Below are 57,671 nucleotides of genomic sequence, written 5' to 3'. Positions count from 1 at the left end.
ATCGAGAACCGCATGTACCACTCCCCACGCAGCCTGAAAAAACTGAACGTTATCGATGAAGGCTGGAAACTGTTGGACTTCAAGAATGAAAAAGTCGGGACGTTTATCGAAAAGGGCTACCGGACAGCCCGGCGCCACAATGGCTCCTACATCACCATTACCCAAAACATCGTCGATTTCGACTCTCCGGATGCCTCCAGCGCCGCCCGTGCCGCCTGGGGCAACTCCTCTTACAAAATCATTCTGAAGCAGAGTACGAAATCCTTTACCAAATACAACCAGCTTTATCCCGATCAGTTCAACCGGTTTGAGAAAGACATGATCGGTAAATTCGGCTCCGCCAAAGAGCAATGGTTCAGTTCGTTCATGTTATCGGTGGAAGCCTACTCCTCCTGGCACCGATTGTTTGTCGATCCACTCAGTCGCGCCATGTACTCCTCAAGAGGGGCGGACTTCGAGTTTATCCAGCAAAAACGCCGGGAGGGGGTGGGTATCCATGATGCGGTCTATGCGCTGGCCTACCGCAACTTTCCCCAGGAGATGGCCAGCCTTGAAGCCTGGATAGCTGAACATCAGCAGGAGGAAGTATGACAACGTCACCAATAACGTCGCAACGGAAACGCCGCCTGGGGTGGGGCGTATTGTTTGCCAGCCTGCTGTTGGCCAATGCGGCCATTTCCTGGGGCATTGGTCATTACAGCGCCCCGCGTGCCGTGGCCTTTGATATGAAGCAAACCGTCGATGCGTTTTTTGATAGCGCCAGTCAGAAGACACTCTCGGAAGCGCAAACCCGGGCGCTATCAGCACGCTTTAACGCGGCCCTGGAGCAAAGCCTGCAAACCTATCAACAGCAACACCATGTTCTGATTTTGGTGGCGCCGGCAGTAGTCCAGGGCGCGCCAGATATTACCCGTGTTATCCAGCAAGATATCGCACGTCGTATGCGGGAGGCAGGGTAATATGCGTCGGCGTTGGGGATGGTTAGGGATCTGTTGGAGCGCCCAGGTGGCCTGTGCGGCCGATTTGGGTACCTGGGGCGATCTGTATCCGGTTGCCGAGCCGGATATGCTGACGCTGATCACCCAGCGTCTGGCACAGCTACAGAGGTCGGGAGCCTGGGATAAGGAGATGCAGGCTTTCAAGAAGCGGGTGATTACACATAGCCAGCGTCCGGTACCTGTCGAGGGGATCACCACGGCGACACACTATGCTTCACGCTACTTCGACCCAAGCGTGCAGCTCTCTGAGGATCTGCGTGATGACCAGGGACGGCTATTTGCCCGGCGGGGGGAGGTGATTAACCCGCTGAAGACGGTGCCGTTCATGGAAACACTCTACTTTATCGATGCCGACTCACCGGCGCAGGTGGACTGGATGAAGCGGCAGAAGCCCGCCACGCTGTTATTCAAGATTATTCTGATCAAGGGGGATATTCCCGCCGCCTCGGCGGCTTTGGATAGCCGGGTCTATTTCGACCAGAACGGGGCATTATGCCAACGTCTGGGGATCACCTCGGTACCGGCGCGTGTGACACCTGCACCCAGTGGGTTACGGCTGCATATTGAAACCTTTGCACCCGAGGAGACTGGCCAATGAACCCCATTTATACGCGTGTCGGTGCAGCTTTGGTCATTCTGGCGGCGGCCTGGCTACCGGTCGCACCGGCACAGGCCGATGCCAGCTGCGAAGGGCATTTTGTCAACCCGATCACCGATGTGTGCTGGAAGTGTATTTTCCCCCTATCGATTGGCAGCATCAAAGTCGGAGGTAGCGGGGAGGCACCCGATACGGCGAACCCCGGCTCTCCCCTGCAATTCTGTCCCGCACCACCGCCGATTTTTATCCGCCCTGGATTGGCGATTGGTTATTGGGAGCCGATGGCCCTGACCGATGTCACCCGCTCTCCGGGCTGCATGGTGAACCTGGGCGGATTCAGTATCAACCTCGGTAAGACCGGGACCGGTACAGCGGGGCAGAGCGATAAGGATGTGGCGGGGGCGTTCTATCATGTGCACTGGTACAAATACCCGTTGACCTATTGGCTGAACATCATCACCTCTGTGGGATGCCTGGAGGGCGGTGATCTCGATATTGCCTACCTGAGCGAGATTGATCCGACCTGGGTGGACAGCAGTCTCACGACCATCCTGAACCCGGAAGCCGTGATTTTTGCCAACCCGCTGGCACAAGGCGCCTGTGCGGCCGATGCGTTGGCCAGTGCATTCCATCTTCCCCTCGATCCGCTGTTTTGGTGCGCTGGTGCCCAGGGCTCGATGTATCCCTTTAATGGTTGGGTCAGTAATGAGTTCAGTCCGTTGCAGTCCTCGGTGCTGGTCAGTGAGCGGATGGCCTTCAAGCTGCATCGGCAAGGGCAGATTATGGAGAGCATCGGTAAGGATAAGGCGGTCTGCTATGAATACCCCACCCCCATTATCCCGAAGGAGCGCTGGCGCTATCAGATGGTCAACATGTATCCGGATAGCGCGCGTTGTCACCCGATGGGCCGCAGCGTCATGCGGTGGGAGGCCGGGCATAACGCCCCGAACAGCAAGAAGAATTTCGGCTACCTGATGTGGCGTAAACGTAACTGTGTTTTCCTCTAAGGAGTCTCGCATGAATTTACGACAAACGGCGTTGGCCGCGCTGATTGCCCCCCTTGCAGCCATCGCGTCACCCAATACCAGCGTACAGCTAGATACCTCGACCATGGCATCAAGAGCACCGTCAGAGGCCGATCGCCAGTGGTTAAAACAGCAGGAGGATTTCGCTCAGCGTCTACGGGAAACGCCGCATCCTGAGCTGGAGCAGTGGTTAAAAAAACAGGTTCAGGACAATCCATTGGATGCCGGCAATCGCCGCTATCTGGAGAGCCTGGTGCAACAACAACAGCGTACCGGGGAGAAAACGGCAGCCGGTGCCCTCTATTTTGTGTCGTTCTCGATCCCCGAGACCGGGCTCAAGCGCATGCTGCAAGAGGCAGGGCGCTATGCCATTCCGGTGACGTTACGCGGCTTGGTGAATAACGACATGAAGCAAACCGTAGACGCCGTGTCACAGCTGGTGCAAAACGGCGCAACGGAGGGCGTTCAAATAGACCCCACGCTCTACAGCCAGTACGGCATCAACAGCGTACCGGCGCTGGTCGTGCGTTGCGAGCAGGGCTTTGATGTGATCCGGGGCAATCTGCGGCTGGATTTAGCGTTACAGAAAGTGGTGGAGCAAGGGACCTGTGCTGGCGAGGCACAACAGATTTTGCAGCAGGAGGGGCATCATGGCTAAGGGGACAGCATGGCGATGTCGATTAGGCGCGTTAACCTTAATCGGCGTTGTGATGGCAGCGTGGGCCGATGGCCAAACCGATTACCGGGCAGGGGCCGATTTTGCCAAACAGGTACAAGGGCAAGGGAATAGCACACTGAAGAACTTCAACCCGGCTGCAGCGATCCCCAATTACACGGCAACACCCCCTCAGCAAGCGTATTACGGTGGTGTGACGGCCTCGGATGACAGTGCGCTAAAAAACCAGGGATCACAGCACTGGAGTAAAAGTGAGGTCGGTAAAGCGGTGAATGACTCGGTGCTCAATAATCCCAAAGAGCCTATCTCGCCGGATGCCCCCTTTATTAAGGCAGCCCAGGATGTGGAAAAGCGGGCTGACAGTATTGTGGGCAAAGACAAGATGGCTTGTGAGGCCAAGACGGTTACACGCAGTGAGTTTACCAACTATACCTGTGAGCGGGATGTCCAGGTCGATCAATATTGTACCCGGACGGCCTCGATTGTGGGTGATTGGGTCGATTCAACGGTTGAGCAGGATATTATTATCGACTCCAGAAAATTGACCTTTACCGAGGGGCACTATCGGGCTGAGGTGCGTTTTACCGTCCCTGCTGGGATGAGCGGCGAAATCATGTGGGCAAAGCTGGCCCATAATCAGTTGGATTTTACGACGGATATGACACTTAACGTCTTGGGGACGTGGGTTTCGCTGAACTCGGGAACGCATGCGTTTTATCCTAAAGGCAGAATTTCACCGGGTCAAAAAATTACGATGTTTACTTCCCATGTTGGCATGCCCTGGATGACGGTTAATTTTTACAATCGACATAGTGGGTATTTTGTTATCACGCTGCATGTTAAAACCGGCTCAAAGGAATTTAAGCCACGTATTGTCTGGACGGAAAATTGCCCCTTTGATAAGCGAGAGGGAAAACCGCTAAAACAGGAATGTATTTCTCCCGGCGGGACGCGCAGCATTCAACAAGAGGGGAAAAACTATTCGCTTTATAGTGACTGTTGGCAATATAAAGACACCTATATGACGCAGCCAGCCAACAATGGTACCTGTGATGCGTATATGAAAAATCCGGCCTGTACGCTAGCGACCCGCAAATGCGCCTTTAGTTCTGAAGAGGGGATCTGTTTGCATGAGAATGCCACCTTTTCCTGTGAAACCCGGACCAGTGGAAAGATGATGATCTGCGGAGGGGATGTATTCTGCCTCGATGGGACTTGTGACAAAACCCAAAATGGTACGAAAGGGAATGACTTTGTTCAGGCTGTTTCCGAGCTGGCGGCGGTGGCGGCAGCCGGTAAGGATATCGCCGCGATGAATGGCATTGATGTGCGTGCCTTTACCGGCCAGCCCAAGTTTTGCAAGAAGTTTGCTGTGGGGTTCAGTAATTGCTGTACCGACTCGGGGTGGGGACAGGATTTAGGCTTGGCGCATTGCAGCAGTGAAGAAAAAGCCTTGGCCAAAGCGAAGACGAAAAAACTGACGGTGAGCGTCGGGGAGTTTTGTTCAAAGAAAGTCTTGGGCGTTTGTGTAGAAAAGAAACGGAGCTACTGTCAGTTTGACAGTATTCTGGCGAAAATAGTACAGCAACAAGGCCGGGAATGGCAGCTGGGTGTTGGGTTCGGTGATGCTAGCGGTCCCGATTGTCGGGGGATCACCGTAGAGGAGTTACAGCGAATTAATTTTGACCGCCTGGATTTTGCTGATTTCTCTGAGGACTTAATGAAAAATCAGTCAATGCCAAATCATGATGCGTTATTAAATCGGGTGCGTGATCAGATCGCCGATAAGATGAAGCGCGTTACCAAATAAATCTCTGTTAATTTTCCATTGGAGTACGCCATGCGTGTTCTGACGCTTGTTGCTTGTTTATCATTAATCATGCCGGTGGTTTCTCTGGCGCAGGATGCGGGATGGCAGTGGTATAATGAACCGGTAAAACAGCAGGATGAAGATAAGCCTAAACCATCCCCTGAGCCAAAAATTACCCAAGACGCTACTATTATGGATAAGTTGGCGCGATTACAGGCTGGGACAAAAGAAGCCTTATATAACGCTATCCTTTATCCCAGCGTGCCTCACTTTGTTCGTTATTTCCAGCTACAGAATTATTGGACGCAGCAGGCAGGGTTATTTTCCATGAGTGCTAAAAAAGCCATGCTTGAGCACCCGGAGCTGGATTACAACCTGAAATACAGCCACTACAACGGCACCGTTAAAAATCAGCTGGCGGCCGATTATGCCCAGCAACGCGAGGCGATCGAAAAACTCAGCCAGCATTATGGCGTGATGGTGTTTTATCGCGGGAAAGAGCCGATTGATGGCCAGTTGGCACAGGTGATTAAAAATTTCCGCGAAACCTATCACCTCAGTGTTATTCCGGTGACCGTCGATGGCGTTGTCAGCCCCTTGTTGCCCGATACCCGTCAGGATCAGGGGCAGGCCGCCCGGCTGGGTGTGCGTTATTTCCCCGCCATGATGCTGGTCGATCCGCGTGCTGGCACCGTGAAACCGCTCTCTTATGGCTTTATCAGTCAGGACGATTTGGCCAAGCAGTTCCTGAATGTCTCGACCGATTTTAAACCCAATTTCTAAGGTGACCTGTATGCGTAAATTTCGTTTCCCTGACATTGATATTACCGGGATGTGGGTAGTGGCCGTGGGTACCTGGTTTCATATTGTTGCCCGCCTGGTACGCAAACAGCCGGTGATGGCTATCCAGCTGGCCGAACTGATTGCCGTGGTGATGGTGATCGTGGGGGGCTACAAGATTTTGAATAAATGGCTGGCCGATATTGAGCGTAAGGAGCGTCAGCATGATGAAAATGGCGATGCGTAGTCTTGTCGTGGCACTGCTGATGGTCGGTGCCGTCCAGGCGTCGGTGCGCGATGATGTGGCGGCACTTTATAACCCGAAGGGATTGGCGACAGCCGATAAAGCCGTACCCGCAGATCCCGCGCCTTCTCGACCGGCCGCACGCTGGTACACCCTGAGTAATGGTCAGCGTGTCGATTTAAGCCAGTGGAAGGTGGTGTTATTCATGCAGGGGCACTGCCCGTACTGCCAGCGTTTTGATCCGCTGTTGAAGTCCCTCAGTGAACAGATTGGGTTATCGGTTTTTCCCTACACCATCGATGGGCAGGGGGATGAGGCCTATCCCACGGCGTTACCGGCCCCTGTGGCGGTGATGCAGGCCTTTTTTCCGGCGCCGATGCCGATCGCCACCCCGACAACATTCCTGGTGAACGTGAATACGCTGGCGACCTGGCCGCTGTTACAGGGGGCTACCGATAGTCAGGCGTTTTTAACCCGGCTTGATACGGTGTTTCAGGAAACCATGATGGAGCGAAAACCATGACCCTGCGTAAGGTGGCTTTTTTGTGCGGTACATTATTCGGTCTGTCCTGTGCGGCGACAGCGGATGTGAATAATGATATGAACAACTTCTTCAACCGCCTCGGTTTTGCGTCCAATACCAGCCAGCCCCAGGTCTGGCAGGGGCAGGCGGCGGGCTACGCATCTGGCGGCTCACTGTATGCACGCACACAGGTAAAACAGATACAGCTGATTTCGATGACTGTACCAGGGCTTAACACGGGTTGTGGGGGGATTGATGCCTATTTGGGAGCATTCAGTTTCATTAACGGCGAACAGTTACAACGTTTTGCTAAACAAATTATGTCCAATGCAGCCGGCTACTTTTTTGACCTGGCATTGCAGACTACGGTGCCGGAGATTAAACAAGCCAAAGATTTTTTACAGAAGATGGCTAATGACATTAACAGCATGAACCTCAGCTCATGCCAGGCGGCACAAGGCATCGTCGGTGGGTTACTTCCTCGAACCCAGGTCTCCCAACAGAAGGTCTGCCAGGATATTGCCGGTGAGAGCAATATCTTTGCGGATTGGGCTGCATCACGCCAGGGATGTACCGTCGGTGGAAAGTTAGATAGTGTTCGCGACAAGGCTTCGGATAAGGATAAGGAGCGTGTTACTAAAAATTTGAATCTGATCTGGCATGCCCTGGCTAAAAACCGCATGTTCGATGGCAACAAGGAGTTGAAGGAGTTCATCATGACCCTGACCGGCTCCCTGGTGTTTGGCCCCGATGGAGAAATAACGCCACTACCTGCCAGAACAACCGATCGGGATTTGGTTAAAGCGATGATGGAGGGTGGGACTGCACAAATCTATCACTGTAATGATGCTGATAAATGCTTGAAGGTCGTGCCCAATAGTAGTGTCACGATCAGCCGGAATAGGGCGTTTAAGGAACAAATTCGCCATTTATTAACAAGTATCCAAAATAAAGCAATAACGGATGATAAATTAACGGATCAGGAGAAGGGATTTATCTCCAGTACCACCATCCCCGTTTTTAAATATTTGGTCGATCCGCAGATGCTGGGTGTCTCCAACAGTTTGCTGTATCAACTGACCGACTATATTGGCTATGACATCTTGCTGCAGTACATTCAGGAGTTGATCCAGCAGGCCCGTGCGTCGTTGGCGGTGAGTAATTATGACGAGGCGGCCATGGATAAGGTCATTGATAACCTTAACCAAGCAACGCAACAAATTGCCGCGTTCCAGTCACGGGTACAGGTTCAACAAGATGCCCTCTTGGTTATTGATCGCCAAATGAGTTATATGCGCCAACAGGTTTCTGCCCGAATGATGACGCGTTATCAGAATAACTACCACTTTAGCGGGGTACAGTGATGCTCGAGATTTATACCATTGCCGGTGGTGAATGGTTGCGCGGCACCTTTAACGCCATTGCGGCCTTTATGGGTACAGATACCTGGAATACGCTGCAGCGAATGGGGATTTTGTTTTCGGTCCTGGCGGTGGCAATCAGCTGGGTTCGTCGGCACAACGTGATGGATATGTTGGGTTGGGCCGTATCTCTTACGGTGATCTGGATGATGGTGGGGATACGTTCGCCCATTCAGATCATCGATACCAGTGATATGATGCGTGTTTATCAGGTCGATAATGTCCCGGTGGGATTAGCGTTACCGGCTTCCCTGACAACACGTATCGGCCATGCCTTGGTACGAGGGTATGAGATGGTCTTTGCCCAGCCCGACAGTGTGACCTACAGTAAGACGGGGATGTTGTTCGGGGCGAATCTGGTGGCGCGTAGCACGGATTTCTTATCCCGTAATCCTGAAATGACCAATCTGTTTACGGACTATGTGCAAAACTGTGTGATGGGCGATATTTTCCTTAATCACAAATACACTTTCGAAGATTTAATGAGTTCCCCAGATCCGTATACGCTTATTTTTTCTAAACCAAGTCCATTGCGAGGTATTTTTGACAAAGATAATAATTTCCGTACTTGTGCCGAAGCTGCGGTTTATCTAAAGGGGATGTTAGCGCTCGACAGCAAAACCGGTGGGACAACTTGGCGCTATTATGTTCAACAGCTTTTTGGGGGGCGCCCTAATCCTGATTTACTATTTAGTCAATTGATCGGCGATAGCTACAATTATTTTTACGGATCATCAAAAAATGCGGCACAGATATTGCGCCAGAATGTCACCCTGAATGCATTACGGGGTGGGATTGTCAGCTATGCTGCACGTAATGGCGATACCGCCAGCCTGATGAATATAGCTACGACTTCCTCACTAGAAAAACAACGTTTGGCGCATGCGTCTGTCGGCCAGGTGGCATTACGATCACTGCCCATGATGCAGGTTATTATCATGGGAATACTGATTGGATTATTCCCGGTAATGATGATTGCAGGGATGTTTAATATGATAACCATGACGGTGCTCAAAGGTTATCTATTTACTTTTATGTGGCTACAGACATGGCCGTTATTATATGCCATACTCAATAGTGCAATGACCTATTATGCAAAACAGAATGGTGTGCCGGTTGTATTATCTGAGCTGTCACAGGTGCAGGTGAAATATTCTGATATCGCCACGACTGCAGGCTATATCTCGATGATGATCCCGTTCCTCTCCTGGAAAATGGTCATGGGTTTGGGACAGGTGTTTTCAAGTATCAGCTCATCCTTGGGGTCAGCCTCGCTCAGTTCAACAACCTCCGCCTCATCCAGTGCGGTTGATGGTAATTATGCGTTTGGCAATATGCAGACGGAAAACGTCAACGGTTATAGCTGGAATACCAATAGCTCTACGTCGTTTGGACAAATGACCCATCAAACCGGCGCAGGGGGAACGGCGACACAAACGCGGGATGGCAATATGGTTTATGACAGCAGTAGCGCCATGTCGAAACTGCCCGTCGATATTAATGTGACGCGGCAGATTGCCAGTGTGCAACAGCAAATGGCGCGCGAGTCAGCGGTGCAGGCTGAAAGTGCATTACAAGGTTATACCAATAGTGTAAGCAGCGCCTGGAATAGCTTGAAGCAGTTTGGCTCCAATATGGGAAGTAGCAGCAGTTATGTCAGTGGCGCAGATAATTCCCAAAATACCCAGGAGTCGATGGCACGTGGCCAGATGTGGAATGCGGTGCAGAGCTATGCCAAAGCTCATAATATGAGTAATGAGCAGGCATTTAACACGTTGATGGATAAGTCTTCCCGGTGGACAGCCAATGCAGAGGCTTATCTGGGAGGGAAGTGGGACTCTGGAGATATGCTAGCAACAAAATTAGGCAAGTGGGGAACTGGCCTTAGTGCGTATGGCGGAGCAAAAGGAGGTTTGGGATGGTCCGGTAGTAATGGTTCGAATGACAGCATCACAGATGGGCATCGCCAAACAGATGAAAACCGGCAAAGTAGCAGTGCTCAAGCAGCTCAGGACTTTAAGGAGAGCCTGGATTATCTGAGTAGTCACCGGACTAGCCAGTCAGGGAGCCATACCGAGAATAATGCAGCCTCACGCGTGGATCAGTTGTCTGCTTCACTGAGTTCAGCCAAGAACAGTTACGACCAGTATACGGCCAGCAATACTCGCAGCCATGAGTATGCGGAAATGGCTTCTCGGACTGAAAGCATGAGTGGGCAGATGAGTGAAAACCTGACACAACAGTTTGTGAGCTTTGTGCAGCAACGTGCACCAGAAAATGCGGAGGCTATCCTGACCAACACTGCGTCGCCTGAAGTTGCCGCCCAGCGGGAAGAACTGGCGCGTGAGTTTGTGCGTGAACAAGTCACACCGCGTGTTGATGGCGAGTATGCGCATAGTCGTCAGCTGGCCGGGCAAGGGATGGGCGTGGTATCAGCGGGCGGTAATCAGGCCGATGTGATGGCGGACTATCAAGCCAATAGTGCGACTATTGAACGTCAGACTCAGCAGGCAGATCTTCCTCATAATGTACAAGGTAAAGTCGATCACATGATCGATGAAAACCAGAACCGGCAGCATTCTGCTAAAAATGAGATCAATAATCAGTCATCTGAAGTCAAAGGGGAATATAGTCACTTAGGGCAGGAGTATAAGCAGCAACAAGATAAACACCATGTTGGTTATCAATCAGCAAAAGATAGAATGAATTTAATTCCCGGAGCGAATACAAAAGAGGAATTATTAGAAAAGGCAAATAAGCTCCAAGATGAGTATGTTCGAGGGCATAAAAAATGATTACACATGAAAAAATAAAAAATGAAACAGAGGAGTTAAAGGTTATTCTTTCCAATGGAAAAATGGAAATACCAACAATGTGGGAATGTATGTGGCCTGGGTTGCTGTTTGTAGCTTGGTTGATATTGTGTGGGATTGTTTCATATGCAATATCAGATTATGCATCACAAATGGTATTGCTTATGTATGTCGGTGGTGGAGGAATTATTGGCTTCATGATATTGATGAGCTCATCGAATGCGCGAGGGTTGTTTTTGTCGGTTCCATATGAGTTCAGGAAAAAGTCACTGATATATAATTTTGTTGGTTCCAAGGTTAAATATTATGCTGTTTCAGCATTGATTTTGCTGTTTTTTATGGCTATTGTTTGTGGTGTTTTTAATTTTTCTTGGTTTGTGTTTTTGATAGTGTTTACAATTTTGTTTATATCAGTAATGATGATTGATTTTAGTCGTTATCAATTAGCCGCTTTCTCCAACGTTATTAGTGCTTTTAAAGATTCGAAAAACGCCTGATTTGCATCTGTGCCGTCAGTAATTCTCTGGCGGCATACTTCCTCTACGCTTGACCTTTTCGCTCTTGCTGATTAAGAGATAATATTATGAGTTTTAATGCCAAAGATATGACCCAGGGCGGTCAGATCGCCTCTATGCGTTTTCGCATGTTTGGCCAAATTGCCAATATTATTTTTTATTGCCTTTTTCTGCTTTTTTGGGTTATCGCTGCGTTAACGTTGATGGCCCGCTTATCCTGGCAGACCTTTGTTAATGGTTGCGTGTATTGGTGGTGCCAGACTCTGGCCCCGATGCGCTCTTTGCTTCGGTCGCAGCCGGTTTACCATATTGAATATTATGGCCGGAAGCTCGCCTATAACGCTGAGCAAATCTTACAGGATAAATACACCATCTGGTGTGGCGAGCAGTTATGGAGCAGCTTTGTTCTGGCGGCCATTATTGGCGGTATTACCTGTCTTATTACCTTCTTTGTTGCCTCCTGGATTTTAGGCCACCAGGGGAAGAAGCAGAGTGAGGATGAAGTCACCGGCGGGCGCCAGTTAACCGATAATCCGAAAGAGGTTGCGGCGATGCTAAAGCGAGATGGTCGCCAATCCGATATCCGAATCGAAAAATTGCCGTTGATTAAGGACAGTGAGATCCAGAATTTTTGCTTACATGGTACGGTCGGCTCCGGTAAATCGGAGTTCATTCGCCGCCTGATGAACCATGCCCGCCAGCGGGGCGATATGGTTATCGTCTACGACCGCTCCTGTGAATTTGTCAAAAGCTACTACGACCCCGCCAAAGATAAAATTCTCAATCCCCTTGATGTGCGTTGCGCTAATTGGGACTTGTGGCGCGAATGTTTAACCCAGCCTGATTTCGATAACGTGGCCAACACGTTGATCCCAATGGGCAGCAGTGAAGATCCCTTCTGGCAAGGGTCGGGGCGAACCATCTTTGCTGAGGCCGCTTACCGGATGCGTAAGGACGATGATCGTAGTTACGCCAAGCTGGTTGATACCTTACTGTCCATTAAGATCGACAAGCTCCGTGCCTACTTGCAGTCCTCGCCGGCGGCGAACCTGGTAGAAGAAAAAATTGAAAAGACCGCTATCTCCATTCGTGCCGTACTGACCAACTATGTGAAAGCTATTCGTTACCTGCAGGGTATCGAGTGCAATGGCGAGTCCTTCACGATCCGCGACTGGATGCGCAGTGTCAGGGAGGATGGCCAGAATGGCTGGTTGTTCATTTCCTCTAACGCAGACACCCACGCCTCCCTGAAACCGGTGATCTCCATGTGGTTATCCATCGCAATCCGGGGGTTGTTGGCGATGGGCGAGAACCGCCAGCGCCGGGTGTGGATTTTTGCCGATGAGCTGCCGACGCTGTATAAGTTGCCTGATTTGGTCGAAATTCTGCCGGAAGCGCGCAAATTTGGGGGCTGCTATGTCCTGGGATTCCAATCCTATGCCCAGCTGGAAGATATCTATGGCGTCAAAGGGGCGGCCACGCTGTTTGATGTGCTTAACACCCGGGCCTTTTTCCGCTCACCCAGCAAACAGATTGCCGAGTTTGCGGCGGGGGAAATCGGTGAGAAAGAGATCCAAAAAGCCAGTGAGCAATACTCCTACGGTGCTGATCCGGTACGTGATGGGGTATCCGTTGGTAAGGATATGGAGCGCGTCACACTGGTCAGTTATAGCGATATTCAGACGCTGCCGGACTTGACCTGCTTTGTCACCCTGCCTGGGCCGTATCCTGCTATTAAATTGGCGTTGAAGTACCAGCCGCGCCCCCGTATTGCTCAGGAGTTCATTCCCCGGGTGATCGATACCGATGCCGAGGCGCGCCTGAGTGCGGTATTGGCGGCACGAGAAGAAGAGGGTCGCAGTATCGATGGCTTATTTGAAAGCGATAGCCAGGCGGCCGCTGGGGTACAGCCCTCTCAGCCTGCGGTCACGCCTGTTGATAGCCAACCCGTCAATACGGTATCCCGTAAGATGGCAGCGACTACAGCGGCAGCCGCTGTGGTTGCCGCTGTGCAAGGGGGAACGGATGCCGTAGCCGCGATGGGCGGTGGGGTTGAGCGTGATTTACAGGAATTGCAGGTATCCGCTCAGCCAGAACAACAAGATCAAGAGGACGTGTTACCCCCCGGTATTGATGTGCAGGGTGAGGTTGTTGATCCCGACGCCTATGCTGCGTGGCAAGCCGGCTCTCATACATTACGCGATAAACAGCGCCAAGAGGAAGTCAACGTTAACCACAGCCATGTCGTGAGTGATGAAGAGTTGGGGGATGGTTTTTGATGATGAATATCCACCAACGCAATGTAACCGGTATGACTGGGAATACTGCCCGAGTACTGACTATGCCGAGTGACAGGCTATACCCAATCTTCAACTCTCAGCCCAGAGACGCGCATAAATTCGCGGGTATTATTGGTGACAAGAATCAATCCCTGGCTGCGAGCGTGTCCGGCGATCATCTGATCGTAAGGGCCAATCGGTTGACCCAATCTAGCTTGCTCTGCGCGCAGCTGGCCGGAGTGTGCTGCTGCCGGTGCGTCGTAGTTCAATACAGTCAAACGAGCAATAAATCCGTCAATAACCGCCAGATTACGCTCAGGGGATTGGCTTTTCTCCGCACCATAGATCAGTTCCATCAGGGTAATCGAGCTGATGCACATTTGATTATGGTGCAAGTTAAACTTCTCTCGAACCTGAGCAGGTCTGTTTTTCAGTGTGAAGATGCAAATGTTGGTATCCAGCATGTATTTCAGCATCAGAACTCTTCACGCTCCTGTCCCTGGGGCTGCTCTCTGCTAGCCATAAAATCCGCACTGACGCCTTCACCCTCAAACCAGCTATCCCAGGACTCTCCTGCAGGCGTAATGATGCGGGCTCGTCCTACGGCAACCACATCAACCCGCTTGACATCACCGGGCAAGGCAACGGCCTTTGGCAATCTGACTGCCTGGCTGCGGTTACTGAGAAAAACGGTTGTCTCCATCGTGCACCTCCATATGGATATACCTCATGTATATCCACTATGGTGCATCTCTTTGGATATGTCAAAGGGATATACGTGGTGGAGGATTGCTCGCCTTGAGAGGGGGCTGCCATCATGATGAGCTTCAGCCAGGTAAAATCAGCCAGCAATGCCAGCGGATATTACACCGACAAAGATAACTATTACGTGCTGGGCAGCATGGATGACCACTGGTATGGCGAGGGGGCCAAACAGCTGGGGCTATCAGGCGCTGTCGATAAGGCGGTTTTTACCCAGTTATTGCACGGACGGCTGCCCGATGGTGCTGATCTCTCGCGCCTGGAGAACGGTGTGAATAAACATCGCCCCGGTTATGACCTGACCTTCTCGGCGCCGAAAAGCGTCTCGATGATGGCCATGCTGGGCGGCGATCGGCGCCTGATTGATGCCCATAACCGGGCGGTGGATGTGGCCCTGAGGCAGGCGGAGGCCCTAGCTTCCACGCGCTCAATGCGGGATGGCGTCTCAGAGACGGTTCTCACCGGTAATCTTATCATTGCCCGCTTTAATCATGACACCTCGCGCGATCAGGACCCACAGCTGCATACGCATAGTGTGGTGCTCAATGCGACTCGAAATGGTGATAAGTGGCAGGCGTTAAGCAGTGATACGGTGGGGAAAACTGGTTTTTCTGAAAATATCCTGGCGAATCGGATTGCGATTGGCAAGATCTATAACCAGGCCTTGCGCAGCGAGGTCGAGGCGATGGGCTATCAGGTTGAGGTGGTCGGCAAACATGGCCTGTGGGAGATGAAAAATGTGCCGGTGGAAGCCTTCTCCCATCGTAGTCAGGCCATCCAGGAGGCGGTCGGGGCGGACGCCTCGTTGAAATCCCGCGATGTGGCCGCACTCGATACCCGTAAAGCGAAGACGGCTATCGATCCGACCGAGAAGATGGCGGAATGGATGGCGACCCTCAAATCGACCGGATTTGATATCCAGGGGTATCGGGAGGCCGCAGCACAACGGGTGACGCAAGGGCAAGTCCCTGCGCCCGCTGATCCTGCGGCTGTTGATATGGCTAAAACGGTGCGCCAGGCGATATCCCAACTCAGTGAGCGTAAGGTGCAGTTTACCTATTCGGACATGCTGGCCGCCACGGTCAGTCTCCTGCCCGCCAACGACGGGGTGATTGCCCGGGCGCGTGCCGGTATTGATCACGCCATCGAGCAACAGCAACTCATTCCGTTAGATCGTGAAAAAGGGGTATTCACCTCCGATATTCATGTGCTGGATGAGCTCTCCGTGCGAACGCTGGGCCAGAGCCTGGGGGAGCAAGGGCACGTTACGGTGGGCGCAATGGCGTCATCGGCCTCCCGGCATGATTACAGTCCGCTGGCGCAACAGGTGATGACCGAGCGTCCTCCGCTCGCCATGTTAGCCAGTCCCGGTGGTGCCGGCGTGCAGCGCCAGCGAGTGTCTGAGTTGGTGCAGGCGACCCAGGCGTTGGGACGCGAGGTGCAAATCCTGGTATCCGACGCCAAATCACAGCGTTTTTTACAACAGGATGCGGAGCTGGGCCAGGCGGCGATATTCCCGCAACGTGTGCTCAACGACGGCATGGCATTTACCCCAAACAGTACCCTGATTGTGACGGAAGGGGAAAAGCTGACCTTAAAAGAGACCGTCACGTTGCTGGATGGGGCGCTGCGCAACAATGTTCAACTGTTGATCCTCGATACCGCCCAGCGGCAAGCGACCGGCAATGCCTTGAGTGTACTGCGCGAGAGCGGTATTGATACCCTGCACTATGCGCAAACGGCGCCCGTGGAAACGCAGATCCTGAGTGAGCCTGACAAACCGTCCCGCTTTGCTCGTTTAGCCGACGATTACGTGGCGGCACGGCAAGCGGGTGATCCGGTGGTGGCACAGGTCAGTGGGCCGACCGATCAACAACACCTTACCCGGGCGATCCGCAGTGCCATGAAAACGCAGGGTGCATTGGGCCAGAATGACACGACATTGATGGCGCTTGAGCCGGTCTGGCTGGACAGCAAAAACCGGCTTTCCCGTGACACCTATCGCGCGGGAATGGTGATGGAGCGTTGGGATGCCGAGAGCAAAACGGCGACCCGTTATGTCATCGATCGTGTCACCGCGCGCAGCCATACCCTGACCTTACGGGATGAACAGGGGGAGATGCAGACGCTGCGTCTTTCATCCCTGGACAGCCGTTGGTCACTGTATCAGCCGCAGACGCTGGCGGTCAGTTCGGGGGAGCAACTGCGCGTGCTGGGGAAAATGGAGGGACTGACCTGGCGGGCGGGGGACAGTCTGCAGGTACAGCAGGCTGATGAGGCGGGAATACAGGTCGAACGTCAGGGGCAGATGCAGCGCCTGGCGGTGGGGAAGACCCCCTTTACCGCTATCAAGGTGGCATACGGCTATGTGGAGGGCCTGGGCCGCTCGGTGAATGATAAGGCGCAGGTATTGGCGGCAGTGGCACACAATGATTTGAATCAGGGCACCCTGAACCGCCTGGCGCGCAGTGGTAGCCGCATTCGCCTGTACAGCGCGCAGGCTGAAGATAAGGTGGCTGCCCGCCTGGGGCGGCACCCGGCTTTTTCTACGGTGACAACCCATCTCAAGCAGGTCGCGGGCCAGGCAGGTTTAGAGGAAGCCCTAACCCGTCAGCGGGTAGCCCTGCATACGCCGGTACAGCAGGCTCTCCATCTGGCGGTTCCGGTGTTGGAGCGGGAAGGAGGATCACTCGCCTTTTCTCGCGTATCGCTATTGGCCCAGGCTCAGGAGGTGGCGGGCGGGCAGGTGCCTCTCTCCGTTTTAGCGGACACTATCCAGACGCAAATTCGGGAGGGGGCCTTGATATCGGTGGATTCAGCGCCGGGTCATGGGAACGATTTGCTGGTATCACGCGCCACGTTTGAGGCGGAAAAAAGTATTCTCCGCCATATTGCAGAGGGAAAAGCGGCGGTGACGCCGCTGATGGCTAACGTCCCTGAGTCACATCTGGCGGGGCTGACGGCGGGGCAACAGGCGGCGACCCGCATGATCCTGGAGACACCCGATCGTTTTACCGTGGTACAAGGGTATGCCGGCGTCGGGAAAACGACCCAGTTCCGCGCCGTGATGTCGGCCATCGCCACTCTGCCGGAGACGGCGCGCCCCCGGGTGGTGGGGTTGGGGCCGACGCATCGGGCGGTGGGCGAGATGCTGGCGGCGGGCGTTGAGTCACAAACCCTGGCTTCCTTCCTGTTTGATACCCGTCAGGCCCAACAGCAAGGTGAAGTGGCGGATTTTTCCAATACGCTGTTTTTGATCGATGAAAGCTCGATGCTGGGTAACAGCGATATGGCCAGCGCTTATGCCTTGATTGCCGCTGGGGGCGGACGCGCAGTGGCCAGTGGTGATACGGATCAGCTGCAGGCTATTGCACCTGGACAGCCGTTTCATTTGCAACAGACGCGCAGTGCGGCGGATGTGGCCATCATGAAAGAGATTGTGCGGCAAACGCCCGAGTTGCGGCCGGCGGTCTATAGCCTGATTGCTCGTGATGTGGCGGGCGCATTGGAGACGGTAGAGCGGGTTAGCCCACAGCAGGTCCCCCGCCAGGCGCAGGCCTGGTTTCCGCCCAGCTCTGTCATGGAGATAAAGAAAGAGCCTGACGCATCACCGGATGGCGTTGACGTGGTATCGGCAACGTTGTCCCCAACCGTTCCGGCGACGCTCCATGATGCCATTGTGGCGGACTATCTCGGCCGGACACCCCAGGCACGAGACAATACGTTGATCATCACGCATTTGAACCAGGATCGGCGCGCAGTGAATGCCTTGATCCATGATGCGCGGGTGGCCAGCGGGGAGCTATCGGGCGGAGAGCGAACGCTGCCTATCCTGGTGAGCGCCAACATCCCGGAGGGAGCGTTGCGGCGTCTTAGCACCTGGAAAACGCATCAGGATACGCGCCCGCTCCTGGACAATACCTATCACCGTATTGTTGAGGTGGATGAAAAAAATCAGTTGGTGACCTTGCAGGATGAGACAGGGCGTCAGCGCGTCCTCTCCCCCCAGGAAGCGGTACGGGAGGGGGTCACGCTCTACCGGTCTGATACGATCACGGTCAGCGTCGGTGATCGTATGCGGTTTTCAAAAAGTGATAGTGAGCGAGGCTTTGTGGCCAACAGTACCTGGACGATCAGTGCGATAGAGGGTGACAGTGTCACCTTGACCAATGGCAATGCGACGCGGGTTGTTCATCCTGCTATCGATCAGGCAGAGCGCCATATTGATCTGGCCTATGCCATCACGGCACATGGTGCCCAAGGGGCGAGTGAATCCTTTGCCATTGCCCTTGAGGGGACAGCGGGCGGGCGTCGGCAGATGGTCAACCACGCTTCGGCTTACGTGGCCCTGTCGCGCGCCAAGCAGCATGTACAGGTTTATACCGATAACCGTGAGGCGTGGGTAACGGCTATCCAGAAAGCCGATCGCGGGGCAACAGCACATGAGATTTTACAACCCCGTGGCGAGCGTACTGCCGATAACGCGGCACGCCTGCTCGCGCAGGCCGTACCGTTGTCTGCGGGGGCGGCAGGGCGCGCAGTCTTGAAACAGGACGGATTGGATGCGGGCACCTCATTGGCCAGGTTTGTCGCACCCGGGCGAAAATACCCGCAGCCCCATGTGGCGTTTCCGGCATTTGATGAAAACGGCAAGGCGGCGGGCGCCTGGCTGAGTTCTTTATCGCAAGGGGATAAACCGGCTGCGGTGGTATTGCCGAGAGAGGGGCGTCTTTTTGGCAGTACAGCGGCACGGTTTGTCGCGTTACAGGCCAGTCGAAATGGCGAGAGCCGACTGGCCGCAGGCATTGAGGAGGGGGTAAAGCTGGCCGCCCGCTTTCCTGATGACGGCATTGTGGTTCGCCTGCAGGGGGAAGGGGTTCCCTGGAATCCGGGGGCGATGACCGGCGGGCGCGTTTGGGCTGATGCGGGGGAAACCGGACAAGGCATATCGGGGGAAGCAGCCAGGTTAGCGCCCGAGATCCTGGCCTTGCGCCAGTCGGAGGAGGCCGCGCGGGTCGCCCTGGAGAAGCAGGCCGAGAAAACGGCGCGGGAAATGCTGGGGCAAAAAGAGAAGCCCACGCCCGATGATGTGGCGCCAGAGAAAATGCGGCAGATTGTCGATGAGGTGGTCAAAGGCGGCGTCGAACAGGAACGGCACCCGGCGGATACGCTGCCGACCTTACCGGATCACCAACAGTCCGCCGTTGAGCGGGTTGCCGAGAATTTACAGCGGGAGCGCTTACAGCAGATGGAGCGTGAGCTGGTACGCGACAAGACCCTGGCCGGGGACTGACGCACCGCGATGCGGTTTGTCAGCCTGGGGAAACACCCCGATTAAAATCAGGGTGCCACCCCAGGCCAAGAGGAGACGTTCAATGAGAGTGGATGTGATGCCGTCAGTTTTTCAGGGATTGGCCTGTCGCTGGCAGTGGAGTGCTGGGCAATGTGATGTGCTCAAAGGGGTCGCATTATTGTTGATGGTGCTTGACCATGCTAACCAGATCTTTGGCTTGCACAGTGAGGTCATGCTGTGGCTGGGGCGCGGGGCCTTTCCGCTGTTTGGGCTGGTGTGGGGGTACAATCTGGCCAGGCATGCCGGCATACGCCAGTCGAATCTCAACGCCCTGTGGTGTTGGGCGATGATCGCCCAACCTGCGTATCTGTTGGCCGGGTTCCCGTGGTGGCAAGGGAATATCCTGTTTGTGTTCGCGGTCACCGGGCAAGCCTTACGCTGGTTTGAGCAACGACAGGGGATCAAGGGGGTACTGGCAGCGACAGGGCTTACCCTGATTTGGCTTCCCTTCTCTCTGACAAGCTATGATCTGGCGGGCGTCGTGATGTTAGTGGCCTGCCGCTACCTTTTTGTGCCAATGGCGGCAGCGGAGCGCCGGCTGGTTGCCCTGCTGTGGGGACTGAGTGTTCTGATGTTGAATGTTAATATCAGTTGGGCAGCGGCGGTGAGTGGCCTGGTGCTGAGTGTAGCTGCCGCGCAGGGGGGCCTGCGATGGTCTGGTCAAGAGCGGTTTTGGCCCTCACATTTTTTTGTGGTGACATATACGGTACATCTGGCTGTATTGAGTTGTGTGGCCAGTGTGATGTGAACAGGGAGATAAGATGAATACAGAGAAGCGGCCAACATTGAGTCTGAAGCGTAAACGACCCGTTGAAGAAACACCTGCAGTGACATCGGATACCGCCCCGGTGGTTGTCCATCGTAAGAAAGTGGTGGTGGTGAACACGCCACCTCCCTGGAAGGTGAAGAAGCAGAAACTGGCGGCACAAAAGCAGGCGAAAGAGGCAAAACGGGCGCCAGCAAAAGCGCCGACTCTCACCCCGCCACCCGCAGCCCCGGCCAAGCAGGATAAAAAATGCCCACCGAAGCCGCCGAAAGGGGTGGTATTGATGCCATTGGCGGAGGCCGTTGCCCTGATGAAACCCCACTGGCCTGGGCTGTTTGAGGGGGACAAGCCGCGTTTGCTGCAAGTCGGGTTACGGGATGCGTTGCTGGCCGACATTGCTACGCGCGCGCTGCCCTTGTCACGCAAACAGCTGCGCCGTTGCCTGAAACGTATTACGCGCTCGACGACCTATTTGCGCAGTATGGTTGTCGGAGCTTCCCGCTATGGCATTGATGGCCAGCCGGTTGCCACGATCACGGAGGAGGAACAACAGTACGCGTGTGCCCGGATTGAATCCTATCAACGGCGAAAATCAACACCTGCTAACAGCATTTAGTTCTATTTATATTTTATAAAATTGTGTTCGCGCCCTGATTTTATATCGGGGAGTGAACGCAATTGAACAACCGCAGGGCGTTAGTCTTTTTGCATTTTACAAAATGTAAGTTTTCATAATGAAATTATTACTGCCGTTATTTTATGGTTGCCATTATCGCTTTATTATTTGGCGACAAGATAGCGACTGCATGCAAATAGTGGCCAATCGGAGAATAATCGTGTTTTTTATCTTCTTAGGGCTTGCCCTATTCATTTTATTATTTATCATCTGGCTATCGGTGCAAGGCAGAAAGCAGGCTCATCCCTTATTACGCGCTCTGCTGGCGGCGGGTATCAAGCCGAAAGAATCGGATAGATTACTGTTCCTTTACGGCCAAGCCACAATTGATGACCGCGCGTGAATATGCCTTCTTTTCCGCGTTATCGCCGGCGACTGGCGCACATCACTGGTATTTTTGTCTCCAGGTTCGTGTCGCCGATATTGTTGAGGTTTCGTCAACCTGGAAAAAAGGTAGCCGTCAATGGTGGTGTTTATTCCGGCTTATTTCACAGTGGCATTGTGATGTCGTGGTTATTGAGCGAAAAACAGGTCACATTATTGCGGCGATTGAGCTGGATGATGCAACGCATCAACAAGCAAAGCGTATACGGCGCGATATCGTGCTCAACGAAATTTTTCGTCAGGCACAGATACCGTTATGGCGAGGAGATGATCCCGAGGTACTCGTCCAGCATGTACACCATTATCTTCAGGCTCGAACGACTGCCAGGTGATGCCGCCTTTTATGCATCATTCTGATCCTGTTGCCGTCTGTACGCCAAAACAGACCGAAAACAGGTTAATTTTTTGGGTTGTCTGTAGTATTCTTGCGAGAAGCGCTGTTTCTGCCCCCTCATCATCACTGATGATGAGGGGCGAGGGCAGGATACAGACAGACGAATTCATGGCGGGCCACGCCGCAAGGTGGCAGGGAGCTGGTGAGGGGGACGTTACTCCGCGCCAGAAAAGCGAAAACCCCGATAATCTTCCCAGGTTTGGCGACTAGAAGAAGACTAACGGGGCTCACTACAATGCTGCATAGAAGCTGTTGCTCTATGCAGGGAGTATAAAGCCATGCTCGGAAAACTGCAATCCTTTCTGTGCTCCGTACTCTGTCCGCGCAACATAAGCGCAGGGCGGGGTGTATAGCAACCTTTCTCCGTCGATTGCCGATAACCTGTCCCACTCGCCAAATCGGCGGGGTGCGGCCAATGCGGCCCGTAAGGGACAGCCTAAAATCCATCGCCGCTATCAGCCGAAACTGTGTTGTGCCGTTTCGCGTGGTATGGCGTCAAAAGTCGTGGCACGGATTAGCCGTCACGATTGGAATCGCAATGGCGATCTGATTGCCCTGCGCCAGCGGGGATATATTCCCTATGCCTATCGTCATGATCCGAATTTTGTGCCCAAACCGATGCGGATCAGCACACGCTCAGAGAGCCGTGAAGCGTTAACGGTTCTCTCCCAGGCATTGGCTGCACACACGGATTACAACCCGGATAGCGACTATCCCTTCGAAGTGATGGTACCGTTTGAGCAAATCGCCTCGGCGATGGGGGTACTGCACGTTTACGAGAGCGGTCGCAAAGCTTACGACGTTGCCTTGCATGCCCTCTCGGTGATGGAGCAGCTGGGCTATGTCATTGTGCTGCATACCCAGGACAGCGACAGTGGCCAGAACAAGCCGCTGCGTATCTGGCTATCCGAGACGTTCTTTACTTCGCGCGGTATCCAGGTCGATGAAATACGTGACTGGCTGGGCAAATTCAAGCGTTGGGCGATGAAGAACGGTCTGACGGAGACACTGCGCCAACGCTATGAAAAACACCTGGTGCACATTGAGCGTATCGGTATTGACCTGAAATCCCGTCACTCATTGCGTAACCGGCTGCGCCAAATCAAGCGCTGGGTGGTCAGCCCGGACTTGGCACGGGATAAGGCTCAGGCTGTGGCCACGATAGAGCAAACCTTGGCGCAACGCTCGGCGCTGGAGCAACAATTGGATGAGACCAACCAGAACATCCGGCAGCTGGCCAAGCGGAAAACGCACAGCTACTATCAGCAGTTTACGCAGTGGTCGATCACCGGCGCGATGACGCCAATCCAGTTGCTGCAGCTACAGGAAATCCTTAAACGTGAGTACCCTGGACTGCTGCAGCAGGACGCGGAGGCGTTCTACAAGTTGCTGCTTGAGCGTACCGGTGCCTTTAAAATCTAAACCTTCCCCCCCCCTTTAATCCGTCGAGTTTTCGTCTATCAACGCGAGGCCCTCGCTTGCCCTGTAGTTGATAAATAGCACGGATTTTGAGCGTTATTCACCCCCTCTCTCTTCGATATTCACAGATTTTCGGTGATGGCCAACTTGGCCTACCCCTATAGCACAGGAAATAAACAGTTAAATTCGAAGTAACAGATTAACTTCGAAGAGGTACCCAATATCATCGTTAATTTCGAACGTTGTTTCTGAACAAAAGCCCTTTTTAAAAAAGGGAGTAAGCATCGAGCTAGCCTTACGGCTGCTCTCGATGGTAGCTCCCTCGTTTCACTCGGGCACAAACCCTTCCCTGGCAACACCAAAGCCAACCGGCAACAACATCTAAAAAGTACCTCCCATCGCGTTGCGATGGGCCCCAAACTCAGCCTAGCTAAACACCACCGCCAAACTCACCATCAGTACCGCGCCCAGCAGAAACACCAACGCCCATCCCACCACTGAAAAGCGACGGCGCCCCGGCCCTCTGGGCCGGGATGATGTCGCTTTTAATAATGGATGTTGTAACTAAAATTAATCGCTGCTGTTAGGAATACTGCGCCTGAAAAGTTCGGTATAACACGCCCGTAAGCGGCCCTAACGGCCCGCTAACGCGGAGATACGCCCCGACTACGGCTACGCCTTGTCGTGACCACTCCGACGGCGCACATTCACATCTACGCTCTCTGTTAGCGGATTATGGCTTTACAGGGCAAGGGATGGGTAAGGTGAAACCTATCAAGACAGTAACCGGCTGCGCCGGGCGACGGCGCCAGTCACTGACAGTGTTCTATTCAACATCTGTTGGCGCCTCCATGCCGCTTTGCGGCATTCAAAGATGCTACTTGCGCACGGCTCACCCATTGGATCAAGGGGTTGACTGAACGCTCCCTCCCATTCACATCGGTTGAAATTTTGATTGCAATCAAATTAATTGCATTGACAGCTAACTATCGTAGAGCTAGCATCAATACTGTACATAAACACATGTGTTTATGTACAGTATTGATTTTTGGTTTTTATATGTCAAAGAGGAATCGTTATGAGTGGAAATGGGGGCAATAATGCTCACGGTAATGCTTTTGGTGGAGGCCGAAACCCTGGTGGTGGAGATAGAGGGTCCACTGGTGGGTACGATGGGAAGAATTTAGGCGGGCATACTCGTGATAATGGTGATGGTACCTCAACGACAACAGATCATCGAGGCTCTATTACTCATTATGGTGGACGGGAACGTCCCGATGCCGGATGGAGTCGGGGTGGAAATGGTGGTGATAAAGATCACGCTAGCTCTGGCGTTAATCTGTCATTATTCCCTGAGGCTCAAGCCAATGTCGCTTATGGCGTGCCGATGAATATTTCTCTTATTGATGGTATGTGGGGATTTTCTCTGTTTCGTACTGCACCAATTCAGAAAGCTTTATTGGACGCAATGGCAAAGCTGGAGCAGGGTTTAGTTGCAGGTCTGCCTTATGCTGGGCGATTAATGGGGGTAACTTTTGGTGTGTTAATCCCCTCTGAAATCGCAAAAGATGATCCTAATATGATGTCTCAAATTATGACATCTCTTCCGGCAGATAAAGTGTTAGATGCACCACTGGCACCCTCATTACCTCTACAGCCGGCTACTGTTCGGGTAAAAAATCGGGTGGCGGATATCATTCAGGATGAAAAGCAAAAGCTGGCAGTGGTAGCTGGTGTACCAATGAGTGTCCCTGTGGTTGAAGCTAAGCCAACCTCCCGTCCTGGTGTTTTTATAGCCAGTATTGTACCTGGTAAGCCGGATATCCATCTGAGTATTAAGAATAATACGCCTGTATCCGTTAGCCAGCCTAAAGGCATTCCTACTGAACGGGGTGATGAAAAAGCTGTGGGGTTTAGTGCGGGAGGGAACACCCATGATGCAGTGATCCGCTTTCCCGATAATAGTAATGTTAAACCGATTTATGTTTCCGTATCAGATGTGCTAACACCTGAACAAGTAAAACTGCGTGAGGCGGAAGATCGACGTCGTCAACAGATGTGGAATGCATCTTATCCTCTTGAGGCCGCAAAGCATGACCTGGCTATTGCAAATGATGAGCTTCGTCGGGCAAGGGAGAATGTTACTAGCCAACAGCGTGAACTGGAGCGGGTCAGAAATGAACCTGATGTAAAGTCATGGAATGATCCATCAAAATACCCCATTGTTTCAGAAGGAACAATTCCTTTTAAAACATCGTATTATAGTGGCACAATTCGTACTGTTGGACAGATTAATACGATACAAGATCGTGATAAACTGATCTCACAAGGGGCGCAAGCATTTGGGTGGGATTTTAATGAAGGTAACCCTGATAAAGATTCACGAGAGGCATCTCGACAAGCTCTTGAAGGGCAATTAATCGAGTACGGAAAAATCCGAAATAGGTTAATTGTTGCCAAGGATAAATTGACATTAGCGGAGCAAGCGTTATCTCATGCATTAGAGAATCGCAGAGAAAAGGAAGGGAAGAAAAAAGCTGCGGAAAATAAAGTTAATGAGGAGAAGAAAAAACCTCGAAAAGGGCTTAAGGATTATGGTCATGATTATTACCCTGATCCAGAAACAAAAGATATTCATGGATTAGGCGAATTGCAAGAGGGCAAACCTAAAACACCAAAACAAAACGGAGGAGGGAAGCGAGCTAGGTGGTATGGCGATAAAGGGCGTAAAATCTATGAATGGGACTCTCGGCATGGTGAGTTAGAAGGATATCGTGCCAGTGATGGTGAACACTTAGGCTCCTTTGATCATAAGACAGGGAAACAGTTAAAATCTCCTGATCCTAAACGCAATATTAAAAAATATCTTTGAGAGGAAATTATGGGACTAAAATTACATATTCATTGGTTTGATAAAAAAACAGAAGAGTTTAAAGGGGGAGAGTATTCAAAGGATTTTGGTGATGATGGTTCTATCATTGAGAGTTTAGGTCTCCCTTTGGAAGATAATATAAATAATGGATGGTTTAATGTTGAGCAGTCATGGGTTTCAATATTGCAGCCACATTTTAAAAATGTAATTGATATTAACCAATTTGACTATTTTATCTCTTTTGTATATCGAGATGGAGTTTGGTGATCTTATTAGTAATTAATAATTGATAAACAAACTACCAGTAATCAAGGATGAATGCTGGTAGCTATACTAATAAGGAGATTTATGAGGAAAAAGAAAGTTGTTTTTTTATATCTTTTATAATGTTGGGATTTCTTCTTGCAGCTTGTCAGGCAAACTATATTCATGATATTCAAGGAGGAACAGTAGCCCCATCATCCTCTTCTGTTGTTACCGGTATTAAGTCCCAGTAGAAATAGAATTCACAGCATGGTGAGATGGAAGGGTATCGTTCGAGCGATGGTGAGCATTTAGGCTCTTTTGACCATAAGACTGGTAAGCAGTTAAAGTCTCCCGATCCTAAACGTAATATTAAAAAATATCTTTGAGAGGTAAATATGGGTCTTAAATTACGTTTGACATGGTTTGATAAGAAGACAAGCGATTTTAAAGGTGAGGAGTATTCTAAAGATTTTGGTGATGATGGGGCTGTCATTGAAAGTCTGGGGATGCCTTTAAAGGATAATATTAATAATGGTGAGTTTGATTTGAAGAAAGAATGGGTTGCTTTACTACAGCCATTTTTTAAAAATCAAATAAAGCCTGATTTGGATAATTATTATATAGCTTTTGATTATCGGGATGGAAATTGGTGATCCCATTAGCAATTAATAATTGATGAGCAAGCTACCAGTAATCAAGGATGAATGCTGGTAGCTATATCAATAAGGAAATTTATGAGAAAAAAGAAATTTATTTTTTTATATTATTTGCAACGTTAGGTTTTCTTCTTTCAGCCTGTCAGGCAAACTATATTCATGATATTCAAGGAGGAACGGTAGCCCCATCATCCTCTTCTGATATGGCCGGTATCAAGTGCCAGTAGAAATAGGATTCACAACATGGTGAGATAGAAGGGTATCGTTCGAACAATGATCGAGTATTGGGGGCCGCTTGGAAAATGGAGAAAATCGTACTCTAAGTCGGATAGAGGTCGTAGCGGTCTGAGCTACCCCCTCCAAAGGATGGCTCGCTCGTCCGGGTCGTTGTGATTTTTGGGTTTGATAATATGGCCGCCCGCTATCTGCAGGCAGGGTAAAATGTTAATATACCTGAATGAAAAAACATCCAGCGACTCCTCACGACAGCGTATTCAAGGCGTTCCTCACTCACCCCGAGACCGCCCGGGATTTTCTGTCTATTCATCTGCCGCCGGCACTGCGGGAAATCTGTGACCTCGATACGCTGCAACTGGCTCCCGGTTCGTTTGTCGAAGAGAGCTTGCGCCCGTATTACAGTGATGTGTTGTACACCCTGAAGACCCAGGGTGGGGACGGTTTTATCTATACATTGATCGAGCATCAATCCCGACCGGACAAGCACATGGCATTTCGCTTGATGCGTTATGCGATTGCTGCCATGCAACAACACCTCGATGCCGGCCACGACACATTGCCTCTGGTGATACCCATCCTGTTCTACCAAGGGCAGACGTCACCGTATCCCTACAGCCTGTCCTGGTTACAGGAGTTTGCCAACCCGGCGTTGGCCAGGCAGCTATACTGCGGTGATTTCCCGTTGGTGGATATCACCGTCATCCCGGATGACGAGATCATGCAGCACAAGCGCATCGCCTTGCTGGAGCTGCTGCAGAAGCATATCCGGCAGCGTGACCTGGCTGAGTTGCTAAACCAGGTGGTCACATTACTGTTGGCAGGCTACACTACCGAAAAGCAGGTGCGCACCCTGATGAACTACATGTTCCAGGTCGGGGAGACACAAAACCCGGAGGCCCTGCTAACCACCCTGGCATCGCAAGTGCCGCAACATGGAGACACGCTGATGACCATCGCTGAACAACTTGAACAGAAAGGCATGCAGAAAGGCATTCACAAAGGCCGTCAGGAAGGCCGTCAGGAAGGCCGCCAAGAGGCTCAGCGCGAAATGGCGCGCAACATGCTGGCTATCGGTATAGATCACGCTACGATTATGCAGGTGACCGGTTTAACAGCCGCTGAGCTCGAGCAGGTTCGACATTAATATAATATGCCGCCGAGGTATTTTTCCTCTCCCTTGCTTTACTGTTGGGGAGAGGGACCGGCTAACTCAGAAAAAACACAGTAAGACGCAAGGAGGTCCTCATCGTGTATACTCGGTATACCCCCTTATCTCCCCATCAGCAACGTGCACGACGCGCTGTTATTCTCGAGCGAGAGGGCTATTTCTGCGCAGCAGCAGAGGCTTGGCGTGATGTGGCTGCGCAAGCCTGTGTTCACAGCGCGACCGGGGTCAACAGATCCGTGGTCTGTCTCGGGTTGTCTCAGAAAACAGAAAGTAAAGCACGTTAAGCTGGTTGCCGGGTTGCTCTCCAAACCTTAAGATTCTGCGCAAATGTTCCTGTTGGTCCGGAAAGCATCAACAGCCTGTACAAGGCGAAGGTGATACATCGAAAAAGTTGGGAAACCCGGCAGGAAGTAAAGCTGGCCCTGGGTGGACTGGTACAACAATCGCAGGTTGATGGCGCGGCTCGGTCATATCTCCCCCCCCAGTGGCTGAAGCGGAAAAAGTGTATTATGCATCAGTCGTGAACCCGGTTCTGGCAGCCTTAGTTCACAGACAAAACACGCTACCGGAATACAAGTACAAATTTATTGCCTCCTACTGACGGGGTATTTCAAAGCCAAACACGCCTTCTTTCGTTTTTCACTAAAGAACGAGGAAAATGATTTCGATTTTGTGGTTCAGCGTTACTTTTGTGAGATATTCCCCATCGACAAAACCATTACCATTCATGGATAATATGTCCAGCGTAAGCTTATTATAGAAGAAGATATATCATATCTTTATTGAGTTCGCAGTCATATTCAGTAGGTGAATCCTAACCAGAGATAGACGGCCAGCACAAGACTCGCGGTTAATACCGCATACGGCATCTGGGTACGGATATGCTCAATATGGTCACAGTCTGTCGCCATCGATGCTACAATGGCATCACTGGAGATAGGGGAAGTCATATCTCCAAAGATAGACCCGGAGATAGCGGCACCAATCATATATTCCGGCGGCATACCGACAGACAGACCCAGCTGCACACCAATTGGGATCATTATGGCGAATGTGCCCCAGGAGGTACCTGTTGCCAGTGACATAATGGCACTGATCAGGAAGATAAAGCCGACAGAGAAGCCTGGTGCGATAACGCCGGATGTCACCTGGGCAATGTAGGCACCGGTGTTGAGGTCAGAAGACACTGAGCCCATCAGGAAGGCGAGGATCATAACCGAACTGATTTTAATCATATTGGCATAGCCGATATAAAGCTCTTTAAAGAAGGTATCCACACTCATCACACGGCGCGCAAGGAACCAGACAAATGACACCGCCGTACCGAACATCACGCCCCAGTAAACCGAGGTGGAACCACTGCCTTTACTGAACTCGCCGTCTCCGGTGATATACAGTGCCACCGGCACCATTAGAATGGTAGAGAGGATCGGAATAAAGAAGTTCAGTGAAGTATGGCAGTTTGGATGATCGATAATGTCTTTATCATCTTCCGGCTCTTCATGAGTCTCTTCCGGGGTGCTGGCGATAACATCCACTGAGCTGATAAGCGCCTGCGCACGCATTTCTGCTTTGCGCATCGCTCCCCAGGAGACATTACTGAAGATATAGAACAAAATGCTGGCGAGTGAGAACCAGGCCATTATGTTGTAAATCATGGAATGTGCCAGGATATCAAACGGTTCGCCAGTGATCAGCCCCTGAGAGATCTGCACACCGATAACCCCCATCATTGCTGCACCCCAGCCATTGATCATGGCGGAAGAACAAACAGACACACAGGCAGTCTGGATGAGGTAAGACATTTTTTCCGGCGATACGCCGTATTTTTTCGCCAGTGCTTTGGTGGATGCACCGGAAACCAGCTGGTTAATCGAACTTTCGATAAAAGTCAGTGAGGTGATAATCACCGCCAGCAACTGTACCCCTCTGCGGTCTTTGATAATCTGTGTTTTGTGGGTCAGCAGGCAGACAAGCGCCCGCACACCGCCGGTCACCACGACCAGCCGTATGATCCCGCCAATCATCAGCATAAAGATGATGGTATTGGCGTTGCCTGATGATTTAAAGACATCAATAATCCCCTCGAGGGTCGCGCGGATCCCCAGTAATAGATTGTGATCATGAATAACAGTAAAGCCAACAAGTATCCCGATCAGCAGTGATAAAATCACCTGACGGGTACAGATGGCCAGAATAATTGTGACGACCGGGGTAATGACCGTCCAGATACCATAGCCCTGCATACGCTTTCTCTTTTATTATTGTGGTAGTGATGCTGTGTCAGGTCAAAGCCTGCTGTAAGTCAGCCAGTAAATCGCCGATATCTTCGATGCCGACAGACAAACGCAGTGTGCTGTCAAAAACACCGATGGATTCGCGCTCTTCGTGGGTCATGGAGCCGTGGGACATAGTCGCGGAGTGATTCACCATGCTTTCCACGCCGCCCAGCGATTCGGCGAGCACAAAATAGCGAAGCTTTTTCACAAAGGCTTCGGCCTCTGCGAGGCCACCTTTCAGCTGAATAGTGACTACGGCACCGCCGGTGCGCATCTGTTTTTTGCATAATGCATACTGCGGGTGATCTTTCAGGCCCGGGTAAAACACCTTCTCAATTTTGTCGTGACCGGACAGGAATTCCGCCACCGCCAGTGCATTGCTGCACTGTGCCGCCATACGCAGTACTAGGGTTTTCAGGCCGCGCAGGGCTAGATAGGCATCAAACGGTGAGGCAATAGCGCCGGTGGTGGTTTTCAGAAAATTCAGTTTTTCTGCGAGGTCGTTACGGTTGGTGATGACTGCACCGCCGATTAAATCAGAGTGACCGCCGATATATTTACTGGAGGAAACCATAATCAGATCCGCCCCCATGGTCAGTGGCTTCTGGTTCCACGGTGTCGCAAAGGTATTATCAATACAAGTCACGATATTGTGTTCTTTGGCCAGGCCGCAGATGGCTTCGATATCAACCAGTTCAAGTAACGGGTTGGTCGGGCTTTCTATCCAGATCAGACGGGTATTATTTTTGATTTTGTTGCGTACTGCCGCTAAATCATTAAGATCAACATAATCAAACTCATGGCCGCAGTTTTCTTTTGCCACGCGTTCAAACAGGCGGAAAGTACCACCGTACACACCTTTCATCGCAATAATATGAGAGCCCTGCGGGAAGATATTCAGCACCAGTGCTGCGGCGGCCACACCGGAGGCGGTTGCAGTGGCGTAAGTGCCTTCCTCAATATCGGCAAGCAGTGTTTCATAGGTGTGGCGGGTCGGGTTACTGACGCGGGAATAGACGTATTCACCGTGTTCGCTCAGGCTGGTTTGTACAAAAGTACTGGCGGTTGTGATCGCCGGAAAAATAGCATGGTTAACTTTATCCTGCTGCTGTCCACCGTGGATCAGCACAGTAGCAATTTTCTTACTCATAGTTGGTGTCCTGTAAAATATGCGATGAATATTTAATGGTTATTGTAATGACCGGATAATGGCACAGGTAGTCAAAAAAAATTTTCTAAAAAAATTCCGCAACTGCAGGCGGCAGAGAATAAATTTCTCCCTTATAAAATAAGCCTTATATATCAGTACATTGTATGTTTTGTGTAAGTGAGATGAGAATCACATTATGAATAATAAGGTTATTGTTTTATTTTGTGGTCAAAAAAACGGGTTGATTCTGCCCGGTTTCAGAGAGTTATGGTTATTTGTGGTGTATGGGGATTCGCAGAAGGCAGTGTGTGTCAAGGCGGTTGTCGCCTCAGTTAATTGGGGGGCCTAGGGAAACGGGAAAATCGTACGCTAAGCGAGTTCAGAGGCTGGAATCCAGCGACATAGCGTAGGAACGGACACGCCAAGGTTCTTGGTTGACTCGCTCTTACTGTTGGTCATTTTTGGCTTGTGGCCACCTTTGCGGCCGAGCTGTCTAGCAACTTCTAGACCAGCCCGGGTTCGTTCGACGGTCAGGTCTCGTTCCATCTCTGCGAAGCTTGTCATGACATGGAAAAAGAGTCGGTGCGGCTCCTGAACTGGATATCCTGTTTATGCAGATCGCTAACTTAGTGAAAGGGTGGCTTCCTTTCCATCCGTGAGATCTCGCTGAGGCTAGGCCTGCAACTGTTCGCTCGGCAATCAGTTCACGCCTAAACTTGGCCAGCGCGGCAAAGCTCCCCAAAATAAGCTTGCCAGCAGCTGTTGTGGTATCGATAGTCGCTCCGTGGCTGGTTGCAAAGTCTAGCGAATCACCGTCGCAGGAACATGCCCTTCAATAATCAGCTTCTCAGCCATAGCGATATAACAACTTGTTCGCTCTACCTAGTTGCTCGCGACATGCGTTTTCACAGTAAATTCTTCCTTTTCCATCGTCTGACCTCATAGAGAACAGCAGACGTAGTATACCGATTTATACAAATCAATCACCTGGTCGCCAGCAAAGGCCGGGAGAGGAGATGTAAGTAGAACAGCCATTAACAGTTTTTTTTCATATTTTCCTCTTAAAGATCCCGTCAGTGCCAGAGCTGGCAGGACGGACAATACATCAGGGGCGCCGTCCTTCGACGCCCCATCTGATTCAGGCGTTGAGTGACTTATGTCTATGCAGCCAGAGCAACTTATAAGCCGCTGGGAGGATGAACAGAGACAACAGAGGGGCGGTGATCATGCCACCAATCATCGGTGCTGCTATACGGCTCATCACCTCAGAACCCGCGCCGGTTCCCCACAGTATAGGTAACAGACCCGCGATAATAACGGCCACCGTCATGGCTTTTGGTCTTACACGAAGTACCGCACCATGGTACAGCGCCTCATCAAGTCCTTCAGCGGTGAACGTTTCTTGGCTGGACAACTCCGGGTGAGCCTCAATGGCATGACGCAGATACATCAGCATCACTACACCAAATTCAGCCGCAACGCCTGCGAGGGCAATAAATCCGGTTCCGGTCGCCACTGACATATGGAAGCCTTGCCAGTAAAGGAACCAAACTCCTCCGACCAGTGCAAAAGGCAGACTCATAAGGATCAGTACGGCTTCATCAACACGGCGGAACGCCAGGTAGAGTAGAACGAAAATGATCATGATGGTCATTGGCACCATCAATTTCAGCTTCTTATTGGCATGCTCCAGCAGTTCAAACTGCCCGGAGAAGGCCACACTGGTGCCTGGTTTTAAGGCCACTTTTTCGCTGATCGCGGCTTTGAGGTCATTGACCACCGATACCATGTCGCGGCCACGGGCATCAATATAGATCCAGTTGGTTGGTCGGGCATTTTCAGTTTTCAGCATACTTGGGCCAGAAACCACCTTCACTTCTGCAATATCGCCCAGGGTTATCTGCTGTTTCATTGGCGTAAGTATCGGCAACTGACGCAACATTTCAGGTCCATCACGATAACCCTGCGGGTAACGAATGTTGATGGGGTATCTGGCCACGCCTTCCACCACTTCCCCTACCTGAGCGCCACCAATCGCCGAGGTGATAAACAGCTGTACATCATCAATGCTCATCCCGTAGCGGGCTGCTTTTTCACGGTTAATATCGACGGTGACGTAGCGCCCACCTTCCAGACGTTCCGCCAAGGCAGAAGTTACACCCGGAACCGTTCTGGCGACTTCTTCAATCTGTTGTGCCGTCTGGTCAAGATCAGCCAGAACGGTTCCGGAGACTTTGATCCCTATCGGGCTTTTAATCCCCGTCGACAGCATATCGATACGGTTACGAATAGGTGGAACCCAGAGGTTAGCCAGGCCGGGTAAACGAACCGTTTTATCAAGCTCCTCGATAATTTTGTCGATAGTCATTCCTGGACGCCACTGATCTTCAGGTTTTAGCTGAATGGTAGTTTCCAGCATTTCCATTGGGGCTGAGTCTGTTGCAGTATCTGCTTTTCCTGACTTACCAAACACAGAGGCCACTTCAGGTACGGTTTTGATAAGCTTATCGGTCGTCTGCAGCAACGTCCGGGCCTGTGCGGGAGAAATGCCTGGCAGCGTGGACGGCATATACAGTAAATCGCCCTCGTTAATCTGAGGCAGAAATTCTCCGCCCACCTTACTGAGTGGCCAGGCGATGGTCAGGATCGATAATAAGGCGACGATCAGTGTCAGCTTCGGCCAGTGCAGAACCCGCAGCAGCAGGGGGTGATAGATCCTGATCAGGAATCTGTTCAGCGGGTTACTGGTTTCAGCCGGAATTTTCCCGCGGATCCAGAATCCCATCAGGATGGGGATCACCACAATCGCCAGAACTGCTGCCCCTGCCATTGAATAGGTTTTGGTGAAGGCCAGTGGACCAAACAGGCGGCCTTCCTGACCTTCAAGGGTAAAGATCGGGATAAATGACAGGGTAATGATCAGCAGACTGATGAACAGTGCCGGGCCCACCTCCACCGACGCGTCAGTGATGACCTTCCAGCGCGTGGTGTTATCAATTTTTTCGCCAGGGTGGAGATGATCCCACTCCTCCAGCTGTTTATGCGCATTTTCTATCATGACCACTGCGGCATCCACCATAGCGCCGACCGCAATAGCAATGCCGCCGAGCGACATGATATTGGCATTCATTCCCTGGAAGTGCATGACGATGAAAGCAATACACAATCCGAGTGGGAGAGAGATGATAGCGACCAGCGCAGAACGCAGATGCCAGAGGAACAGCGCACAGACCACGGCCACAACAATAAATTCTTCCAGCAGTTTATGGCTGAGGTTATCTATTGAGCGATCGATTAACTGGCTGCGGTCGTAGGTAGTCACCACTTCCACACCTTGCGGAAGACTTTTTTTCAGCGTGTTGAGCTTCTCTTTCACCGCAGATATAACGTCACGGGCATTCTTCCCGGAACGCAAAATAATCACCCCGCCGGCGACTTCACCCTCACCGTTCAGCTCTGCAATACCACGACGCATTTCAGGTCCAATCTGTACCCGAGCCACGTCTTTTAAATACACAGGAATGCCGTTTGCCCCCGCACTGAGGACAATGTTGTTGAAATCATTCAGGGACTGAAGATAACCGGTGGCGCGCACCATGTATTCGGTTTCGGCCAGTTCAACCGAGGAACCGCCGGCTTCCTGATTCGAGGCGTTGAGCGCGTTTTTGACCTGGGACAGGGTGATCCCGTACTGCGACAGTTTGATCGGATCCACCTGAACCTGATATTCCCGGACCATACCGCCAATGGAGGCGACCTCCGAAACGTTCGGAATGGTTTTTAACTCATATTTCAGGAACCAGTCCTGAAGCGAACGCAGTTCAGCTAAATTGTGCTTGCCGCTTTTATCAACAAGGGCATACTCGTAAATCCAGCCCACCCCGGTAGCGTCGGGACCAATTTCTGAGGTCACGCCTTTAGGTAATTTTCCCTGAGCCTGGTTCAGGTATTCCATCACGCGTGAGCGAGCCCAGTATTGATCGGTACCATCCTCGAAGATCACATACACATAGGAGTCACCAAACTGTGAAAATCCCCTGACCGTCTTCGCGCCCGGAACGGAAAGCATGGTTGTGGTCAGTGGGTAAGTGACCTGATTTTCGACAATCTGCGGTGCCTGACCCGGATAGCTGGTTTTAATAATGACCTGAACGTCAGAAAGGTCGGGTAAGGCATCAACAGGGGTATTCACAATGGTCCATGTTCCCCAGATACTCAGGAACAGTACCGCCATCATCACCAGAAAGCGGTTGGCCACTGAACGCCGGATAATCCATTCAATCATTGCGTTATCCTCAGTGACCTGCATGGGTATTGTCTGATGGCATCACCATACCCGGCGCCATCGGTGCAGGTTTATCCGCCTGGTGCATTCGTTCCAGGGCCCCGGAAATATTGGCCTCAGAGTCAATCAGGAACAGACCGTTCACCACCACGGACTCACCTTCAGAGAGTCCGCTGGCGATCCCGGTCTGATTCTGCGATTCATGCAGTATTTTGATGGATTTCGGGACAAACCGGCCTTTACCATCAACGGTAATGACATGCTGCTCCTTGCCTGTGTCAATCACCGCCTGTGAAGGGATCAGCAGCATTTCGCTGCTTTGGGTGTTCAGTTTCAGATAGGCACTCATCCCCGGCTTTAGCAGCTCATCCGGATTGCTCACCTGCAGACGGACCTGGAGGGTGCGGGTTGTAGAGTCTACGCTCGGTAAAATATTCCATTTTTTAATATTAAACGTTTTGTCAGGATACGCCGGAACTGAAATAGCAAACTGCGAGGTGTCCTTCAGAAGGTAAGCAATGGATTCCGGAACTGAAGCGCTGATCCAAACCGGATCCGTCCCCTGAATCTGGGCCACGACTTTGTCTTTTGAAATATTCATTCCGGTCCGCAGATCAAAGGCGGTGATGACCCCACTGATAGGTGCTTTAATGGTGAACCGTGTCTGGATTGTACGGGTGCTGCGCAGTCGCTGAATATCTTCTTCCGGCATACCGGCCAGACGCAGACGTTCAAGGCTCCCCTTCACCTGAACCTGGGTTCCTCCGGATCCCGATAACAACAGGTATTCGCTCTGTGCTTCCACCCACTCAGGGATGGTGATGTCAATCAGAGGTGCTCCTTTGCGGACCTTATCCCCAATCGTGAGCGGATAGACTTTTTCGACAAATCCGTCCGCACGCGCCTGCACGATAACGAACTGGTAATCGTTATAACTGACGTTAGCCGGAATCGTTTGAGTGTACTGTAAGTGCCCCTTGTTCACCTTCATGGTTTTCATACCCAGATTCTGCACCAACGACGGATCGATCCGGATGCCGTTGCCGTTCTGTACATCACCTTCATCGGCGTATTTGGGCACCAGATCCATATCCATAAACGGCGATTTGCCGGGCTTATCGAATTTGGTATCAGGCTTCATGGGATCGTACCAGAACAGAACCTTACGCTCCGTTGGCTGTGATGTCTGATGCCCGGCAGTATTAAAATGGGGATACACGGCCACGATCCCTCCAATGAGAAGGCTGCTAATCATTACTGCAGCGTATTTTAATTTTAAGGAAGCCATGACTGCTCCTGGTAAAGGAAATATAAACTCAACGGGTCATACAACATATAAAAGAAACCCGTCACAAGATTTTACTGTGATGGGTCTGAACCGGGTGACGAGATTATGGCTGCGTGACCTGGATATCCTGAAGCAGTGAGAGATTTCCCTGCTGTATAAAGGAAAAATTAACTTTGTTGCCTGGTTTGAGCGCCGTAATACCGTCATCCTGGGAGGTAAAGCGCATGGTCATGGCTGGCCAGCCAATGGACGGAATAGCGTCATGGGCAATTGTGATTTTTTTGTTCTGAAAATCAATATCTTTCACAATACCTGTGGCGCTGATGACCTGCTGTTCCGTTTTCATTTCGCCGTGCGACATCTGCATACCCTGGTGCAACTTCTCAGCCTGTACGGTCTGAGCCATCACCAGTGACAGCATACCGAAAAAGACGACTTTCATTGACTGACGCATATTGTGTACTCCTGACTAATTAAAAGAGATAAATTATTCAACCCAGCCGCCGCCGAGTGCGGTGAATAGTTTGATTTCATTGACCTGTTGAGAATATTTCAGATCAAGAATAGTTTGTTGAGTAGTAAATAATGAGCGCTCCGCATCTAGGACTTCGATATAGCTGACCGCGCCGTTTGAATATAAGCCACGGGCCCGCAGCAACGTTATTTTAAGCGAGTCAAGATAGCGTTCTTGTGCAGCGATTTGCCCACTGATGCTGTCCCGCAAGGACAGCGCATCGGCCACGTCTTTAAACGCGGTCTGAATTTTTTGTTCATAATTCACTACAGATTGCAGCTGACGCACTTTCGCCAGCGTCAGGTTGGCCTCATTGCGGCCCGCATTGAATACAGGAAGTTCGATTTTTGGCACGAAATTCCACATTCCACTCCCTGGCGTAAACAGGTTTGAGAGGTCAGAGCTACTGACTGACAGGCCGCTGGTCAAGCTGATGGATGGGAAGAATGCCGCTCTGGCTGCGCCGATGTTGGCATCGGCCGCTTTCAGCTGGTGTTCTGCTTCCATAATATCCGGCCTCTGGAGTAACACTTCTGAGGAAAGATTAGGCGGTAATTTAACGGGATTAAGATCGGCTGTTTCATCGGTCCGGGCAACTGGCAGGTCATTATAGATCCCGAGTAACAGCTGAAGTGCGTTGTTTGCCTGAGCCAGTTGCCCTTCACGGCTGGCAATTTCGGCGCGGGTGCTTTCTATCACCCCGCGCGCCTGTTCGAGAGCCAGTACCGTTGTGCTACCGGTGACGAGCTGTTGTTCAACAAAGGCATAGGATTGCTGGTAGTTTTGCAGCGCCTCGCGGGCGATCTTCAGCTGCGCCAGCGCAAGTTGCTGGTTGTAGTAACTTTGCGAGACGTTAGAAATCAGCAGAATATGGACATTTCGCTGCGCCTCCTGGCTGGCAAAATAATTCTGCCGATCGGCCTCGCTCATATTTTTCAGCTTGCCAAAGAAGTCCAGGTTAAAACTCAGATTCAGGCCCGCAGCATATTCTTTTGTCGTTGCACTACTGTCCTTTAATCCCCCCTGATAGCTGGCATTTGAGGACGTATCCAACTGCGGGTAGCGGTCTGCGTCAGTCACGTTGTATTGCGCCCGAGCTTCCTGGACTTTCAGGGTGGCCATTTTGAGGTCAGGGTTATTCCTCAACGCTTCAGCAATAAAACGCCGGGCCTGAGGATCGACGAAAAAGGTTTTCCAGCCGGTATCCTGATAGCCCGCGCTGGCGGGGACGAGGCTGTTACGGGAAAGAGAAAATTGTTGCGGTACAGGGAGTGCCGGGCGCTCGTATTCAGGTGCCAGTGATACACAGCCGGTCAGAATAAGCGCCGTACCGACCGCCAGTAGTTTTAATTTGAACATATCGTTTCCCGTCCAGGCTCGCCCGGAAAATCCTGCTGATAAATTATGATGGGGGTAGAGTAGCCGGGGGACTCTGTTGGCTTGGTGACAGGATAATGACAAAGCTGTCATTTTCTGTTTCAGTCGTTGATCTCGTTATTATGCTAACTAGAATGACTGGAAAATAGCCGATATCCGGAGAGAAGATGAAGATACTGATTGTTGAAGATGAGGCGAAAACCGGCGAGTTCCTGAGCAAGGGGCTGACGGAAGCCGGTTTTATCGTGGATTTAGCGGATAACGGCCTCACCGGATACCACTATGCCATGACGGCGGAATACGATCTTATCGTTCTGGATATTATGCTCCCTGACGTGAATGGTTGGGACATTGTCCGCATGTTGCGCGAGGCCAGTAAAGGAATGCCAATTCTGCTACTGACCGCACTCGGGACTATTGAACATCGGGTTAAAGGGTTGGAACTGGGGGCAGACGATTATTTGGTGAAACCTTTTGCTTTTGCCGAACTGCTGGCTCGGGTGAGGACATTGTTGCGCCGCGGGGCGGCGGTCATTACGGAAAGCCAGTTTCAGGTGGCAGATCTGACTATCGATCTGGTATCACGCAAAGTTAGTCGGGCAGGCCGGCGAATTACGCTGACGAGTAAAGAGTTTACCCTGCTTGAGTTTTTCGTCAGGCATCAGGGCGAAGTGCTCCCACGTTCGCTCATCGCTTCTCAGGTCTGGGACATGAACTTTGACAGTGATACCAATGCCATTGATGTCGCGGTGAAACGCCTGCGAGCGAAAATTGACAATGATTTCGAACCTAAACTCATTCAGACGGTTCGTGGCGTAGGTTATACCCTTGAGGTGCCGGATGAGGATTAAGGGTAAGCGCAGGCCTTTCTCACTCGAAGTCAGGCTGACTTTTCTCATCAGTCTGACCACACTTTTTACCTTCGCAATCTTTGCGGCCATCATGCTTATTTCTGTCCAAAATCATTTTGCGGAGCAGGACATAAGAAATCTGAAGCGAATCAACACAGCATTGACCGCCATTCTGGAAAATCCGCAGGAATCAGAACAGCAAAAAATCGATAAAATGAGCATCCTCCTCCCCAGTTATCGCCATATATCGGTGTTATTACTAGGGCCCGGGAACAAGGTCATCTATCGCTCACCAGACGGACTGGCGCTGATGCCAGCGATCAGTACTGCCGGGTTTACAGATGCCCAGTCTTCGGGTGAAGTTTTTGAGTGGTCTGATGGACGGATGCCACATGAAATAACCATGCGTGAAAATAAAAGTATGAGTCCGTCATCCTGGCGTATTATGGCATCCACCGTAAACACCCCTGATGGCATGAATATAAAAAACGATACCTTATTAATTGCGCTCTCTATAGACTTCCACTTACATTATCTCGATACACTTAAATATAATCTACTGCTAATTGCTTCGTTGATGAGTTTATTAATTATTCTGACAGTGTATTTTGCCGTTCATAAAGGACATCAGCCATTGCGTAATGTTAGCATGAAAATAAAAAACATTACCTCCGATAATCTGGATGTCCGTCTTGATCCTGCCCGCGTACCGATTGAACTCGAACAACTGGTGATATCCTTTAACAGCATGATTTCACGTATTGAGGATGTTTTTACCCGGCAGGCGAATTTTTCCGCTGATATTGCCCATGAGATAAGAACCCCTATTACTAACCTGGTGACCCAAACTGAGATAGCGTTAAGCCAGCAGCGCTCGGAAAAAGAGCTTGAAGACGTTCTCTATTCAAGTCTTGAAGAATACAACCGAATGGCAAAAATGGTCAGCGACATGCTGTTCCTAGCTCAGGCAGATAATAATCAGCTGATCCCAGAACAGATGCCCCTCGATCTGAAGGCCGAAACTATCAAATTGTTTGATTTCTTTGAAGCTTGGGCAGAAGAACGTGAAGTGGGACTGGTGCTGGATGGTGATAGCGGGATGGTGGAGGGAGACAGACTGATGCTCCGACAGGTTATTAATAATCTGCTGTCTAATGCTATTCGCTATACCTCGGCAGGGCATTCAGTGGCTGTCCATATCCAGGAAAATGCTGAATCGGTCGCGCTCACTGTGGAGAATCCGGGTACGCCCATCCCACAGGAGCACCTGCCCCACCTGTTTGACCGGTTTTACCGGGTGGATCCTTCGCGGCAGAGAAAGAGTGAAGGAAGTGGTATCGGACTTGCTATCGTAAAATCCATTGTAGTTGCGCATAAGGGAAAAATAAGCGTCGCCTCTGACCTGCATTCCACCCGCTTTATCCTCACATTGCCCCGGTTACACGCATAACAAATATGTACCTTTAATCGGATGCATTTCATTTAATTCAGTTAAATGACGAAATTGTCATTCTCCGGTCACGAACCAAACAGAATGATATTCATATAATCAGTGAAATCAGGGCAAGAACCTGTTTCATTATACCTTGATAATATTTAATCACTGAATTAATCAGGAACATCACATGAAAAAGATTATTATCACTGCTATTTCCATTGGTATTGCTTCTTCTGCCTGGGCTGCACAAACCACAATACCAGAAATGGATATGAGCCAGCATCAGCTGGCTATTATTGCCCATAACACGATGAACAACGGTAATTCAAATGCTCATCAGCAAATGGCAGACATGCACAAGAAAATGATGGGCGAACAGACGACGAACGCCAGTAAATCGCAATCTTTCTCCGCCATGAATGAACATCAGCAGGCGATAACAGTGCATGAGAATATGAACAACGGAAACGCTTTCGCACATCAACAAATGGTCAACGCCCATAAAAAAATGATGGGTACGCAGGCACCAACGGAAACCGTGAGCACTGCCAAACCATTTTCGTCCATGAACGAGCATGAGCAGGCTGCTGTGGTTCATGAGTTCACCAAAAACGGACAGTCTGGTGTGCATGAGTAGGAAGCGAAACAGCACCTACTGATGCAGGCTAATTAAAGTCAAAGTGATAGCCAATTCAGTCAACAGATTGGCATGTCTATTAGCATAGATATGCTATAAGGCATTTATCATATTGCGACCAGCCTGTAAGAAATTTTAATACTCAGTCAGGTATGCCCAAACTCTGATAGTTTGTCGGGTAGTACTGAACTCGCGTGCGACTGCACTGATGCTGGCGCCCGAGTTCAGTGATTCGACTATAGACTTTTTCTGTTCTTCATTAAAGGCTCCGCCACGGTTGAAATCACCTGTAGTTTGTCGTATACGTCGAGTGACTATATGCGACTATCAAGCAATGATGAATGTCAATCTGTTGTTTTGTAACGTGATGTATTGATTACTGCCGGAGTTAGCCTCTACTATTTACATCAAGATCATACCTCTGGTATGCGCGATGATCGTCCGGGACTTAATGGCTGTCTTGCAGAGGTACGCGAAGGTGCGCGTTGATAGTTTGGAAGGGCGTTGTTGAATAAATCGAACTTTTGCTGTGTTGAAGGATCAGAGCTCAGCTCCTCCCAACAACGCAGACGATGCCGTGGCAAAACAAAAATTTAAAATCATCAATTGGAAGACCTACAACAAGGCCCTCATCAACCGTGGCTCCCTCACTTTCTGGCTGGACGATGAGGCTATTCAGACCTGGTATGAGTCAGCAACGCCTTCATCCCGGGGAAGGCCTCTGCGCTATTCTGACCTTGCCATCACGATCGTCCTCGTGATTAAACGCGTATTCTGCCTCACCCTACGCGCCGCATAGGGCTTTATTGATTCCATTTTTACGCTGATGGACGTTCCGCTGCGCTGCCCGGATGATTACACCAACGTTAGCAAGCGGATAAAGTCAGTTGACATCAGTTTTAAAGCCCCCTCCCGGGGTGAGATAGCCCATCTGGTGATTGATTCAACAGGACTGAAAGTCTTCGGTGAGGGTGAATGGAAAGTCAAAAAACAGGGTAAAGAACGTCGTCGCATCTGGCGAAAACTGCACCTTGCAGTCGATGCTAAAACACATGAAATAATCTGCGCAGACCTTTCACTGAACAATGTCACGGACGCAGAGGCCTTTCCCGGGCTAATCCGGCAGACACACAGAAAAATCAGGTCAGCGGCTACAGACGGAGCTTACGACACACGGTTATGTCACGATGAACTGCGCCGAAAGAAAATTAGTGCCCTCATCCCTCCCCCCGAAAGGGGGCCGGTTACTGGCCCGGAGAATATGCAGACTGCAACCGTGCTGTGGCTAATCAGCATCTGAGCGGGAGTAATGCCCGGTGGAAATGGACAACAGATTACAAACGTCACTCGATAGCGGAAACGGCGATGTACAGGGTGAAATAGCTATTCGGAGATTCATTGACGCTGCGTGATTATGATGGGCAGGTTGCGGAGGCTATGGCCATGGTGCATGCACTGAACAAAATGACGAAGGCAGGTATGCCAGAAAGCGTTCATATTACCTGAAAACACGATCCGCTACGGGGACCCTTGCCCGAAACCTGATTTATTCAACAACGCCGTGTGTTTGTGTTCATATTTACATTTATGTTTGAGTGATTTTTAACCCTCCCTCCACCCTGTGAATTTTTTTGCGTAATTGATTTCGTTTTTTTCACAAAAGTGCCTAATGAGGAGGAGGTGTGTATGTCTTAACTTCAATTATTGCCACGATTGTTTGTTTTTTGTTTGTTTTTTGTCAAAAAAATAAATAGTGTTTTGTGCTTAAAATAGTAATTTTTATAGTTATTTTTTAGGTGTTATTCCGTATTTCCGAGTTGGTATTAGAATATTTATTTAAATTGTCATTTTTATGGTCTTTTTTATGTGAGTGAAGATGTGACACTTCCGGTGACTTCAATTGGTTGACAAAACTTCAAATGGTGAGGCAGTTTATTGTGGCGCGGAGCGGTGGGGGGTATGTTTTTGCGTAACTGAATTGAGGCTTACCTGGTGAAAAAAAATACATCTACATCTACATCTAAGGTGCTTTTGCTAGCCTTGGCAGCATACAGTTTCTTTTATAACTTTGCCGCAGCCAATGTATTTGAAAATAAAAGTTCAGATACTATGGTTTCCACAACAAATTTTGGAATCGTGTTAAACAAGGCTAAGGTTATTTATAATCAAGGCGACAATGGGCAAACACTGACGGTTGATAATCCTCGTAGCTATCCTGTGCTTGTTCAATCCTCTGTTCTTAACAGTGATAAAGAAAAATCAAATAAATTTATTGTCACGCCACCGTTATTTAGACTGGAGCCTAAAGAGACTGATTTAATTCAAATTGTTTACTCTGGCGGAGAGTTTCCTTCTAATAAGGAGAGTTTGAATTGGCTATGCGTCAAAGGCGTTCCGCCAAAAGGCGGGGAGTTATGGAACCCTCAAAGTGAGGGTGGTAGTAAAAATAAACTGAATATAAATATATTAATAGCGGTTGATAATTGTATAAAACTAATTTATAGACCGCAATCAGTTCAGGGGAAACCATCAGACCAGGTCGGGGAGCTTAAGTGGCGTTTGGTTGGGCGTAAGCTCGTCGTTGATAATCCAACCCCGTTTGTCATGAGTATAACTGACTTAAAACTAAATGGTGTTGCAATTAATAGTGGGTATGTAAACCCTATGAGTTCTACATCTTTTGAACTTCCTAGTGAGGGGGCAAAACCAGGAAAACTATCTTGGTCGATTGTAGGTGATCTTGGAAATGTAAGTAAAGGGTGGAATTATATAGTGAAATAATAACCAGATTTTTTCATGAGTTAGAAGTGTTAGATTTATGAATTATTTTAAAGTGGCATTATCATTTGTTATTGGTTTGGTGTCCACGCATTCCTTTGCGTCGGAATATTACTTTGATCCAGCAATGATTGATGGAGTAAGTGGAAGTGATGTGTCTTTATTGAACCGAGGATTGCCGCTACCAGGTTGGTATTATGTGTCTGTTTATGTGAACGGAAAACTTGTTTCGCACCAATCGTTATTATTTAAATATGGATCGTCAAAGAATGATAGTCAACTAGTGCCATGCTTAAGCTTAAATGACTTAAAGGAATATGGCATAGATACATCGGAACTAACTCATGGCAAAAACAATAAAATTAACAATGTTACGCATAAGAAAAGCGTATCATGTGTTCGCATTAGTTCTCTGCGAGATGTGAGTATTTCATCTGATATTAAGCATCAGCAAGTTAATATCTTTGTTCCAAGAAATTACTTACTGAATGATGCTGTCAGTGGTATGGCCCCTGAGGGAATTTGGGATGATGGCTTGTCTGCTTTTGTACTCGGATATGATGTAAATACTCAGTGGGTTAAGGTTAGAGGGCAGAGAGATGCATCACATACATCAAAGTTCATTCAGTTACAACCTGGTATAAATATAGGTTCTTGGCGAATAAGAAATAATCTTTCGTGGGTGAACACTAAAAACAATGGTGGATGGCAAACGTTATATTCTTATGCAGAACGAGGGGTAAATAGTATTAAAAGTCGTTTTGTGGTTGGCGATAGTTACTCATCAGGAACTGTATTTGATAGTATTCCGTTTCGAGGAATTAAATTATACACAGACGACTCTATGATACCGTTCTCGAAGCGTGCATTCGCTCCAGTTATTAGAGGGATAGCAAGAACCCAAGCTAGAGTTGAGGTAAAACAATTCGGATACACCCTAACGAGCGTTGTTGTGCCTGCTGGCCAATTCGAGTTGACTAATATTCCAGCATCTGGCGCGAATGGTGATTTGCATGTTATTGTTAATGAGAACGATGGGACAAAACAAGAGTTTAATGTTCCATTTACAACGCCGGCTATTGCGCTGCATAGAAATTTTCTAAAATATAGTTTTGCTATCGGCAAGTATCGCTCAAAAATAATCAGCGATAGTAGCAATCCTTTTTTGAGTGAGGTTAATATTGCATATGGGTTCCCTTTAAATTTTACTGGGTACACTGGCGCTCAATTATCTAAACATTATCAGGTGGCGGCATTAGGCATCGGGACCATGCTAAGCAGTGCAGGCGCTGTATCCGTTGATGTTTCTAAATCACATGCGTATAGAGATAATAAAGAATCATCAGTAAATGGTTTGCGTTGGCAGGTTCGTTATAATAACTATCTACCCACTGGCACAACATTTAGCTTATCGTATAAAACATATTCTGAAGGTTATAATTCATTTTCTGATGTGGTTTTTAAAAAAAACATAATGGTTGGTTCTTCACAGCCCAAAAGTCAAACTGGGCTTAATGTAAGCCAGCCATTGTTAGGTTATGGTTATTTAAATTTATTTGGAACCAGAGAGTTGTACAGAGGATTTAATCGTGGAGTAACGTCTTACGGCGTGGATTACAATATAACACTACCTTACAATATTTCTTTGGGACTATCTTGGAATAGAAGCTTGTCATTAAACAGAACTCCCTATCAAGGGGAGAGTATAACAAGTTTGTGGTTGTCTATCCCTTTTGTAAATCATTATGTTGATAACAATCCAGTTTATATCACTTACCAGAATATGACACCATCGAATGGTTATAGTAGTAATGTAGTAGGGGTTAACGGAACATTACTTGATAGACAATTAAACTGGGAAGTTCAAGATAAAATTATAGCGGATCGTCAATCCAGTAAGTCGGCAATGGTTAATCTTAGTTACCAAGGGACTTATGGCCAGATTGATGGAAACTATGGGCGAAGTAACACCTTGGTGCAGTATGGACTTGGTGCTCATGGGGATATAGTTGCCACAAAAGAAACAGGATTTGTTTTTGGACAGAAACAGGGTGAAACTATAGCAATTGTTAAAGCCGATGGTGTTTCTGGCGCGAAAGTAGGATATTGGCCCGGAGAAAAGACAGATTTACACGGCTATACGTTAGATGGAGGGCTACAGCCATATTCTACTAATAGAATCAATATTAATCCGTTATCTTTGCCACCAAATGCAGCATTATCAAAAAATAGTGTAAATGTAACGCCAACAAAAGGTGCTGTTGTTCTGGCTGATTTTCACGCGCGCATAGGGGCTCGGCTATTGTTAACACTAAGGAGAAATAACGGTTCAATCCTACCATTTGGCTCGATTGTTAATGTTGATAATGGAGTGAATGGAATTGTTGATGACAACGGATCTGTATATTTGACCGGTATAAAGAATGGTGACGTGATAAAAGCTCGCTGGAGCAATAAGAATAATGATTATTGCACCTCAACCATTAATTTAGATATGGTTATGCATAGTAAAACTGGAATTGATTATCTAACTGCGTCATGTAATGGATGATATTGCGTTAAAACGATGAAATGGACTTCAATTACTAACATCAACTAATTAGTCGAGGTTGTCATGAATATGAAATCTAAATTTGCAGCACTATTAGCATGTACGGGTTTAATTGCTAGCGTAGGGGCTTATGCTGGTGATTGGACACCTGAAGGTAGTATAACTGCTTCCTTTTCAATAACGCCACCAACAGGCTATACCGTTAGTTGGATGCCGACTTTGAAAACATTTACCTCTTCTGAAGCGTTCCAGAAGGGTGTTGGCGTGATTACTTTGAGCAATAAAGACGGCACTCAAGGGACAGCATTTGGTTTAACATCAAGAGCTAATTTGACCGACCAAGCGGGTAAAGCTGGTGCTCTCACCTTTACTAATAGTGATGGCGGAAGCATTTTAGCGACTGCTGTTACTAGTTTAACTGCTGATAGCTATGGACCATTTATTAATGGTGCTCAAGCTGAAGGTACTTCGCCTGGTGGTAACCTAAGTACAGCAAACGCCATGTTTATGGTCAAGCCTTTGGGTGAAGGAACTTTGCCGGCTGGGAATTATAGTGATGTTATCACTGTGAAAATTTGGAATTAACACTTCCTTTACATAGTAGGGCATAAGGAGCGTGCCTTACTTATGTGTATTAGCTCAGACCTGAGCTGACAGTTACCGGTTATTTATACAGGTATCTGTCAGATTACATCTGGCTTAAATTTTTCTCGGCCCAGATGCGCTTTCCATCAAGTAACATTTCCATTGGCGTCCGCCCATTGCACATTTTTCCCTGATGGGTTCGCTCATTATTATAGTGAGCCAGCCATTCATCAAGATCCGACTGTAATATATCAAGATCGCCGTACAGTTTTTACGGAACGTTACCTGATAAAATTCGTTCAGGATTGTTTTATGGAACTGCTCGCAGACGCCGTTGATCTGCGAGGACATCGCCTTCGTTTTCGTGTGTTCTATGTCGTTTATTGCCAGATAAAGCTGATAATCATGTTGCTCTACTTTGCCACAGTACTCCGTGCCTCTGTCGGTCAGTATTCTCAGCATCGGCAGGCCCTGAGACGCATAAAACGGCAGTACACGATCGTTCAGTAAGTCAGCCGTGGTAATCGGTGTTTTGGTGACGTAAAGCTTACAGTGAGCCACTTTCGAGTACGTATCAACGAACGTCTGCTGATAATACGGCCCGACACCTTTCAGGTTGCCTACATAGAACGTGTCCTGCGACCCCAGATATCCCGGATGAGCTGTTTCGATTTCGCCACAGGCCTCGTCATCACTGGCTTTACGCTCCAGTGCTGCGATCTGGCTGTCAGTTAGCTCAATACCATCACGGGCTACTTTTTCTTCCAGTGCTTTCAGACGTTTTTTGAAATTCTCAAGGTTATGGCGTAACCAGATAGAACGGACACCACTGCCGGAGATAAAAATGCCCTGTTTACGCAGCTCGTTGCTGGTCCGGTGCTGACCGTGTGCCGGGAAAGCGACGGCGTAATCAACAACAGCCTGTTCAGTTGCCTCATCGGTACGGTTCTTAAAGTTAGGAGCGCGGCGACTACGATTAATCAGCGCATCCATACCGCCTTCATCGGTCAGTTCGCGGTAACGATAAAACGTATCACGCGAAACGCCCATGATTTTACATGGCTTTTGATACGTTGCTGAGTTCTTCAGCCAGATTGAGCAAACCGGCTTTGTGTTTGATAACGGGATTGGTAGTATGAAGCATGAGAGTTACCTCGTGTTTTGTATAAGGATTCGACACCCATATCAAAACCGGTAAATCTCAACCTTTCAAGGCTCAGTGTCAGATCAAGTCGTGACTAATATAACTTATGACACACATATGTTTGATTGGCTTTGTTCTTTGTTTATTTATTCTAAATAACTGATCCTAATACCGCTACACTTTAGCCAGTCCATGTTTCCCTCCGGGGAATGGGCTAACGGTATCCATAAAGTGACGAACCTTCTTCAACAGTTGCCACATTGAACGGCACTGGTGATTTCGGGTTATTGTTTCATGAAGCGCCTGCCACAACCGTTCGACATGGTTGACCCACGGCGAGTACACCGGCTGATAAATCACCCTGAACTTCGGGTTTGCTTTCAGCCAGCGCAACGTTTCACGGCTTTTGTGGGTGATGTAGTTATCGACAATGAGCGTAATCGTTTTTGCCCGCCGGTATGTCACCTTAAGATGTTTTAACAGTATGATAAATAAGGATGAACCTTTACTGTTTCCACCCACGTAGCTGACTTTTCCCGTACCACTGTGCAGCGCACCGGCAAGATAGTACTTTTCATTCTGGCCCGGTGTGACAACGCGCTTTTGCTGCCCGCGTGACTGCCAGTCAGCCCCGATTTTCGGGTTGAGATGAATATCCACTTCATCTTCGTAAAATACGGGGTTTTCCGCACTGCATTTCGTCAGCGCTATCATGGATAGCGGCCATTTTTTTCTTCTTTGTGTGGGTCACGGATACGCAGTGTCGGCGCGGCTCTGCGCCATACCAGTCCGGCAACAGGTAACCATCGCCGGATGGTTGAAGCATGTAGCGGGCAACCGGTGACATCACGGATTTTTATCGCCAGCAGTTCGGTACTCCAGCGGGAACGCTGATAACCGAAATCGCCAGGAGAATGCTTAACAAGCTCACGCAGCAATGCGCAAATATGTTCGAACGGCCAGCGCCTCCCACGTCTTGATGGTAATGACTTCAGGCCTTCAGCACCAGACAGTGTGAGCCAGTTAATCCAACGACAAATCGATGAACGGGCACAGCAGAGCGTTCTGGCTACATGACTGACGGTATCACCACGATGCAGCATCAGCATGGCGGTGAGCCGCCGGGCGTGGTGTTTGTCCTTTGTTTTATGGATCGTTTTCTGCATCAGGCGTCGTTCGGTTCTGGGGATTGGTGCTATGATCGGCATGGCTCAGTCCGGCTGGTGATTTGGGATATTCCGCGATTGATCAGATCGCATAAACCGGACTGAGTTCCCCCTGAGTGATCTACTATTTCGAGCAGTTATTTAGACTGGGAATCTGAATTCATCTCTCAGGTGCAACATTGCTCAGCACATACGTGTATTTTTTGCTGCTATCGCAACAAGCGCTCGTCCATATCCTCGCCTTTCTTTTAATTGCAGGGCCCATCGACTGACCGGATCATCATTTTTAGCTGCTCCCAACAGTACAGATCTCGCCCCCAAAACAAGAAGTGTTCTGAGATAGCTGTCGCCGGCTTTCGTTATTCTCCCCAACCGTGCTTTACCCCCGGAGCTTTGTTGTCTTGGTGTTAACCCCAGCCATGCACTAAACTGACGCCCGTTCTTGAAATCATGACCATTACCTATGCTGGCAACGATTGCTGTAGCAGTCATTGGGCCTATCCCCCTAAATTGCATTAGTAGTTGTGCTACTGAGTTATCTCTGGCAAGTTGCTGACGAGCGATTACAAATGTATTACATGTGAAATACTTATAGCCTATCCGGCATCCCGGCTGGCTACCAACAGAAACTGGTGGGGCAGGGGCGTATCCTGTGCCGAATCAGCCTGCCAGCTATAGCGGTTAAACAGCTTTACCACGCCCCCAACATTACCAGTCAGGCGCGTCAGCAGCGGATTTATCTGTCGCCCATCATCGTCAAATGCCGCGTCGAGGTTAGTCCGTGAGAGATAAATGCCGTTCACGCCAGCGTTCAACGCAACGGCATACCGACCTGACCATTCCCGATCGCTTAACAGGCGGTAATTCCAGCTCATGTCTTGCGCGGTTTCCAGGGCATATGTTAACCGGAACAGGTCGCTCTGTTCAGACAGCTCGCCGGTGCAGGAGCGCCAGAGGTAATTCAGCTTACTGGTCAGCTTCGCGCTGACGCTCAGCTGGCGCCCCTGTTTCAGAAGCCACTCGATATCGGGAGTCACATCACGCGAAAAACGGGCGTTGTTGAATAAATCGAACTTTTGCTGTGTTGAAGGATCAGAGCTCAGCTCCTCCCAACAACGCAGACGATGCCGTGGCAAAACAAAAATTTAAAATCATCAATTGGAAGACCTACAACAAGGCCCTCATCAACCGTGGCTCCCTCACTTTCTGGCTGGACGATGAGGCTATTCAGGCCTGGTATGAGTCAGCAACGCCTTCATCCCGGGGAAGGCCTCTGCGCTATTCTGACCTTGCCATCACGATCGTCCTCGTGATTAAACGCGTATTCTGCCTCACCCTACGCGCCGCACAGGGCTTTATTGATTCCATTTTTACGCTGATGGACGTTCCGCTGCGCTGCCCAGATGATTACACCAGCGTTAGCAAGCGGATAAAGTCAGTTGACATCAGTTTTAAAGCCCCCTCCCGGGGTGAGATAGCCCATCTGGTGATTGATTCAACAGGACTGAAAGTCTTCGGTGAGGGTGAATGGAAAGTCAAAAAACAGGGTAAAGAACGTCGTCGCATCTGGCGAAAACTGCACCTTGCAGTCGATGCTAAAACACATGAAATAATCTGCGCAGACCTTTCACTGAACAATGTCACGGACGCAGAGGCCTTTCCCGGGCTAATCCGGCAGACACACAGAAAAATCAGGTCAGCGGCTACAGACGGAGCTTACGACACACGGTTATGTCACGATGAACTGCGCCGAAAGAAAATTAGTGCCCTCATCCCTCCCCGAAAGGGGGCCGGTTACTGGCCCGGAGAATATGCAGACTGCAACCGTGCTGTGGCTAATCCGCATCTGAGCGGGAGTAATGCCCGGTGGAAATGGACAACAGATTACAAACGTCACTCGATAGCGGAAACGGCGATGTACAGGGTGAAATAGCTATTCGGAGATTCATTGACGCTGCGTGATTATGATGGACAGGTTGCGGAGGCTATGGCCATGGTGCGTGCACTGAACAAAATGACGAGGGCAGGTATGCCAGAAAGCGTTCATATTACCTGAAAACACAACCCGCTACGGGGATCCTTGCCCGAAACCTGATTTATTCAACAACGCCATCAAGTGATTAAGGGATGCTACTCAGAAAGTGATATCGTTTTCAATTTGTAAAAAAGAGTTTTATTTTTTAAAAAAGCAGATGTTTCTATTTTATGTGTGTTAGTAATACAGTATAGTGAAATACCCCTTCATAATAATTTGTTACTTTTTATTTATGGTGAATAATTATACATTAAATGCTTGTGGAGAGAGTGGTATTGAAGAGTGGTCTAATGTGGCCAAACAAAAGCTTGGCTTTTTTAAAGCCGATATGAAAATCCCCAAGAATGGAGATATGGATGCATTTAATGGAGATATTCAATTAAATGAGTTTAGTAATAAAGTAATAATGGTTAAGGTTAACTCATCACCTCAACAGATATCACTTATTCATCATGATGTTATTCATGCACAAGAAAAGCATATTATTTTACTCCATGCTTGTTCGGGATTAATTGTTACTTCACCCCAACGACGTATTCATGTACCCAGGGGAGAGAGTATACTTATCCCAGCGTGGGAGCCTTATGTTGAGACTTGTTTGACGCATAGAAATAGCTTATCGTTTATCATTAAGCTTAGTAGTGTTTGTGACGATAAAAGCGATATAAATTCATGGTGTTGGAGTGGGTTGTCATTACATGGATATGGCGACATGCTAAACTCTTTAGCTTTGCAACTTTATAAAACAACAAGTGAGCGCTATTCTACAAAAATAGTAAACGCCATAATTAGTATTTTGAGTCTACAGTTAGATAACTCCCCCCCTCCAAAAAAACATAGGAATTATGATGTTGATATATTATCAATGCAAGATTACATTCGCAGTAATATGAAAAAAGTCAATTTTTCCTTGTGTGAAATGTCTAATTATTACAATTTAACCCCTAGGGCAATTCAATACAAACTAAAAAAGTATAATATTAAGTTTTATGAGTATCTAAATAAACAAAGAAGTGAGCTTTTATTAAACAAGATAATTAGAAACCCGACATCTAGCATCGAACTACTCTCTCTGGAAAGTGGTTTTAAGTCGTTAAGTATAGCGGTTAGGTATTTTAAGATTAACTATAATATGACCCCAACACAATATAGAAAAAAAATACACTTTTCCGTATAATATAGTATTAGCTATTGTGTAACAAGGTACATGGATTATTTTACGCTTAGGACAAAGGATGTTTTCCTTTGCTTTTGTTATCTTTTAGCATACATATTTATGTTGAATAACCATTGATAAAATGGTCAAATAAAGTCAAATTTTCTTTTTTTAGTCGCCATTATCATCGTGTAGGCACTGCTCCGACATTGTATGATTACGTTTATAGTAATATAGTGGAGTTATAAGTGCCCCGCATAATCGTGCCATTCACATTTAGAGAAAATCCGGCATAATCAATCTACCAACGAAGGAGATCGCTATGCGTAAAGCCCGTTTTACTGCGCATCAGATCATCGCTGTGATTAAGTCGGTTGAAGCCGGACGAACGTTAAAGATGTCTGCCGGGAGGTCGGCATCTCTGAAGCCACCAACTACATCTATGGACTACCTCCGTTTTGCAAGTACTGAATTTGGTTTCGGGTTGTTGCTTACATCTATCCGGCATCAGGAAAATCTGTGCCCAAATGGGTAATTTGCGCACAGTCGTCTCAACAACTGGACGGCCTCTGAGGCCAGTATAAAAATCAGGTTCCGATTGTGCAGGTGCAACCTGTGTAGCGATTGACAATACGCTGCCTTGCCCGATGTAAAGCTTGGATATCCTGCTGTTCGGGGCTTTTTGGTGGCCCGAACTGCATTGTCGGTTGCATCAGAGCCACTGCGATGGCCTGTGCATCATTACCATCATTTTTTTGCCCGCGGACAAAGGGTTTTACATACTGAGGACTGATGACCTTTACTTTGTGCCCCAGCTTCTCAAACTCACGCTACCAGTAAAATGCCCCGTTGGATGCTTCGATCCCAATCAGACATGCAGGAATATTTGCCAGCGTCTGGAGCAATTATTTTCGGCCAGTTCGTTTCGTATAAACTGGTTTGCTGGCCTGGTTTAACCCGCAGAGCTAAAAAACATTTTTAGCCAGATCAATACCCAGAAATACGATATTCATGGTGATTCTCCTGGTGAGCGCATTTCGTACAGTTAACCGCAGCGGGAGGAGGTAGTCCATCCCATTAACAGGAAGTCCAGATACGGCGGCATGGAGGCTTCTGATATTAAAAAGGTCAAGGATCTTGAGGACGAGAACCGACGTCTCAAACAGATGTTTGCCAGCCTGAGCCTTGAGAACCGGGCACGGAAAGACGTTATCAAAAAACTTTAAAATCAGCACGTAAGAGTGATCTGGTCACTTATCTGATAACGACATTTGGACTCAGTATCCGTTAGGCTTGCTGGAGTCTGAACCTGAGCAGAACGGTTTACCATTACCGCCCGGATACCACACGTGATGAACCCGTTATTGCCGCCCTGCAGGCTGTGGCTGAGCGATACCCACGATATGGTTTTCCGAAGCTTTTCCAGGTCCTGCGGCGGCAGGGATATTCGTGGAATCACAAAAAGCTCCACCGTATTTATTGTCTGCTGAAGCTGAATTTTCGCCGTAAGGGCAAACAGCGGTTGCCGGTGCGTAATCCCTCGCCACTGGCTACACCGGAGGCGCTAAACCAGAGCTGGTCTGTCGATTTTATGCATGATGCACTGGCCTGTGGCCGTCGTTTTCGCACGTTCAATGTCGTTGATGACTTTAACCGTGAGGCGTTGTCGATTGAAATCAATCTGAACCTGCCAGCTCAGCGAGTCGTTCGTGTTCTCGACAGGATCGCGGCAAACCGTGGCTATCCGTCCATGCTGCGCATGGATAATGGTCCGGAATTTATCTCTCTGGCGCTGGCTAAATGGGCAGAGAGGCACGCAGTAAAATTGGAGTTTATCCAACCGGGTAAGCCGACGCAGAATGCTTTCATCAAGCGTTTTAACAGGACATACCGTACAGAAATACTCGGTTTTTATCTGTTCAGAACGCTGAATGAAGTGCGGGAAATCACGGAGAAATGGTTATAAGAATATAACTGTGAACGTCCGCATGAATCACTGAACAATATGACACCGGAGGAATATCGACAGCACCATTATTTGACCAGGATCTTAAAAAATGCCTGGAACTAAAATGGGCCTATTTACAAAATGACACGCGCGGGAATGTACAAAAATATGTGAATTACTTTGGGTAATGATTGATATGGGATGGGATAGTTTTATCTAAACTAGATTAACTCAACAAAGCCGATACACGATACATCTAAGAATAAGTCAAACAGCCATATTTATGGTGAAATGAAAAAAAAGCCGCTAATTTTAGCGGCTAATCTAAATCATCATTAACTCTAACATGTTGCTACATCTAGACAGGCCGTACTATTATAATAGAAAAAATGTATTAAACAATAGTTGCAAACATCATTTACAAGAAAAATATCACCATTGGTCGTCATGCATGGTATTCTAAATGTATGACATTATCACATATAACATCCTTATATACAAAAAGCGAAAAACGAAACAACAAAAAAAAAGTGCCGAGACTCCGCCCGGCAAAAATAGTCGCTGTATCACATACAAATCATCAAAAAGTTGCTAAAGCATCCAATACTGCAAGTACTTTATTATTACAACAAAAAAGAGCTAATAAAAAAGCCAACTTTATCACAAAAAAGATACCAGTAATTACCAGTATTCGCGATGTGAATGTACCGACTCTTAATTATGAAGTAGGTAAATTGTGATATTCTCCCTCCCTAAAAGGCCAACCACTGGTCATTTACAATGAATATTTTTATGCCCTCCATGTTCTAAATGATGTGTCTTTTCTTCAACTGCCCCCCTAGTTGTACACATAATTTACTCTATGAGAGTTTTTTACTATGCGACATAAAGTATGAGCAAAATTGATTGGTATATCCTAGTGGTGGGGCTACCAGCAACTCACATCCATGTCAGTGTTGCTTATATTCAAACTAATAACGCATTTTTTATCATCCTGATCCACTGTTGAGCTGTTTAAGCCTTATTTTTCCCGGACATTGTATCTCGACAGGTAGACTATATTCACTGCGAACTTTGATATGCCTTTCGCCTTCAAATATTCAATAACTATCATTGTGTGGTTTTGCTGATTACTCTTGTGAGAGGGGCCGCAGATATTGGTAGTATAGTAATTTAACTTATGAAACTTTGTAATGTTTCTCCACGTGATTTTTGTTTTAACAAAATGAATTTAAATGGTTTTTTATTAAAATTTCAGAGTGAAATCTCCATGATGTTATCTTGATATCTGAGTTTAACTTTATAAATTTTAGTGGAGTAGTTGTGAAACAATGTCGAACGCTTAAGAAACTTCTTGATAATTTATATGTAATATTGTGATAACATCTTGTGGTGTTTCTTTTTTTGTGTTTTATTTTTCGTTTTTTGTGACTGCAATGCTTATATTTTTATTGCATGGAAAATCCGCTGTTCGAGAGATCCCTATCTAAATAACTGCTCGAAATAGTAGATCACTCAGGGGGAACTCAGTCCGGTTTATGCGATCTGATCAATCGCGGAATATCCCAAATCACCAGCCGGACTGAGCCATGCCGATCATAGCACCAATCCCCAGAACCGAACGACGCCTGATGCAGAAAACGATCCATAAAACAAAGGACAAACACCACGCCCGGCGGCTCACCGCCATGCTGATGCTGCATCGTGGTGATACCGTCAGTCATGTAGCCAGAACGCTCTGCTGTGCCCGTTCATCGATTTGTCGTTGGATTAACTGGCTCACACTGTCTGGTGCTGAAGGCCTGAAGTCATTACCATCAAGACGTGGGAGGCGCTGGCCGTTCGAACATATTTGCGCATTGCTGCGTGAGCTT

At 49.1% G+C, this 57,671-nt stretch carries 43 protein-coding genes and 13 pseudogenes (2 of these 56 cut by a window edge); 41 read left to right on the top strand and 15 right to left on the bottom strand.

What is annotated here, in order from left to right:
• The 13 genes from traC to traD form a co-directional block, all read left to right on the top strand.
• Positions 1 to 591, top strand: the end of a protein-coding gene (traC, locus tag DCL27_RS17475) for a type IV secretion system protein TraC (protein WP_035599553.1). The gene continues 2,037 nt to the left of window position 1, outside the view; the window shows 591 of its 2,628 coding nt (coding positions 2,038-2,628); its start codon lies off the left edge, out of view; the stop codon is at positions 589 to 591.
• Complete coding sequence (trbI, locus tag DCL27_RS17470) at positions 588 to 959, top strand: type-F conjugative transfer system protein TrbI (RefSeq protein ID WP_035599552.1); 372 nt, start codon at positions 588 to 590, stop codon at positions 957 to 959. The genes traC and trbI overlap by 4 nt, the downstream gene beginning before the upstream one ends.
• Position 960: 1 nt before the next feature.
• A complete protein-coding gene (gene traW / locus DCL27_RS17465) occupies positions 961 to 1,596 on the top strand; it encodes a type-F conjugative transfer system protein TraW (protein WP_035599550.1) in 636 nt (211 codons plus the stop codon).
• Positions 1,593 to 2,603 (top strand): conjugal transfer pilus assembly protein TraU, encoded by a 1,011-nt coding sequence (gene traU, locus DCL27_RS17460; protein WP_050979623.1) that lies wholly within the window; start codon positions 1,593 to 1,595, stop codon positions 2,601 to 2,603. The genes traW and traU overlap by 4 nt, the downstream gene beginning before the upstream one ends.
• 10 nt (positions 2,604 to 2,613) lie before the next feature.
• Positions 2,614 to 3,279, top strand: coding sequence for a type-F conjugative transfer system pilin assembly protein TrbC (gene trbC / locus DCL27_RS17455; RefSeq protein ID WP_080582848.1), 666 nt, complete (start codon positions 2,614 to 2,616; stop codon positions 3,277 to 3,279).
• The gene (gene traN / locus DCL27_RS17450; protein ID WP_080582847.1) at positions 3,272 to 5,107 is read left to right on the top strand and encodes a type-F conjugative transfer system mating-pair stabilization protein TraN; all 1,836 of its coding nucleotides are present in this window, start codon (positions 3,272 to 3,274) and stop codon (positions 5,105 to 5,107) included. The genes trbC and traN overlap by 8 nt, the downstream gene beginning before the upstream one ends.
• A gap of 30 nt (positions 5,108 to 5,137) precedes the next feature.
• Positions 5,138 to 5,890 (top strand): type-F conjugative transfer system pilin assembly protein TraF, encoded by a 753-nt coding sequence (gene traF, locus DCL27_RS17445; protein ID WP_035599547.1) that lies wholly within the window; start codon positions 5,138 to 5,140, stop codon positions 5,888 to 5,890.
• Between the two features lie 10 nt (positions 5,891 to 5,900).
• Positions 5,901 to 6,134 (top strand): type-F conjugative transfer system pilin chaperone TraQ, encoded by a 234-nt coding sequence (gene traQ / locus DCL27_RS17440; protein WP_035599544.1) that lies wholly within the window; start codon positions 5,901 to 5,903, stop codon positions 6,132 to 6,134.
• Positions 6,115 to 6,654, top strand: coding sequence for a type-F conjugative transfer system pilin assembly thiol-disulfide isomerase TrbB (gene trbB / locus DCL27_RS17435; protein WP_035599587.1), 540 nt, complete (start codon positions 6,115 to 6,117; stop codon positions 6,652 to 6,654). The genes traQ and trbB overlap by 20 nt, the downstream gene beginning before the upstream one ends.
• Positions 6,651 to 8,018, top strand: coding sequence for a conjugal transfer pilus assembly protein TraH (gene traH / locus DCL27_RS17430; protein ID WP_035599543.1), 1,368 nt, complete (start codon positions 6,651 to 6,653; stop codon positions 8,016 to 8,018). The genes trbB and traH overlap by 4 nt, the downstream gene beginning before the upstream one ends.
• Complete coding sequence (traG, locus tag DCL27_RS17425; RefSeq protein WP_035599532.1) at positions 8,018 to 10,870, top strand: conjugal transfer mating-pair stabilization protein TraG; 2,853 nt, start codon at positions 8,018 to 8,020, stop codon at positions 10,868 to 10,870. The genes traH and traG overlap by 1 nt, the downstream gene beginning before the upstream one ends.
• A complete protein-coding gene (locus tag DCL27_RS17420) occupies positions 10,867 to 11,385 on the top strand; it encodes a conjugal transfer protein TraS (protein WP_109691577.1) in 519 nt (172 codons plus the stop codon). Before traG ends, DCL27_RS17420 begins: the two co-directional genes overlap by 4 nt.
• A gap of 86 nt (positions 11,386 to 11,471) precedes the next feature.
• The gene (gene traD, locus DCL27_RS17415) at positions 11,472 to 13,682 is read left to right on the top strand and encodes a type IV conjugative transfer system coupling protein TraD (protein WP_050979619.1); all 2,211 of its coding nucleotides are present in this window, start codon (positions 11,472 to 11,474) and stop codon (positions 13,680 to 13,682) included.
• 77 nt (positions 13,683 to 13,759) lie between these two features.
• On the opposite strand, the gene vapC is transcribed toward traD, so the two are convergent.
• Both vapC and vapB read right to left on the bottom strand, forming a co-directional pair.
• Positions 13,760 to 14,158: a type II toxin-antitoxin system tRNA(fMet)-specific endonuclease VapC gene (vapC, locus tag DCL27_RS17410; protein ID WP_035599338.1), complete on the bottom strand. Its 399-nt coding sequence runs from the start codon at positions 14,156 to 14,158 to the stop codon at positions 13,760 to 13,762.
• Positions 14,158 to 14,385, bottom strand: a complete 228-nt coding sequence (gene vapB / locus DCL27_RS17405; protein ID WP_035599335.1) for a type II toxin-antitoxin system VapB family antitoxin — start codon at positions 14,383 to 14,385, stop codon at positions 14,158 to 14,160. The genes vapC and vapB overlap by 1 nt, the downstream gene beginning before the upstream one ends.
• Before the next feature lie 114 nt (positions 14,386 to 14,499).
• Between vapB and traI the strand changes: the two genes are divergently transcribed.
• The 15 genes and pseudogenes from traI to DCL27_RS17335 all read left to right on the top strand — a co-directional run.
• The gene (gene traI, locus DCL27_RS17400; protein WP_035599333.1) at positions 14,500 to 19,737 is read left to right on the top strand and encodes a conjugative transfer relaxase/helicase TraI; all 5,238 of its coding nucleotides are present in this window, start codon (positions 14,500 to 14,502) and stop codon (positions 19,735 to 19,737) included.
• Between the two features lie 82 nt (positions 19,738 to 19,819).
• Positions 19,820 to 20,545 carry a type-F conjugative transfer system pilin acetylase TraX gene (gene traX / locus DCL27_RS17395; protein ID WP_035599331.1) on the top strand — a complete coding sequence of 242 codons (726 nt, stop codon included), beginning with the start codon at positions 19,820 to 19,822 and terminating at the stop codon, positions 20,543 to 20,545.
• 13 nt (positions 20,546 to 20,558) lie between these two features.
• The gene (gene finO, locus DCL27_RS17390) at positions 20,559 to 21,179 is read left to right on the top strand and encodes a fertility inhibition protein FinO (RefSeq protein ID WP_035599329.1); all 621 of its coding nucleotides are present in this window, start codon (positions 20,559 to 20,561) and stop codon (positions 21,177 to 21,179) included.
• 118 nt (positions 21,180 to 21,297) lie between these two features.
• Entirely contained in the window at positions 21,298 to 21,582 is a 285-nt protein-coding gene (locus DCL27_RS17385) for a hypothetical protein (RefSeq protein WP_146196431.1), read from the top strand.
• Complete coding sequence (locus DCL27_RS17380) at positions 21,569 to 21,955, top strand: DUF2726 domain-containing protein (protein ID WP_080582844.1); 387 nt, start codon at positions 21,569 to 21,571, stop codon at positions 21,953 to 21,955. Before DCL27_RS17385 ends, DCL27_RS17380 begins: the two co-directional genes overlap by 14 nt.
• A gap of 340 nt (positions 21,956 to 22,295) precedes the next feature.
• A complete protein-coding gene (gene tap, locus DCL27_RS17825) occupies positions 22,296 to 22,370 on the top strand; it encodes a RepA leader peptide Tap (RefSeq protein WP_071526358.1) in 75 nt (24 codons plus the stop codon).
• A 151-nt stretch (positions 22,371 to 22,521) separates the two neighbouring features.
• Positions 22,522 to 23,439: a Replication protein gene (locus DCL27_RS17375; RefSeq protein WP_309573986.1), complete on the top strand. Its 918-nt coding sequence runs from the start codon at positions 22,522 to 22,524 to the stop codon at positions 23,437 to 23,439.
• Between the two features lie 1,075 nt (positions 23,440 to 24,514).
• The gene (locus DCL27_RS17370; RefSeq protein ID WP_109691576.1) at positions 24,515 to 26,308 is read left to right on the top strand and encodes a colicin-like bacteriocin tRNase domain-containing protein; all 1,794 of its coding nucleotides are present in this window, start codon (positions 24,515 to 24,517) and stop codon (positions 26,306 to 26,308) included.
• A gap of 9 nt (positions 26,309 to 26,317) precedes the next feature.
• On the top strand, positions 26,318 to 26,575 hold the full coding sequence (locus DCL27_RS17365; RefSeq protein WP_035601235.1) for a cloacin immunity family protein: 258 nt from the start codon (positions 26,318 to 26,320) through the stop codon (positions 26,573 to 26,575).
• A 119-nt stretch (positions 26,576 to 26,694) separates the two neighbouring features.
• The gene (locus DCL27_RS17820) at positions 26,695 to 26,805 is read left to right on the top strand and encodes a colicin release lysis protein (RefSeq protein ID WP_374189235.1); all 111 of its coding nucleotides are present in this window, start codon (positions 26,695 to 26,697) and stop codon (positions 26,803 to 26,805) included.
• 6 nt (positions 26,806 to 26,811) lie between these two features.
• A pseudogene (locus DCL27_RS17355) lies at positions 26,812 to 26,940 on the top strand (colicin E3/pyocin S6 family cytotoxin); the annotation flags it as partial.
• A gap of 9 nt (positions 26,941 to 26,949) precedes the next feature.
• Positions 26,950 to 27,207, top strand: coding sequence for a colicin E3-like toxin immunity protein (locus DCL27_RS17350; RefSeq protein WP_109691573.1), 258 nt, complete (start codon positions 26,950 to 26,952; stop codon positions 27,205 to 27,207).
• 77 nt (positions 27,208 to 27,284) lie between these two features.
• Positions 27,285 to 27,437: a colicin release lysis protein gene (locus DCL27_RS17345; protein WP_071526402.1), complete on the top strand. Its 153-nt coding sequence runs from the start codon at positions 27,285 to 27,287 to the stop codon at positions 27,435 to 27,437.
• A 230-nt stretch (positions 27,438 to 27,667) separates the two neighbouring features.
• Complete coding sequence (locus DCL27_RS17340; RefSeq protein ID WP_035600927.1) at positions 27,668 to 28,591, top strand: Rpn family recombination-promoting nuclease/putative transposase; 924 nt, start codon at positions 27,668 to 27,670, stop codon at positions 28,589 to 28,591.
• Positions 28,592 to 28,959: 368 nt separating this feature from the next.
• Positions 28,960 to 29,156: pseudogene (locus DCL27_RS17335) on the top strand (hypothetical protein); the annotation flags it as partial.
• Between the two features lie 259 nt (positions 29,157 to 29,415).
• Here DCL27_RS17335 and DCL27_RS17330 read toward each other — a convergent pair.
• The 8 genes and pseudogenes from DCL27_RS17330 to DCL27_RS17295 all read right to left on the bottom strand — a co-directional run bounded on the left by DCL27_RS17330 (position 29,416) and on the right by DCL27_RS17295 (position 39,490).
• Positions 29,416 to 30,861 (bottom strand): Na+/H+ antiporter NhaC family protein, encoded by a 1,446-nt coding sequence (locus tag DCL27_RS17330; protein ID WP_035600925.1) that lies wholly within the window; start codon positions 30,859 to 30,861, stop codon positions 29,416 to 29,418.
• 37 nt (positions 30,862 to 30,898) lie between these two features.
• The gene (locus tag DCL27_RS17325; RefSeq protein ID WP_035600922.1) at positions 30,899 to 32,044 is read right to left on the bottom strand and encodes a trans-sulfuration enzyme family protein; all 1,146 of its coding nucleotides are present in this window, start codon (positions 32,042 to 32,044) and stop codon (positions 30,899 to 30,901) included.
• A gap of 369 nt (positions 32,045 to 32,413) precedes the next feature.
• Positions 32,414 to 32,670 (bottom strand): annotated as a pseudogene (locus tag DCL27_RS17320) (recombinase family protein); the annotation flags it as partial.
• Positions 32,664 to 32,858, bottom strand: a pseudogene (locus tag DCL27_RS17315) (recombinase family protein); the annotation flags it as partial. The pseudogenes DCL27_RS17320 and DCL27_RS17315, both read right to left, overlap by 7 nt.
• 324 nt (positions 32,859 to 33,182) lie before the next feature.
• On the bottom strand, positions 33,183 to 36,329 hold the full coding sequence (locus DCL27_RS17310) for a CusA/CzcA family heavy metal efflux RND transporter (RefSeq protein ID WP_035600919.1): 3,147 nt from the start codon (positions 36,327 to 36,329) through the stop codon (positions 33,183 to 33,185).
• 10 nt (positions 36,330 to 36,339) lie between these two features.
• On the bottom strand, positions 36,340 to 37,617 hold the full coding sequence (locus tag DCL27_RS17305) for an efflux RND transporter periplasmic adaptor subunit (RefSeq protein ID WP_035600916.1): 1,278 nt from the start codon (positions 37,615 to 37,617) through the stop codon (positions 36,340 to 36,342).
• A gap of 103 nt (positions 37,618 to 37,720) precedes the next feature.
• Complete coding sequence (gene cusF / locus DCL27_RS17300; protein WP_035600913.1) at positions 37,721 to 38,071, bottom strand: cation efflux system protein CusF; 351 nt, start codon at positions 38,069 to 38,071, stop codon at positions 37,721 to 37,723.
• Between the two features lie 33 nt (positions 38,072 to 38,104).
• Positions 38,105 to 39,490, bottom strand: a complete 1,386-nt coding sequence (locus DCL27_RS17295; protein WP_035600910.1) for an efflux transporter outer membrane subunit — start codon at positions 39,488 to 39,490, stop codon at positions 38,105 to 38,107.
• A 185-nt stretch (positions 39,491 to 39,675) separates the two neighbouring features.
• Between DCL27_RS17295 and DCL27_RS17290 the strand changes: the two genes are divergently transcribed.
• The 7 genes and pseudogenes from DCL27_RS17290 (at position 39,676) to DCL27_RS17255 (ending at position 48,348) form a co-directional block, all read left to right on the top strand.
• Complete coding sequence (locus tag DCL27_RS17290; RefSeq protein WP_035600906.1) at positions 39,676 to 40,359, top strand: copper/silver response regulator transcription factor; 684 nt, start codon at positions 39,676 to 39,678, stop codon at positions 40,357 to 40,359.
• A complete protein-coding gene (locus DCL27_RS17285) occupies positions 40,349 to 41,809 on the top strand; it encodes a Cu(+)/Ag(+) sensor histidine kinase (protein WP_035600903.1) in 1,461 nt (486 codons plus the stop codon). The genes DCL27_RS17290 and DCL27_RS17285 overlap by 11 nt, the downstream gene beginning before the upstream one ends.
• Before the next feature lie 175 nt (positions 41,810 to 41,984).
• The gene (locus DCL27_RS17280) at positions 41,985 to 42,434 is read left to right on the top strand and encodes a hypothetical protein (protein WP_035600929.1); all 450 of its coding nucleotides are present in this window, start codon (positions 41,985 to 41,987) and stop codon (positions 42,432 to 42,434) included.
• Positions 42,435 to 43,011: 577 nt separating this feature from the next.
• Positions 43,012 to 43,940, top strand: a pseudogene (locus tag DCL27_RS17270) (IS5 family transposase).
• Positions 43,941 to 44,426: 486 nt separating this feature from the next.
• Complete coding sequence (locus DCL27_RS17265; protein ID WP_146196436.1) at positions 44,427 to 45,215, top strand: fimbria/pilus periplasmic chaperone; 789 nt, start codon at positions 44,427 to 44,429, stop codon at positions 45,213 to 45,215.
• 37 nt (positions 45,216 to 45,252) lie between these two features.
• Positions 45,253 to 47,763, top strand: a complete 2,511-nt coding sequence (locus DCL27_RS17260; protein WP_071526367.1) for a fimbria/pilus outer membrane usher protein — start codon at positions 45,253 to 45,255, stop codon at positions 47,761 to 47,763.
• A 63-nt stretch (positions 47,764 to 47,826) separates the two neighbouring features.
• Positions 47,827 to 48,348 (top strand): hypothetical protein, encoded by a 522-nt coding sequence (locus DCL27_RS17255; protein WP_146196437.1) that lies wholly within the window; start codon positions 47,827 to 47,829, stop codon positions 48,346 to 48,348.
• A gap of 103 nt (positions 48,349 to 48,451) precedes the next feature.
• On the opposite strand, the pseudogene DCL27_RS17250 reads toward DCL27_RS17255, so the two are convergent.
• The 4 pseudogenes from DCL27_RS17250 to DCL27_RS17235 all read right to left on the bottom strand — a co-directional run.
• Positions 48,452 to 49,492, bottom strand: a pseudogene (locus DCL27_RS17250) (IS481 family transposase).
• 174 nt (positions 49,493 to 49,666) lie between these two features.
• Positions 49,667 to 50,700: pseudogene (locus tag DCL27_RS17245) on the bottom strand (IS630 family transposase).
• 141 nt (positions 50,701 to 50,841) lie between these two features.
• Positions 50,842 to 51,207 (bottom strand): annotated as a pseudogene (locus tag DCL27_RS17240) (transposase); the annotation flags it as partial.
• A gap of 47 nt (positions 51,208 to 51,254) precedes the next feature.
• Positions 51,255 to 51,710: pseudogene (locus tag DCL27_RS17235) on the bottom strand (DUF2913 family protein); the annotation flags it as partial.
• 77 nt (positions 51,711 to 51,787) lie between these two features.
• Between DCL27_RS17235 and DCL27_RS17230 the strand changes: the two are divergent.
• The 3 genes and pseudogenes from DCL27_RS17230 to DCL27_RS17220 all read left to right on the top strand — a co-directional run.
• A pseudogene (locus DCL27_RS17230) lies at positions 51,788 to 52,714 on the top strand (IS5 family transposase).
• Between the two features lie 211 nt (positions 52,715 to 52,925).
• The gene (locus DCL27_RS17225; protein WP_080582829.1) at positions 52,926 to 53,870 is read left to right on the top strand and encodes a helix-turn-helix domain-containing protein; all 945 of its coding nucleotides are present in this window, start codon (positions 52,926 to 52,928) and stop codon (positions 53,868 to 53,870) included.
• 301 nt (positions 53,871 to 54,171) lie between these two features.
• Positions 54,172 to 54,287 (top strand): annotated as a pseudogene (locus DCL27_RS17220) (transposase); the annotation flags it as partial.
• A gap of 158 nt (positions 54,288 to 54,445) precedes the next feature.
• Here the strand turns inward: DCL27_RS17220 and DCL27_RS17215 are convergent.
• A pseudogene (locus DCL27_RS17215) lies at positions 54,446 to 54,862 on the bottom strand (IS110 family transposase); the annotation flags it as partial.
• Between the two features lie 66 nt (positions 54,863 to 54,928).
• On the opposite strand from DCL27_RS17215, the pseudogene DCL27_RS17210 reads away from it, so the two are divergent.
• From DCL27_RS17210 to DCL27_RS17200, 3 genes and pseudogenes are all read left to right on the top strand, one after another.
• Positions 54,929 to 55,920 (top strand): annotated as a pseudogene (locus DCL27_RS17210) (IS3 family transposase); the annotation flags it as partial.
• Between the two features lie 344 nt (positions 55,921 to 56,264).
• Positions 56,265 to 56,537 (top strand): hypothetical protein, encoded by a 273-nt coding sequence (locus DCL27_RS17205; protein WP_146196434.1) that lies wholly within the window; start codon positions 56,265 to 56,267, stop codon positions 56,535 to 56,537.
• 891 nt (positions 56,538 to 57,428) lie between these two features.
• Positions 57,429 to 57,671 carry the beginning of a helix-turn-helix domain-containing protein gene (locus tag DCL27_RS17200; RefSeq protein ID WP_223931212.1) on the top strand. The gene runs 261 nt beyond the window's last position, so only the first 243 of its 504 coding nucleotides appear in the window; the start codon lies at positions 57,429 to 57,431; its stop codon lies beyond the right edge, outside the window.

This window comes from Edwardsiella tarda ATCC 15947 = NBRC 105688 (assembly GCF_003113495.2).
In the GTDB taxonomy this organism is placed as follows: Bacteria; Pseudomonadota; Gammaproteobacteria; order Enterobacterales; family Enterobacteriaceae; genus Edwardsiella; species Edwardsiella tarda.
The sequence above is the reverse complement of the archived record's forward strand: the minus strand, read 5'-3'. Positions and strand labels throughout refer to the sequence as shown.

What these genes read in the sequence shown, in the direction of transcription:
- trbI (WP_035599552.1), top strand. Translation starts at nt 588, where the DNA reads ATGACAACGTCACCAATAACGTCGCAACGGAAACGCCGCCTGGGGTGG.
- traW (WP_035599550.1), top strand. Translation starts at nt 961, where the DNA reads ATGCGTCGGCGTTGGGGATGGTTAGGGATCTGTTGGAGCGCCCAGGTG.
- traU (WP_050979623.1), top strand. Translation starts at nt 1,593, where the DNA reads ATGAACCCCATTTATACGCGTGTCGGTGCAGCTTTGGTCATTCTGGCG.
- trbC (WP_080582848.1), top strand. Translation starts at nt 2,614, where the DNA reads ATGAATTTACGACAAACGGCGTTGGCCGCGCTGATTGCCCCCCTTGCA.
- traN (WP_080582847.1), top strand. Translation starts at nt 3,272, where the DNA reads ATGGCTAAGGGGACAGCATGGCGATGTCGATTAGGCGCGTTAACCTTA.
- traF (WP_035599547.1), top strand. Translation starts at nt 5,138, where the DNA reads ATGCGTGTTCTGACGCTTGTTGCTTGTTTATCATTAATCATGCCGGTG.
- traQ (WP_035599544.1), top strand. Translation starts at nt 5,901, where the DNA reads ATGCGTAAATTTCGTTTCCCTGACATTGATATTACCGGGATGTGGGTA.
- trbB (WP_035599587.1), top strand. Translation starts at nt 6,115, where the DNA reads ATGAAAATGGCGATGCGTAGTCTTGTCGTGGCACTGCTGATGGTCGGT.
- traH (WP_035599543.1), top strand. Translation starts at nt 6,651, where the DNA reads ATGACCCTGCGTAAGGTGGCTTTTTTGTGCGGTACATTATTCGGTCTG.
- traG (WP_035599532.1), top strand. Translation starts at nt 8,018, where the DNA reads ATGCTCGAGATTTATACCATTGCCGGTGGTGAATGGTTGCGCGGCACC.
- DCL27_RS17420 (WP_109691577.1), top strand. Translation starts at nt 10,867, where the DNA reads ATGATTACACATGAAAAAATAAAAAATGAAACAGAGGAGTTAAAGGTT.
- traD (WP_050979619.1), top strand. Translation starts at nt 11,472, where the DNA reads ATGAGTTTTAATGCCAAAGATATGACCCAGGGCGGTCAGATCGCCTCT.
- vapC (WP_035599338.1), bottom strand. Translation starts at nt 14,158, where the DNA reads ATGCTGAAATACATGCTGGATACCAACATTTGCATCTTCACACTGAAA.
- vapB (WP_035599335.1), bottom strand. Translation starts at nt 14,385, where the DNA reads ATGGAGACAACCGTTTTTCTCAGTAACCGCAGCCAGGCAGTCAGATTG.
- traI (WP_035599333.1), top strand. Translation starts at nt 14,500, where the DNA reads ATGATGAGCTTCAGCCAGGTAAAATCAGCCAGCAATGCCAGCGGATAT.
- traX (WP_035599331.1), top strand. Translation starts at nt 19,820, where the DNA reads ATGAGAGTGGATGTGATGCCGTCAGTTTTTCAGGGATTGGCCTGTCGC.
- finO (WP_035599329.1), top strand. Translation starts at nt 20,559, where the DNA reads ATGAATACAGAGAAGCGGCCAACATTGAGTCTGAAGCGTAAACGACCC.
- DCL27_RS17385 (WP_146196431.1), top strand. Translation starts at nt 21,298, where the DNA reads ATGAAATTATTACTGCCGTTATTTTATGGTTGCCATTATCGCTTTATT.
- DCL27_RS17380 (WP_080582844.1), top strand. Translation starts at nt 21,569, where the DNA reads ATGACCGCGCGTGAATATGCCTTCTTTTCCGCGTTATCGCCGGCGACT.
- DCL27_RS17370 (WP_109691576.1), top strand. Translation starts at nt 24,515, where the DNA reads ATGAGTGGAAATGGGGGCAATAATGCTCACGGTAATGCTTTTGGTGGA.
- DCL27_RS17365 (WP_035601235.1), top strand. Translation starts at nt 26,318, where the DNA reads ATGGGACTAAAATTACATATTCATTGGTTTGATAAAAAAACAGAAGAG.
- DCL27_RS17820 (WP_374189235.1), top strand. Translation starts at nt 26,695, where the DNA reads ATGTTGGGATTTCTTCTTGCAGCTTGTCAGGCAAACTATATTCATGAT.
- DCL27_RS17350 (WP_109691573.1), top strand. Translation starts at nt 26,950, where the DNA reads ATGGGTCTTAAATTACGTTTGACATGGTTTGATAAGAAGACAAGCGAT.
- DCL27_RS17340 (WP_035600927.1), top strand. Translation starts at nt 27,668, where the DNA reads ATGAAAAAACATCCAGCGACTCCTCACGACAGCGTATTCAAGGCGTTC.
- DCL27_RS17330 (WP_035600925.1), bottom strand. Translation starts at nt 30,861, where the DNA reads ATGCAGGGCTATGGTATCTGGACGGTCATTACCCCGGTCGTCACAATT.
- DCL27_RS17325 (WP_035600922.1), bottom strand. Translation starts at nt 32,044, where the DNA reads ATGAGTAAGAAAATTGCTACTGTGCTGATCCACGGTGGACAGCAGCAG.
- DCL27_RS17310 (WP_035600919.1), bottom strand. Translation starts at nt 36,329, where the DNA reads ATGATTGAATGGATTATCCGGCGTTCAGTGGCCAACCGCTTTCTGGTG.
- DCL27_RS17305 (WP_035600916.1), bottom strand. Translation starts at nt 37,617, where the DNA reads ATGGCTTCCTTAAAATTAAAATACGCTGCAGTAATGATTAGCAGCCTT.
- cusF (WP_035600913.1), bottom strand. Translation starts at nt 38,071, where the DNA reads ATGCGTCAGTCAATGAAAGTCGTCTTTTTCGGTATGCTGTCACTGGTG.
- DCL27_RS17295 (WP_035600910.1), bottom strand. Translation starts at nt 39,490, where the DNA reads ATGTTCAAATTAAAACTACTGGCGGTCGGTACGGCGCTTATTCTGACC.
- DCL27_RS17290 (WP_035600906.1), top strand. Translation starts at nt 39,676, where the DNA reads ATGAAGATACTGATTGTTGAAGATGAGGCGAAAACCGGCGAGTTCCTG.
- DCL27_RS17285 (WP_035600903.1), top strand. Translation starts at nt 40,349, where the DNA reads ATGAGGATTAAGGGTAAGCGCAGGCCTTTCTCACTCGAAGTCAGGCTG.
- DCL27_RS17280 (WP_035600929.1), top strand. Translation starts at nt 41,985, where the DNA reads ATGAAAAAGATTATTATCACTGCTATTTCCATTGGTATTGCTTCTTCT.
- DCL27_RS17260 (WP_071526367.1), top strand. Translation starts at nt 45,253, where the DNA reads ATGAATTATTTTAAAGTGGCATTATCATTTGTTATTGGTTTGGTGTCC.
- DCL27_RS17255 (WP_146196437.1), top strand. Translation starts at nt 47,827, where the DNA reads ATGAATATGAAATCTAAATTTGCAGCACTATTAGCATGTACGGGTTTA.
- DCL27_RS17225 (WP_080582829.1), top strand. Translation starts at nt 52,926, where the DNA reads ATGGTGAATAATTATACATTAAATGCTTGTGGAGAGAGTGGTATTGAA.
- DCL27_RS17205 (WP_146196434.1), top strand. Translation starts at nt 56,265, where the DNA reads ATGACATTATCACATATAACATCCTTATATACAAAAAGCGAAAAACGA.